This is a genomic window from Brevundimonas sp. (genome assembly GCF_004210735.1).
Lineage (GTDB): Bacteria > Pseudomonadota > Alphaproteobacteria > Caulobacterales > Caulobacteraceae > Brevundimonas.
This window is the reverse complement of the sequence record NZ_SDZL01000025.1, coordinates 1-42598: the sequence shown is the minus strand read 5'-3', so window position 1 is coordinate 42598 and position 42598 is coordinate 1. Positions and strand designations below refer to the sequence as shown.

The following is a 42598-nucleotide window of genomic DNA, read 5'->3' as shown; positions in this document are numbered from 1 at the left end:
CTGATCTTCGACGCCCGCCGCCGCGCCGCCCGGCTGGCGCGATCCGCCCGCCGCTTCGCCACGGCCGACTTCCTGCACGCCCGCGCGGCCGAAAACGCGGTCGGCAGTCTGGAGGTCATCCTGCGCGACTTTCCGGTCGTGGTCGACCTGTCAGCGCAGCCGGGTCCGTTCACCCGCGCCCTGGCCGACAGTTCCGTCGCCGCACGCATCGGCGCGCCGGTCGCCGTTGGCGATACGGCCTCGCACGCCCAGCCCGGCGCCGCGCCCCTGACGCTGACGGACCAGTCGACCGATGTGATCGTGTCGCTGATGACCCTGCACTGGGCCAACGACCTGCCCGGGGCCCTGGCCCAGATCCGGCGCGCCCTGCGGCCCGACGGCCTGTTCCTGGGGACCCTGCTGGGCGCCGGCACGCTGAAAGAATTGCGTGGCGTTCTGACCGAAGCCGAGCTTCAGCTGCGCGGCGGGGCCCAGGCGCGGGTCTCGCCCTTCGCCGACGGTTTCGACGGGGCGGGCCTGCTGCAACGGGCGGGGTTCGCCCTGCCGGTGTCGGACGTGGATCGGGTGACGGTGCGCTATCCCGATCTGTTCGCCCTGGTCCGCGACCTGCGCGCCATGGGCGAGACCAATGTTCTGGCCGGGCCGACCCGGCCGCTGACCCGCGACATCATCGCCCGCGCCGCCGCTCTTTACGCCGAACGCCATGCCGAGGCCGACGGCCGCATCCCCGCGACGTTCGAGATCGTGCACCTGGCCGGCTGGGCCCCGCACGACAGCCAGCAAAAACCGCTCAAGCGCGGCTCGGCCAAGATGCGGCTGGCCGACGCCCTGGGCGTGACCGAGGTGACCGACGCCGCCCTGCCCGGCTCCGACTAGAGCCCGTCGGCCATCATGGGGTTGTCAGGCGTCACGGGCGCTTGCGGGGTGATCGCCGCCTTCAGACATCCGCGCCGGAAGGGCCCTTATAATAACCGCCATGTCTGCCCATCCGCTTGCCGACACTGCCGCCTGGTCCGGGTCGCTGACGGCCGGCCATTGCACGGTTGCACTGCATTGCACTGTTTTTTCGTCGTTGCAGTGCAACGGCTCCACGGAACGGCGCGGCTTAGAAGACCTTGGTCAGGGCGTCCGACAGCTTGCCGAACGCGACCTTGAAGGCGCCGGTGGACGTGCCCGCGAACAGCGTCAGCCCGCTCAGCATGACCAGAAACACCAGCGCCGCGATCAGGCCATACTCGATGGCGGTCGCGCCGGACCGGTCGCTCAGGAAGCGGGCGATGAAGCGTCTCATGGCGTCCCTTCCTCTTGCGGGGCGTCAGATCAGGTCGCGCAGCCAGGCGACCAGCGGCTCGTCCGCCGGCGGCATGGGATAGTCCGAAAGCTGGTTCGGCTTCACCCAGGCCAGGGCGGCGTGCTCGTGCCTTACGACCACGCCGGACCAACGCCGGCACAGATAAAGGGGCATAAGAAGGTGAAAGGATTCATAAGCGTGGCTCGCGAACACGAACGGGGCCAGGCAGGCCTCGTTCACATCGATGCCCAACTCTTCCTTCAGTTCGCGGATCAGCGCCTGTTCCGGCCGCTCGCCCGCCTCGACCTTGCCGCCCGGAAACTCCCACAGCCCGGCCAGCTGCTTCCCCTCCGGCCGCTGCGCGATCAGCACCCGCCCGTCCGGATCGATCAAAGCCACGGCGACGACGAGGACGGTGGGAAGCGACATCAGAAAGCCTGTCCGAGGTAACGCAACGCCGAAACCCGAACCGTCTCGTCGTCGAAGGAATAGAAGACGACCGCCCGCCGGTCGAACGTGATCCGGTAGACCACATCGTCCACCGGTCGCCCCACGCGCGGGAAATCGGTCAGCACCTCGCAGCGTCTTCGAAGGTCGTCAATGAAGGCCAGCGCCGCCCGCGGCGAATCCGCGGCGATCAGATCGTAGGCGGCCGCGAAATCGAACTCGGCCGAGGGAAGGAAGACGAGCCGTCGGCTCAATCCACGTCCCGCTTCAGGCGGGCCTCGTGGCGGGCCAGCAGGTTCTGGCGCAGTTCCTCGGACGTCAGCGGCGGACGCGGATCGGCCAGGGCCTGATCATGCTGCCGACGAACCCAGGCGACGGCGTCAAGCGACGGGTGTTCGCTTTCCAGATCCTCCCAGAGAGCCCGGCTGATGAACGGGCTCGTCTCATCGGCATAGGGATCGACGGGCTTGGGCTTGGCGCTCATGGACGCAACCCTAGCATGATCAGCTCCGATAGTCGCCGTTGATCTCGATGTAGCGTTTGGTCAGGTCGCAGGTCCAGACGGTGGCGGCGGCCCGGCCCGCGCCGACGTTCACGGTGATGTCGATCTCGGCGTTCTTCATATAGGCGCTCATCTTCGCCTCGTCGTAGGTCGGGGACGGGGCGCCGTTGATGGCCGCCTCATGCGGGCCGAACCAGATGGCCAGTCGGTCGCGGTCGACCTCTTCCTCGGTCTTGCCCACGGCCATGACGATGCGGCCCCAGTTGGCGTCCTCGCCGGCGATGGCGGTTTTCACCAGGGGGCTGTCGGCGATCGACTTGGCCAGCTTGCGGGCCGAGGCGGGGCTGGCCGCGCCCTCCACGGTGATGCGGACGAATTTGGTCGCCCCCTCGCCGTCGCGGACCAACTGGTGCGCCAGGTCCAGCATCACCTTGTCCAGCGCGGCCGAGAACGCCTTCAGCCGCCGGTCGCCGACCCGGCCGATGCGCGGCGCGCCCGACGCCCCGGTGGCGAACAGCAGGGCCGTGTCGTTGGTCGAGGTGTCGCCGTCCACGGTCACGCTGTTGAAGGTGGTCCGCACATGCAGGCCCAGCAGCGCCTGCAGCACCGACGGCGAAATGGCCGCATCGGTGACGATAAAGGCCAGCATGGTCGCCATGTCCGGCGCGATCATGCCCGAGCCCTTGGCGATCCCGGCGAGGCGGACCTTCACCCCGTCGATCTCGCATTCCGCATACGACCCCTTGGGGAAGGTGTCGGTGGTCATGATGCCGGCGCCGGCCTGGGCCCAGGCGTCGGCCTTCAGCCCGGCCTCGATGTCCGGCAGGCGGGCGGCGATCTTGTGGTCGTCCAGCACCACCCCGATCACCCCGGTCGAGGCCAGCATGACGTCGCGCTGGCGACAGCCGAACCGCTTGGCGACCTCGGACGCCGTGCGCCGGGCCGCGTCGGCCCCCGCCTTGCCGGTGAAGGCGTTGGCGCAGCCGGCGTTGACGACCAGCGCCCGCACGTCCTTGCCGCCGTCCTCGGCGCCCAGATGCCGCTTGCACCAATCGACCGGGGCCGAGCCCACCTTGTGCCGCGTGAACACCCCGGCGCAGGTCGTGCCCGGCGCGAACCGGAACACCACCAGATCGTCGCGCTCATGCTTGTAGAAGCCCGCCCGGGCGGTCGCGATCTCGACCCCGCCGATGGGCGGAATGGCCGGGAAAGGCACGGCCAGCGGCGAAATCTCCAGCCCCGGCTTGCCCGGCCCGCCGGCAGGCGGAGCGACCGGGCCGCCCGGCGTGCGGGTGGCCCGCTTCAGCGCGCTGGCCAGCGGATCCAGCGCCTTCTCGATGGCGTTTTCGATCTTCTTCACGCCCGGCGGCGTGAGCGGGGGACGGCTCATGATGTGACAGGTTCCGGGGAGGAGGACGGGGCGGGCGTAGCCGCGGGAGCAGCGGGCGCGGAGGCGGGCTCCTGCGGGGCGCCGGCCTCGCGCGACAGCAGGACATCGACCTTGGCCTTGCCGCGCAACTGCTCCAGCAGCTGGCGCACGCCCTCATAGGTCAGGTAGCGCACGATCTGGGGCCGCGCCTGCTCCAGCGTCGGCGGCGTCTCCTTGCGCCGGTCCTCGACCCGCAGCACGGCCCAGCCGCCCTCGGTCTGGAACGGTCCGACCGTCGCGCCCGCCGCGGCGTTGCGCAGGGCGGCGGCATAGGCCTGCGGCATCACGTCCAGCGTCGAATAGCCCAGGTCGCCGCCGGAAAACCGTGTGGCGTCATCGATCGACCGCTCCATCGCCACGGCCTCGAAGGCCGCGCCCTGGCCCAGGATGCCGATAACAGCGTCAGCCTCGGCCTTTGTCCGCGACAGGATCAGGCGGACGCGGATCTCCTCCGACGTGCGGGCCAGGCGCAGCTGCTCCTGATAGAGGCGCTGCACAGCGGCGTCGGAAATCTGGCCGTTGACGACGTTCTCGACCAGCATGTCGCCCAGGATGCGCTCGCGCGTCGCCTCCAGCCGGCGCTGGGCCAGCGAGGAATTGTCCAGCCCGCGCTTCTCGGCCTCGGCGGCCAGCAGCTTCTGGTCGACCACCTCGTCCAGCACCCGGCGGAACAGGTCCGAGGTCACATCCAGCGGCTCGCCCTCGCCCACCAGCCCCTGCGCCACCGCCTCGCGCTTGACGTCCGAGGCCCAGATGGTCCGCTCCTGAACGCGCGCCACGGCGCGGTCACCGGGCTCGGGCGCGCGGTCATCGCCGCCGCCGCGCGAACAGGCCGCAACCGTCAGCAGGGCGGCCAGCAGGGCCGGGATCAGGTAATGGCGCGAAAGCGGCATGGGCGCTCGGTCCTTCCAGCCTTGGAACAGCGGCCTCGAAACAGCCCCCGCAGCGGCTTTCCGGCCCCTTGACGCGGCCCGTTCCAAAGCCCCTCGCGTTGACAGGGATAAGGCCGGTGCTTAAGTCCCGCCTGCGCCCAAGTCGAGGGATTTTCGACCGTTGCGCGGCCCTTGCGCGCGCCCGTCGTCGGCAGCGGGGCCGTCCGTCGGTTCGCCCCTCGTCCCGGCGCCGTTTCATCGCCCCTCTCGGGACCCGTCCAGAGCGTCAGATCGCTCGACCGTCTTACCGGATACTCCATGCTCGGCTTCGCCAAGAAACTGTTCGGCTCCTCCAATGACCGCAAGGTCAAGGGCTTCCAGGCCCAGGTCCAGAAGATCACTGCGCTGGAGCCGCAATACGCCGCCCTGTCCGATGACGAGCTGCGGATGATGACCCAGACGTTCAAGGATCGCCTGGAGGCCGGCGAAACCCTGGACAAGATCCTGAACGACGCCTTCGCCGTGGCGCGTGAGGCGTCGAAGCGGGTGCTGGGCCAGCGTCAGTACGACGTCCAGCTGGCCGGCGGCATGATCCTGCACGAAGGCGGCATCGCCGAAATGCGGACCGGCGAGGGCAAGACCCTGGTCGCCGTGGCGCCGACCTATCTGAACGCCCTGGCGGGCAAGGGCGTCCACGTCATCACCGTCAACGACTATCTGGCCCGGCGCGACGCCGAGTGGATGGGCCGGGTCTATCGCTTCCTCGGCCTGGAGACGGGCGTCATCGTCAACGGCCTGTCGCAGGGCCAGCGTCAGGCGGCCTACAACGCCGACATCACCTACGGCACCAACAACGAATTCGGCTTCGACTATCTGCGCGACAACCTGGTCTATGACCGGCGCGAGATGGTCCAGCGCGGCCACAACTTCGTCATCGTCGACGAGGTCGACTCCATCCTGATCGACGAGGCGCGCACGCCGCTGATCATCTCGGGCCCGACCGAGGACCGCTCGGACCTCTACAAGATCGTCGACGCCCTGGTGAAGGAACTGGTCAAGGACAAGGCGACCTTCGACCTGGACGAGAAGCAGCGTCAGGCCCTGCTGTCCGAGGAAGGCTCGGAACGCATGGAGCAGATGCTCAAGGCCGGCGGCCACATGGCCGAGGACGCCGACATGTACGACGCCGTCAACGTCAGCCTGGTGCACCACACCAACCAGGCCCTGCGCGCCAACACCCTGTACACGCGCGACAAGGACTACATCATCAAGGACGGCGAGATCATCCTGATCGACGAGTTCACCGGCCGCATGATGACCGGGCGCCGCCTGTCCGAAGGCCTGCACCAGGCCATCGAGGCCAAGGAAGACGTCAAGATCCAGCCCGAGAACCAGACCCTGGCCTCGGTCACCATCCAGAACTATTTCCGCCTCTATGAAAAGCTGTCCGGCATGACCGGCACGGCCGCCACCGAGGCCCAGGAATTCCTCGACATCTACAAGATGGACGTTCTGGAGGTGCCGACCCACCGCCCGGTCCAGCGCATCGACTTCGAGGACGAAATCTATCGCACCGAGGCCGAGAAGAACCAGGCCATCGCCGCCCAGATCGCCGAATGCCACGTCCGGGGTCAGCCGATCCTGGTCGGCACCGTCTCGATCGAAAAGTCGGAAGAGCTGTCCACGGTCCTGACCGCCTACAGCTACAAGGTCGAGACCGGCCGCACGCTGAAGAAGGAATACGAGGGTCGCGACAAGGATGCGCAAAAGGTCGGCGACGAGGCCTATGACATCACCTATGCGACCGGTCAGGGCATTCCGCACAACGTTCTGAACGCCCGCCAGCACGAGCAGGAAGCCTATATCGTCGCGGACGCCGGCCTGCCGGGCGCAGTGACCATCGCCACCAACATGGCCGGCCGCGGCACCGACATCCAGCTGGGCGGCAACCTGGAAATGCGCCTGCAGCGCTGGCGCCAGGAACAGCGCAACATGGCCGTCGAGGTCACGCCCGAGATGGAGGCCGCCGAGGAGACCCGGCTCAAGGCCGACATCGCCGTGCACAAGGCGGCCTCGCTGGCCGCCGGCGGTCTGTATGTCCTGGGCACCGAGCGTCACGAAAGCCGCCGCATCGACAACCAGCTGCGCGGCCGGACCGGTCGTCAGGGCGACCCCGGCACCTCGAAATTCTACCTGTCCTGCGAGGACGACCTGCTGCGCATCTTCGCCGGCGACCGCCTTGAAACCATCATGCGCAATTTCGGCGTCGCCGAGGGCGAGGCGATCAGCCATCCCTGGCTGAGCCGCGCGGTCGAGACGGCGCAGAAGCGGGTCGAGACCCGCAACTACGACATCCGCAAGAACCTGCTGAAATACGACGACGTCGTGAACGACCAGCGCAAGGCGATCTTCGAACAGCGTCAGGAGTTCATGGACGCCGAAGATCTGTCGGAAATGGTCAGCGAGTTCCGCACCGACGTGGTCGCCGACCTGGTCGACAAATACATGCCGCCCAAGGCCTATGCCGAGCAGTGGGATATCGCGGGCCTTGACGAAAAGGTCCGCTCGACCCTGGGCCTGGAGCTGCCGCTGACGGACTGGGCCGCAGAGGAAGGCGTCTCGAACGAGGAACTCGAGGAGCGGATCCTGGCCGCCGCCGACGCCCGCGCCGCCGAACGGCTTGAGATGATCGGCGTCGAGCAGACGCGTGGCCTGGAAAAGCAATTCCTGCTGCAGATGATCGACATGCAGTGGCGCGAGCATCTGGTCCATCTGGACCACCTGCGCGGCGTCATCGGCCTGCGCGGTTACGGCCAGCGCGACCCGCTGAACGAATACAAGGAAGAGGCCTTCGGCCTGTTCGAGACGCTGCTCTACGACCTGCGCCACAATGTGACGCGCTGGCTGATGACGGTCGAGTTCCGCTTCCAGCCGCCGCCCGAACTGCCCGAGTTCCAGGAAATCCACCTGAACCCGGAAACCGGCGAGAACGAGATGAGCAATCCCGCCGCGCAGCTGCCGGAAGGCGCGCTGCAGGGCGACGACCGCGCCCGTCTGCCTGCCGAACTGCTGCCCCCGGGCTGGGAACGCACCAGCCGCAACGCCGACTGCCCCTGCGGCTCGGGTCGCAAATTCAAGCACTGCCACGGGGCGCTGGCCTAGGGCGCTATCGCTCGCCGCGCGGCGGCTCGCTGCTTGAGCGCGCGGTGACTGATGAGAGGTTGAGGGGCGGGTCCGGCGACGGGTCCGCCTCTTTTCTGTTGGGGCGAGGGGCGATCCGGGTTAGCGACCGGACATGAGCCACAAGCCCCTCTTCTCCCGCGCCCTGTCCGCCGCGCCCGGGCGGCTGCATTTCGCCGCGCACAGCCATCACCTGTGGCCCGACGCCTCGTTCGACGGCCAGATGCAGGCCTGGACCGAGGCGAATCTGCATGCCGACCGCAAATGGGACCTGATCTTCGGCGAGGTCGTGCCCCAGGCCCAGGCCCACATCGCGCGCGAACTGAACCTGCCGTCGCCCGACAGCATCGTCTTCGCGCCCAATACCCATGACCTGCTTCTGCGCATCGTCTCGGGGATCGAGCGACGCCCCGCCCGCATCCTGTCCACCGACGGCGAGTTCCACTCGTTCCGGCGTCAGAGCGAGCGCTGGGAAGAGGCCGGCGTGGCCACGGTCGAGCGCGTGCCGCTGGCGCCGTTCGACACCTTCGCCGACCGGTTTCTGGAGGCGGCCCGGCGGGGCGGCCATGACCTGATCCTGGTCAGCCAGGTCTTCTTCCGCACCGGCCAGACGTTCGACCGTATCGAGGAACTGGCGGCCGTGGCCGATCCGGCCGGACCGTGGGTGGTCATCGACGGCTATCACGGCTTCATGGCCACGCCGACCGACCTGAACGCCGTGGCGGACAAGGTCTTCTATCTGGCGGGCGGCTACAAATACGCCATGGCGGGCGAAGGGGCCTGCTTCCTGCACAGCCCGCCCGGCTTCTGCCCCCGGCCGGTCATCACCGGCTGGTTCGCCGAGTTCGGCGATCTGGAGGGCCCGCCCGGCGGGGTCCAGTACCGCACCGACGGCGGCCGGTTCTGGGGCGCGACCTTCGACGCCAGCGCCCTGTACCGCTTCAACGCCGTGCGCCGGATGCTGGACGACAACGGCCTGACCACCCCCGTCATCGCCGATCAGGCGCGCAGCCTTCAGGCGCGCTTCGCCGACGACGTCGCGGCGGGTGAGGCCAGCGTTCTGGGCCAGGCGACCCTGCTGAACCCGGTGGAGGGCGACGCGCCTCGCGCGCGCTTCCTGGCCTTCCGGGACGACCGGGCGCCGGACTGGAAGGCGCGTCTTCAGGCGGCGAACATCGTCACCGACGTGCGCGACGACGTGATCCGCTTTGGCTTCAGCCTGTATCAGGACGAGGCCGACGTGGACCGGCTGATCGCCGTCTGCCGCGAGGCGCTGTAACGACCTTCAATAGAAGGTGGTGTCGTCCTGACGCTGGGGCGCCGGGGCGGCGCGCGGGGTCGCGGGCGTGACCGGGCGCGGACGCGGTGCGGCTGCGGATGGGACCGTTTCGCTGGTCGGGCCGCCCGTATCGACAGGTCCGCCCTCGGCCAGCGCCGCGTCACCAGGCAACGGCGGCAAGGCGGGATAGGCCAGGGCGGGCGGACCTTCCGGCGCCGTGCCGTCCAGCGGATAGTCCAGCGGCGGCGGCGCGCCCGGCTCAACCCCGCCAACCTGATCGGGCGCACCCAGATCGTCGCGGATAAAGGCCCAGGACCGGGCGTCGTCGCAGGCGCAGGCTTTCAAATAACCTTCGCGGTCGCGCCACAGGATCAGCGGATAGGCCCGCCGCACCCCCGATTTACGCAGATGCCCCGACAGGCGCCGGGCGAACTCGCGCCCCGCCGCGACGACCGAGGCCCGGGTCAGGTCGCCGTCGGCCGACGGCAGGCCCGCCGCCGTCCAGTTGCGGCCCGGCGTGGCGGTCCAGCGCTGGTACAGTTCCCAGTCGCGGGTGATCCACAGCTCGGCCACGGTCGCGCGCTCGGCGGCGGTCGATACCTTGATCCCATCCTGATCCGGTCGGGCGAAGACGATGATACGCAGGTCCGCGCCTGCCGCCCGCAGCTTGGGGCCTTCCTCGACCTCGTAGCGTTGCAGGGGTGCGCTGTCGCGATAGCCGATCAGCCAGACCGGCTCTGCGCCCCCGCCTGCGCCGACCCAGGCGGAGGCGTCCAGCAAACGCTGGATCTCGGCCGCGTCACGGCTGACTGTCACGGGCTGGAAGCGCGCGTAGAAGGTCCAGTAGGCCCAGTAGCCTCCGCCTGCCAGCAGCAGGCCAATCAGGGCCGCCAGGGCCGACCAGATGAAGAACCGACGCATCAGGCGGACCGCTCCAGCTTCGCTGTTCGCAATGGTTAACGCTTAACATCAAAAAGCGTCGTTCGCGAAACCGTAAGCCGGAGCCGATCGCCGCAGCGATTATCCCATAGTCGGAATGACGAAGCTGGAGTCGGCGTGCTCCAGCTCGCTGTCGGGCCAGCGAGCGGTGACGGTCTTGGTCTTGGTCCAGAAGCGGACGCCCTCCATGCCGTGCTGGTTGATGTCGCCGAAGGCCGAACGTTTCCAGCCGCCGAAGGTGTGATAGGCGACCGGCACCGGGATCGGCACATTGATGCCGACCATGCCGACGTTGACCCGAGCGGCGAAATCTCGGGCCGCGCGGCCATTCTGGGTGAAGATGGCGACGCCGTTGCCGTACTGGTGCTTCGACGGCAGGGACAGCGCCTCCTCGAAGCTGGCGGCGCGGACGATCTGCAGCACAGGGCCGAAGATCTCTTCCTGATACGAGGACATTTCCGGCTTCACATGGTCGAACAGCGACGGGCCGATGAAATAGCCCTTCTCGTGTCCCTGCAGGCTGAAATCGCGGCCATCGACGACCAGTTCGGCGCCTTCCTGAACGCCCTTTTCGATCCAGCCGGCGACGCGCTCGCGGTGCTGGGCCGTGACGACGGGGCCATAGTGGGCGCCCGCGTCGGTCGAGACGCCGACCCGCATGGTCGGGATTTCGGCGACCATACGTTCGCGCAGTTCGTCGGCGGTCTTCTGACCCACCGGCACGACGACGGGCAGGGCCATGCAGCGCTCGCCGGCCGAGCCATAGGCCGCGCCCGAGAGGTCCTTGATCACCTGATCCATGTCGGCGTCGGGCAGGACGATGCCGTGGTTCTTGGCGCCGCCCATGGCCTGGACGCGCTTATGGTTCTGGGCGCCCTTCTGATAGACGTAGTGGGCGATGTCGGACGAGCCGACGAAGCTGACGGCATGGACCAGCGGATGCTCCAGGATGGCGTCGACCGCCATCTTGTCGCCGTGCACGACGTTCAGCACGCCCTTGGGGGCGCCGGCTTCCATCATCAGTTCGGCCAGACGGACCGGGACGGACGGATCACGCTCCGACGGCTTCAGGATGAAGGTGTTGCCGACCGCGATGGCGACGCCGAACATCCACATCGGGATCATGGCCGGGAAGTTGAACGGGGTGATGCCCGCCACCACGCCCAGCGGCTGGCGCATCGAATAGACGTCGATGCCGGGACCCGCGCCCCAGGTGTATTCGCCCTTCAGCGCATGCGGGATGCCGCAGGCGAACTCGACCACTTCCAGACCGCGCTGGATGTCGCCCTTGGAATCGGCGACGACCTTGCCGTGTTCGGCCGACAGCAGTTCGGCCAGTTCGTTGATGCTCGCCTCGACCAGCCGCTTGAACTCGAACATCACCCGCGCGCGGCGCTGGGGATTGGTCGAGGACCAGCCGTCAAAGGCGTTCTGGGCGGCCTGGACGGCGCGATCCATCTCGCTGACCGTGGCCAGTTGGACGCGGGCCTGAATCTCGCCCGTGTTGGGATTGAATACGTCGCCGAACCGGCCCGAGGCGCCGTCGAACGCCTGGCCGTCGATGAAATGGCGAATGTCACGCATGGCTTGAGCGTTTCCCTTGGAATTTCCGTTCTTGTCGTTGGGCGCGGTTTAGCGCCCCGGCCGTCGCCGCGCCAGAGCAGTGTGCAAACTCAGACGGCGGCGTCCAGCAGGGCGTCGCGCACCACGTCCGGACGCAGCATGGGAAGGAAATGGGTGCCGTCCGCAATCGTTTCGACCGTCACATGCGGCAGGCCGCGCGGCGACGCGCGCACGGCGCAGGTCGAGCCGTTCTCGCCCTTCAGGATGCGCACCGGCCGGTCCAGTCGCGCCATCGCCCGCCACGGATCGTGCGCCTGGGCGGCGTAGTTCGACGCCTCCCATTCCGGCGTACAGGTCAGGACAAGGCCGTCATCGCCTTCGATCAGGCCGTCGGACAGATAGTCGGCCAGCATCATGTCGGGCCAGCCCTTGAACGCGCCGCGTCCGCGATAGGCGTTCAGCGCCTGCTGCCGGCTTTCGAACCGGTTCCGGCGGCGCAGCGCGCCCCGGACGATCGGGATCCGCCCGGACAGCAGGCCAGCGAACGGCAGATTGAAGGCGAACACCGCCGCGCGTGGCCAGATCACCGGGTCGACCAGCATCAGTTTCGACACCTGCGCCGGACGTTCGGCCGCCGCCAGCAGGCTTGAGGTTGCGCCCATGGAATGACCGGCCAGCACCACCGGCGGTCCGTCCAGCGCCGCCAGCAGGGCGATCAGGTCGTCGCGATGATCGCGCCAGCCGCGTCGCCCTTCCAGCCGGGTCGGCAACCGCGTCCGGCCATGCCCGCGCAGGTCCGGCGCCCAGATACGCAGCGAGCCCGACAGCGGCTGCAGCAGGCTGCGATAGGTGGCGGCGTTGAACCCGTTGGCGTGGACAAAGACCAGATCGACCGGGCGGCTGGCGTCGCCGAAGTCCATGACCGCCATCTCGCCGGCGCCCCAGCGGTTATCGACCGGAACGGTCAGCCGACGCGGCGGCGACAGGCTGATCGCATCCATCAGGCCGCGACCCGGCAGGCCGGGCATCGGCCGTGGCCCTCGATCGTGGTGCGTTCGATGGCGTAGCCCGCCGCCTCGGCCGCGCGGGCGAAGGCGTCGCCGCCGGACGGGCCGACCTCTTCGGTCGCGCCGCAGCAGTCGCAGATCAGGAAGGCGGCGGCATGGGCCCGATCGCCCGCCTCGCCTGCACTGCAGGCGACATAGGCGCTGATCGAGGCGATGCGGTGGGCCAGCCCCTTGCGCTCCAGAAACTCCAGCGCGCGATACACCGTCGGCGGCTTGGCCGCCTGACCGTCAGCGCCGAAGCGGGCGATCAGGTCATAGGCCTTTACCGGTTCGCCTGCCGCCAGCAGCAGTTCCAGCACGCGGCGACGCGGCGCCGTCATGCGCTCGCCCTCGGCCACGCAACGGTCGGCCGCCGCGACCAGAGCCCGGTCGAGTTGCGCCGCATCGGGACGGGCGTCGGAATGGTGGTGGGAGCAGGTGTCGCCCATGGCCCACAGCTAATGGGTCGGACGGCCCGCCGCAACCGACGACGGGTTGACGGCATGTGATGTTATCTCATAACAGACATGTATCGCTGTATCGTCGAGACCGCTCATGTCCCCTTCCCTCGCCCGTCGCTCCCTGTTGCTCGCCGCTGTCGGCTGGAGCGCGCTGGCCGCCGCCGCGAACGCCCAGGACAGGAGCAACGCCGCGCCGACCGCCCAACTCGACGACGTGATCGTCACCGGCGCGCCGTTCGGGATCAGCGCGCGGGCCAGCACCATCGCCGTGGACGTGCTGGACGAGCAGGCGCTGCTGTCCGCACCGGCCGCCACCCTGGGGGACGCGCTGAACGGCATGCCCGGCGTGCGGTCGACCAGCTTTTCGGCCGGCGCCAGCCGCCCGGTGATCCGCGGTCTGTCCGGCCCCCGAGTGCAGGTGCTGACCAATGGACTGGGCATGATCGACGCCAGCGCCCTGTCGCCCGACCACCAGGTCGCCGCTGATCCGGGCGAGGCGAAGCGCATTGAAGTGTTGCGCGGCCCGCAGGCCCTTGCCTTTGGCGGGTCGGCTATCGGCGGCGTGGTCAATGTCATCGACGATCGCATCGCCGAGGAGCGCCCCGAAAACGGGCTGAAGGGCCGCCTGTCGGCCCAGGCCAGCAGCGTCGATGACGGCTACAGTCTGGGCGGCGCCGTGTCGGTCGCGACGGGCCCGCTGGTCTTCAGCCTGGACGCCATGCACCGCGACGCGGACGCCTATGACATCCCCGTTCCCGCCGAATCCCGTCGCCAGGTCGCGGCCGAGGGCGAGGACTGGGAAGGCGGCGGCGCGACGACGCTGGAAAATAGCTTCGTCACCGTGAACGCCTATGGCGGGGGCGTGTCCTTCATCGGCGACCGGGGCTTTGTCGGCCTGTCGGTCAAGCGCACCGACAGCGATTATGGCGTGCCCGGTCACGCCCCCGAACATGACCACGATCACGATCACGATCACGACGATGACGATCACGCCCATGACGAGGAAGCCGTCACCATCGGCCTGGAGCAGACCCGCTGGGACGCGCGGGGCGAGTACCGGTTCGCGTCCGGCCCGTTCGACAAGGTCCGGGCGTCGGGCGGTTACGCCGACTACACCCATACCGAGTTCGAGGGAGACGAGGTCGGCACCCGCTTCACCTCGGAAGGCTATGAGGGCCGGGTCGAACTGGTTCAGGCGCGCCGTAACGGCTGGGACGGCGCCTGGGGCGTGCAGGGCCTGAGCAAGAAGTTCGACGCCCAGGGCGACGAGGCCTATGTCCCACGCACCGACATCACCGAGATCGGCGCCTATACGATGCACCGGCTGGACCGCGGCGACTGGGGCATGGAGGGCGGTCTGCGGGTCGACAACCGCGACCTGGACAGCGTCGCCGGCCAGCGCGACTTCACCAATATTTCCGGCTCGGCGGGCCTGTTCTGGAAGCCGAACGATCCGCTGTTCCTGGGCCTGTCGATCTCGCGCAACGGCCGCGCGCCGACCGAGGCCGAACTGTTCGCCGAGGGACCGCACGTCGCCACGCGCGGCTTTGAGATCGGCAATGCCGACCTGTCGTCCGAAAAGGTCGTCTCGATCGAGGGCACTGTGCACGTCGAACAGGGCCGATGGACCGGCGACCTGCACCTGTTCCACGCCCGCTATGACGGCTTCATCGACCTGGTCCCGACGGGCGACGAAGAGGACGGCCTGAACGTCTATCGCTATGTCCAGACCGACGCGACCTTCAAGGGACTGGAGGCCGAGCTGGCCTACAAAGCGTGGGAAGACGGGGCCGACAGCCTGAACCTGGAATTGGGCTATGACGTGGTTCGCGGCGACACCGACCTGGGGCCGCCCGCGCGCATCCCGCCGTGGTCGCTGACCGGCCGCGCCGTGGCCGAGGTCGGCCCCTGGACGGTGAAGGTGCAGCTGCGCCACGTCGCCGAACAGGACCGGATCGCCGCGCTGGAGCTGCCGACCGACGCCTATACGACGGCCGACGCCTTCGTCAGCTGGAGCCCGTCGCGCGAGACCGGCCTGATGCTGTACGCCGACCTGCGCAACCTGACGGACCAGGAGGTGCGCGAGCACGCCTCCTTCCTCAAGGATCTGGCGCCGTTGCCGGGTCGCAATCTGCGGGTCGGCGTCGCCTACCGGTTCTGATCCGGGATTCCCCCGGCGGGCGGCGGCGTTTGCCGCCCGCGCGGGCATGGGCTAGAAGGCCCGACCCTGTTTTTTCAACCAGAGCCTTCGCGTCCATGACCGACACCACCACCCAAGCCGGCGGCCAGCTCTCCGGCAACGTCCTGTTCTACGGCAAGCCCGAGCCGCTGTCGGCCGAGCAACACGCCAAGCTGGGCGTCAACTTCGTCCAGTCGCCGTTCGGTTTCGTGGCCAAGACGCACATCGTGCCGCTGACCGTGACCGAGTTCGCGCCGTCGGCCCTGTCGTACCCGATCATCTTCACCGGCGAGGCCAAGCAGCCCGTCGCGGTCATGGGCCTGCGTCCCGGCGAGAATTTCTTCGTCGGCGAGGACGGCGTGTTCAAGGCCGACGCCTACATCCCGGCCTTCGTGCGCCGCTATCCGTTCGTCTTCGCCAATGACGAAGTGAACAAGCGCCTGGTCCTGTGCATCGACCGCAGCGCCAGCTTCGTCGTCGAAGGCGGCGAGACCCCGCTGTTCCAGGACGGCCAGCCCAGCGAGTACACCAAGAACTCGATGGAATTCTGCAACAATTTCGAGCAGGAGCGCCAGCGGACCGAATCGTTCGTCAAGCTGCTGACCGACCTGGACCTGTTCGAGGTCAAGGAAGCCGCCTTCACCCCGCGCAACGCCGACGGTTCGGCCGCTCCGGCCCAGAAGATCGCCGAATATTTCGCCATCTCGGAAGAGAAGCTGAAGGCCCTGCCGGCCGAGAAACTGGCCGAACTGCGCGACAACGGCGCCCTGGGCCAGATCTACGCCCACCTGGTGTCGCTGCTGGGCTGGGACCGCCTGATCGCCATGGCCTTCCAGCGCGCCGCCGCCCAGCCGACGGTCGCCAACGCCTGATCATAAGCGCGCCTACCGCGCTTCGCGCTACTTGAGGCGCATGATTCAGACTGAATGCGAAAACGCCCCGCCGAGAGATCGGCGGGGCGTTTTTTATTCAGAGCGGGAGTTTTCAGCGCCGGGCGAAAACGGCGCGGGTCAGGCAGGAAAAAACCAGCCGACCCGCCTCGTCCAGCATATCGTGCTGGGCGATGACGATGCCCTTGTCATCGCCGACCGGGTCCTTGCCCATCACGGTCATCCGGCCGCGCAACAGCTCCCCGACAGGCGGGTTGCGCATGAAGCGCAGACCATCGACGGCCAGCACCTTGCTCTGGGCCCAGGCCGACGCCTTCTCGGTCGCCAGCCGACTCCACAGCGCATAGACCATGGCGTCCGGCGCGCCATAGGCGACATCCCAGCCCGGCGCGAACCGCTCGACGAAGAGGTTCAACGCATTCCCGTCGATGGCGCAAGCGCCCAGGGGCGCGACCTCGCCGACCGCCAGATCCTCGTAGTGAAGGTGCAGCGGCTCGCTCATCCGGCGTCGATCCTCGTTCAGCCTGCGGGCTCTTCCGACACCCGCACCAGCAGCTTGCCGTCATGGTCGCCGGTGAACAAGCGGTTCAACGAAGTCACGGCGCCCTCCAGGCCGTCGTCGACGTGGACCTTCCACTTGACCTTGCCCTCGGCCAGCCACGGCCCCATCGTCTCGACCATCTCACGGGCGCGCGGGGCGTAGTCCAGCACCAGGAAACCCTGGACCGTCAGGCGGTGGGTGATGATGCGGGCGAAGTTCGGCGTCGGCGGGGCCTTGGTGGCGTTATAGGCCGAGATCAGACCGCACACCGCCATACGGGCATGGGTGTTCAGCCGGTTCCATACGGCGATCATGATGTCGCCGCCCACGTTCTCGAAATTCAGGTCGATCCCGTCCGGCGCCAGACGGTCCAGCGCGGCGCCCACGTCCTCGTTCTTGTAGTCGATGGCGGCGTCGAACCCGAGTTCGTCGGTCAGCCAGCGGCATTTGTCCGGGCCGCCGGCGATGCCGATGACCCGGGCGCCGTGCTGTTTCGCCACCTGGCCCGCGATCGATCCGACCGCGCCGGCAGCGGCCGAAATCACCATGGTCTGACCCGGCTTCGGCTTCAGCACATCGGTGACGCCGAAATAGGCGGTCAGCCCCGTCATCCCCAGCACGCTGAGGTTGGCCGTGAGGGGCAGTCCGGGGACACGATGCACGGGGCGCAGTCCGCTGTCCGCCACTACCGCATAGTCAGACCAGCCGCCCGACAGCGGCGTCACCACATCGCCGACCTTGAACCGGGCGGAGCGGCTGTCCTCGACCACCCCCAGGGTCAGGCCGCGCATCACCTCGCCCAAGGCCACCGGCGGCAGATAGCCTTCGGAATCGTTCATCCAGGTGCGGTTGGTGGGGTCCAGCGACAGATAAAGGGTGCGGACCAGAACCTCGCTGTCCTTCAGGTCGGGGATCGGGCTTTCGATCAGCTCCAGATCGCCGGGCTGGATCAGGCCGCGCGGCCGTTGGCGCAACACCCACTGACGATTGGTCCGGGCCATGGGAAGACTCCTGCGTTTTCTTTCTGGACCCATAGTGCCGCACCATGGCCCGATGTCGAGAGCGGCCAGAAAAAAGGCGGGCCTGAAAGGCCCGCCTGAAGTCGGCATCATCGAGAATGAGGCGCGGAGGCGACAGACCGGCCTAAGCCAGTCTCAAGTCGGGGGGCGTGGCCGCCTCCGCAGATCGATAACGGTGTCCAGGGCGCGCGGTTCCGCCTTGCTGCACGACTTTTTCTTCCTGTGCGCGAATCGGAACAGCCGCGCTGGATGGCGCGTTGGCCAAGGACAAGACGGAGCCTGACGCCATGACCCACGACGATCCCCATTCCCACTCGGCCGACGCCGTGAATGAACATCGCCCGATCGAAGCCCAGTATGTTCGCCAGGGACGCGGCGGGGTTCGCATCCTGACACTGCTGGTGATCTCGGCCGGGGCGGCGGCCATCCTGCTGCTGGGCATGTGGCTGGTCAGCCAGGGCGGTTTCGCAGCCCAGAACGTCAACAATGGCGATCAGGCCGTCGACGCCCGCGCCTTCAGCGACCCGAACCCCGCCCCGCCCGCCGCGGACGCGCCCACGACCGCCACCGGACAGCCGACGAACCCGCCGACCGGCGAGGCGCCGAACGTCAATGCCCCCACGGTCAGCGCCCCCGCCACCTGAACGCGCTGGCCGGGACGGCGAATATGAAAAGGGCCCCGGCGCGAACCGGGGCCCTTTCCTTGTTCAGGGAATACGCCTGGGGTCAGGCGGCTTCCTTCTGGCGGGACGGATGGAAGAACAGCGCCTGGCTGATCGCCGCCTTCACAGTCTCCGGCTGGAAGGGCTTGGTGATCAGGAAGGTCGGCTCGGGCCGTTCGCCGGTCAGCAGACGCTCGGGGAAGGCGGTGATGAAGATCACCGGCACGTCGATCCGCTTCAGGATGTCCTTGACCGCGTCGATGCCCGACGAGCCGTCGGCCAGCTGGATGTCCGCCAGCACCAGACCCGGACGCATGCGCGCCACAGCATCCACCGCCTCGTCGTGCGTCGTGGCGATGCCGGTGACGTTGTGACCCAGTTCCCGCACCAGACTCTCGATGTCGGCCGAGATGATGGCCTCGTCCTCGATGATCAGCACATCGGTGGCCAGTTCGGCGTCGATATCGGCCTGGGCCGAGGCGATCAGACCTTCGACCTCGTGCGGGGCGGTCGACAGGATCTGCGCGGCTTCGGACGGCGTGAATCCTTCCAGCGCGGTCAGCAGGAAGGCCTGCCGCGAACGGGGCGAGATACGCATCAGTCGGCGCGACGCGTCGTCGACGCCTTCCAGGCCGCTGGCGTCCTCAAGCTGGGCGCCGGTCGAGGACCAGATGGCGTGGAACACATGATAGAGGGCGACCCGCGGGGTCATGTCCGGCGACAGCTGCCGCTCGCCGGCGGCCAGAGCCTCCAGCGCGACCCGCACATAGTTGTCACCCGTGGCCTGATCCCCGGTAAGCGCGCGCGCATAACGACGCACATAGGGCAGATGCGGCGCCAGTCTGGCCAGAAGGCTCATTCGTTACTTCCCCGACAAAATTCAGCTTGTCCCATCCAGCCATGAGGCGTGGAACAGGCCATCAACGTATCAAATCGGTCACGGTTCCGCGTCAGCTCACAAGCTTGAGACGGAAATATCTTCAAGCTAGGAACCCGTGACCGGAAGCGGCGTTTCCAGCTTCCAGTATATCTGAACGCTCAAGGGTGGCGGCCGTTCTCTCCATGACCAACACAGCAGATTCCTCCCGTCGTGAGCCGGTAGACCCGACTGACGAGACGGACCTTGAGGAAGCGCGCCTGCGTCAGCAGGCGATCGGCGTGAAATTGCGCCACATGTTCGACCAGGTCGTGAACGAGCCGGTTCCGGACGAGTTCCTCGACATCCTGCGCCGGGCCGACGAGAAGGCCGGGGGCAAGGCATGAGCAGCGGCACAGGCGCGGCGCCTAAACCGCCCTCGTCCGATGATGCGGCGTTCAAGAAGGAACTGGTCACCCTGATTCCGCATCTGCGCGCCTTCGCCCGCACCCTGTGCGGCGATCCGACGGCTGCGGACGACCTGGCCCAGGACGCCATGATGAAGGCCTGGGACGCCCGGGCCAGCTATCAGATGGGCACCAACATGAAGGCCTGGACCTTCATGATCCTGCGCAACCAGTTCTATTCCGAGAAGCGCCGGTCCTGGCGGCAGTCGCAGCTGGATCAGGAAGCGGCGGAGCGCACCCTGGTCGCCGTCGATGATCCGGAGGCGCCGGTGGCGCTGGACGAACTGCGTCAGGCGCTGAAGACCCTGCCCGAAGAACAGCGCGAGGCGCTGATCCTGGTCGGCGCCGGCGGCTTCGCCTATGAGGAAGCGGCCGAAATCTGCAACTGCGCGGTCGGTACGGTGAAAAGCCGCGTCAGTCGCGCGCGACGCGCCCTGCACGCCACACTGGAACGCGGCGATTATGGCCGTGACGGTCAGTCCGCCGGGGACGCCATGCGGTCCATCCTGGCCGCCGCCGATCGTCTGAGCGGCGCCCGTCAGGGCTAGTGCGCAAGTTTGCGAGGTCGTTCGGGCGGGCATTCGCCGCCCCCCGTTTCCAGGGCATCCGGTTTCGCCTGGGGCTGGCGATGGCGCTCGCCCTGTTGCCCTTCATCCTGCTCAGCGCGGTCCAGACCCAGGCCGGGTTCCGGCGTCAGGCCGAAGAGCAGCGCGCCGACCTGCAACTGGCGGCCGAGCGCAGCGCCGCCGCCGCCAAGGGCCGACTGGACAGCGCCACCGTGCTGCTTCAGGCGCTGAGCCCCGAGGCCCTGGGCCTGTATTGCGAGCCCCGACTGACGGCCCTGGTGAGCCGGCTGGAGGGGTATGAGGCGCTGTATCGCATCAGCGCCACCGGAGAGCCGGTCTGCACCTCGCGTCTGGCGCCGGGCATGCCGACGCCGACCGGCGCCTATATTCGCTCCACCGCCTGGTTCGAGCGGATGAAGTCGGGTGAATCGGTGGTCGTCACCCGCTCTCCGCCCTACCTGTCGTCATCGCCGGCCCTGTTGCTGGCGGTTCGGTCGGAACGACCGATGGGCGCGTTCGACGGCGCCATGGGCGCCCTGTTGCCGCTGGCCGACCTGCAGCCCGACATCAATGACCGCGCCCTGCCCCAAGGATCCGAGGCCGCGCTGACCGACGGCGACGGGCGGCTGCTGCTGGCCACCAATATCGACGCCTTCACGCCCTCCGACGGGGCCCTGCTGGGTTGGGTCAAACGCGCCCGCGCCGACACCTCCAGCGTGTTCGAGGCCCATGACCGAAACGGTCGGCGACGCGTCTATGCGGGCGCCGCCCTGTCGGGGCGCGACGTCTATGTGCTGCTGTCCGCTCCTGCGCCGGGTCTGCTGTCGTGGGCGCGGCTGAACCCGATCAGCACCCTGCTGTTGCCGCTGGGCGCCTGGCTGACGGCCTTCGGCGCGGTGATGCTGTTCTCGGAACGCATCGTCGTGCGCTGGCTGGATTATCTGGAGCGGATCGCCGCCATCTATGCGCGGGGCCGGTTCTCGGTCCGGCCGGTCCAGGCGGTCAACGCCCCGTCCGAGATTCGAGTGCTGGCGGGAACGCTGGACGATCTGGCCGAGGCCATCACCTTGCGAGACCGGTCGCTGAACGAGTCCCTGGCCGAGAAGGACGCGCTGATGCGCGAGATCCATCACCGGGTGAAGAACAACCTGCAGATCATCTCGTCCCTGCTCAGCATGCAGCAACGCGCCCTGGCCGATCCGGCGGCGAAGACCGCGCTGGGGGATACGCGCCAGCGCATTTCGGCCCTGGCCCTGATCTACCGCACCCTCTACCAGAGCGAGGATATCCGCCACGCCGACGCGCGGGACTTCCTGACCGAATTGGTCGGCCAGTTGATCGCCGCCGAGGCGATGCGCGGCCCAATGGTCACCAGTTCTGTCGAGGCGGATTCCCTTGTGATCGACCCGGACAAGCTGGCCCCGCTGGCCCTGTGGCTGGTCGAGGCCGTGTCCAACGCCCAGAAGCACGCCTTTGCCGGACGCGGCGGCCAGTTGCAGGTGCGGTTCAAGGTTCAGGGCGACACCAGCGTGCTGGAGGTTCAGGACGACGGGCCCGGCGCCGACGCCGATCGGGTCGCGGGCGTGGGCCGAACCCTGATGGGCGCCTTCGCCAAGCAACTGCGCGGAAACGCCGATCTGGTCCCCGCGCCGGGCGGCGGAACCATCGCTCGCCTGACCTTCGCGACGCCCGAGGCGCTGACGCCGGCGGACCCCGCAGATCTGGGCGGAACCCGGTCGTGACGCTTGCGTTTGACGGTCAGGCGTCCTCGCCATCCACCGGAGCTTCCCATGCGCAAACTCATCGTTCTCGCCGCCGCCGCCGCCCTGCTGACCACCGCCGCCTGCAATACGGTCGCCGGTGTCGGTCGTGACACCCAGGCCGCCGGCGAAGCCGTCACGGGCGCCGCTCGCGACGCGCAGAACTAAGCCTCCATTCGCATAGCCGCGGACGCCTGCCCGACCGCGGTTGCGCCTGACGCGCGATCCTGACGCATCAGGCGCTCAAGGCCCCGCCGGATCCCCCGACCGGCGGGGCTTTTTCGTGCTTGCCGCATCGTCGTCGAACGGGGCTTTTCCGCCGCCTCGCCTCTCGCTAGGGTTTCATCGAAAGCGTCCGTCAGAGACGCTTCGGGGAGATCATCGTCATGGCCGTCACCGACGCCGAAACGGACCAGGTTGAACAGGGACCTGGCCTGCGAACCGTGGTCGCGGCATCGGCCGCAGGCACGGCGTTCGAGTGGTATGACTTCTTTATCTTCGGATCGCTGACGACGATCATCGCTCGGCATTTCTACGCCGATGTCGGCGAGGCGACGGGCTACATCCTGGCCCTGCTGACCTTTGGTCTGGGCTTTGTCGTGCGGCCGCTAGGCGCCCTGGTGTTCGGCTGGTTCGGGGACCGGACGGGGCGCAAGACCACCTTTCTGGTGACCATCACACTGATGGGCGCAGCCACGGTCACCATCGGCCTGCTGCCCGATTATGACGCCATCGGCATCGCCGCGCCGATCCTGCTGCTGATCATGCGCGTTCTGCAAGGTTTCGCCCTGGGCGGCGAATATGGCGGGGCGGCCATCTATGTCGCCGAACATGCGCCGCCCAGGAAGCGCGGCTTCCTGACCGGCTGGATCCAGACCACCGCCGCCATGGGTCTGATCGGCGCGCTCAGCGTCATCCTGATCACCCGCGCCGTTGTCGGGACCGAGGCGTTCGACGAATGGGGCTGGCGCATTCCCTTCCTGCTGTCGGCCCTGCTGCTGGCCATCAGCTTGTGGATCCGGCTCAAGCTGAACGAGAGCCCCGCCTTCAAGCGGATGGAAGCCGAGGGCGGCGAGCGCCGCGCTCCCTTCCGCGAGGCCTTCGGGACCTGGCGGCACGGCCGGTTCGTGCTGATCGCCCTGTTCGGCATCATGATCGCCCAGGGGGCCGTCTGGTATTGCGGTTATTTTTACACCCGCTTCTTCATGGAGCGGGTGCTGAAGGTGGACGTGGCCACCGTCGACCAACTGGTGCTGGCGGTGACGCTGGCCTCGGCGTTCCTCTATGTCTTCTTCGGCTGGCTGTCGGACAAGGTGGGACGCAAGCCGGTGATGCTGTTCGGCATGATCCTGGCCTTGGTCGCCTTCTTCCCGGGCTTCCACGCCCTGACGCGCGCCGCCAATCCGGCCCTGGCCGAAGCGCAGGCCAGCGCCCCCGTGGTCATCAAAGCCGATCCGGCGACCTGCGCCGTCCAGTTCGACCCGGTGGGCAAGGCCGCTTTCGCCTCGTCCTGCGACATCGCCAAGAGCGTGCTGTCCAACGCCGGCGTCTCCTACGCCAATGAGGTCGCGGCGCCGGGCGCGGTCGCTGTAGTGCATGTCGGCGGGGCGCAGGTCGCCTCGATCGACGGACGCGGCCTGACCAAGGCTGAACTGAAGGTCGCGCACGCCCGGGTCGAGGCCCAGGTCAAGACCGCCCTGACCGCCGCCGGCTATCCCGATCGGGCGGACCCCGCGCGGATCAACATGCCGCTGACGTTCGGCATCCTGATGATCTTCATCATCGCCGCCTGCGCCCTGTATGGACCCCAGGCCGCGGCTCTGGTCGAACTGTTCCCGACGCGGGTGCGCTATACGGCCATGAGCCTGCCCTACAACATCGGCACCGGCTGGGTCGGCGGCCTGCTGCCCGCCGCCAGCTTCGCCTTGGTGGCCGCGTCGGGGAACATCTATTTCGGCCTCTGGTACTCGGTCGTGTTCACGGCTGTGGCGGTGATCGTCGCCCTGATCTGGTTGCCCGAGACGCGGGGCCGTGACCTGGACCTGATCGACAACTGATCGAATTCCCATGGCCGGGACACGCATGACGTGTTCTGCTGCGCGCGATCTCGGGGGAGCGCAGCATGACCCAATCATCGGCCACACCCGTCAGCGGCGCCGAGCGCATCGGCGAGCTGGACATCATCCGCGGGTTCGCCCTGTTCGGCGTCCTGTGGGCCAATCTGTTCAGCCATGCCGAACTGGCCGTGCCCGACGCCGTGATCCTGGCCCTGCCGACCGCGCCGGCTGATCATGTCATCCGTTTCCTCGGCTACTGGCTGATCGCGGGAAAGGCGCAGGCGCTGTTCTCGCTGCTGTTCGGCTTCGGTTTCGCCATCCTGACCGAGCGCGCCCGGCGACGGGGCGCCGACGGCACGCGGCTCTACGCCCGACGCGTGGGCCTGCTGCTCGCCCTGGGGATCGCTCATTTCTTCCTGCTGTGGATGGGCGACATCCTGCACGCCTATGCGGCCATGGGCTTCCTGCTGCTGCTGACCCGGCGCTGGCCATCCTGGCTGCTGCTGGCGGTCGGCCTGCCGCTTTGCCTGTTCACCTTTGCGGGCGTGCGCGAGCTGGACCGGCTGTTTGTGTCACCCGAATCCCGCGAGGCGATCAGCGCGGCGGGCGAGACGCTGAAGGCGCAGCGATATGAGATCTTCCTCGGCCACGACTATCTCGCCTATGTCCGCATCCTGGTCCGTTCGGCGTGGGACGATCTGTATGCGCAGATGATCGGCGTGGCCTTCCTGGGCAATATTCTGGGACGGTTCATGGTGGGCAGCTGGATTCACCGCCGGGGCTGGATGCAGGACACCGCGCGTCATGCCGCCGGTTTCCGCCGCGTGGCCCTGATCCTGCTGACGCTGGGTCTGACGTTGGCGATCATCAATCCCGGCCTGCGCTTTCTGGATCTCAAGGCGCCTGAGACGATCCGCCCGGTCCTGCGTGTGATCGGCCAGCCGGCGCAGCTGACGCTGGCGCTGGGCTATGCGGCCGGCCTGGTCGTCCTGTGCCAGACGCCCGCGATCCGCCGCCTGCTGTCCGGCCTTGGCGCGGTCGGGCAGATGGCGCTGACCAGCTATCTGATGCAGAGCCTGGTCTATGTCTTCGTCCTGTACGGCTTCGGACTGGGCTGGCTGAAGTATGCGGGACCCACCTTCTGTCTGGCTCTGGCGCTGGTCGTGTTCGCCTTGCAGATCCTCTTCAGCCGCTGGTGGCTGGCGCGGTTCCGGTTCGGACCGGCGGAGTGGTTGTGGCGTTCGGCGACCTATGGCGGTTGGCAGCCCTGGCGGTGGGGGCGTATGGATCAGGAGACCACTCCCGCCGTCGCCTGACGAGGCCTTCATGACCGATCCCCGCGCTCTGGCCCGCTCGCTGCTGTCACAGCATGCCCTGATCGCAGGCGAGCCCGTTCCGGCCCACGGCGGCGGCATCGCCGTGGACGATCCGGCGACCGGCGAGATCATCGGCCACATCCCCGACCTGGGCGTGCTCGAGACGCAAGCCGCCATCCAGGCCGCGCACGACGCCTTCCCCGCCTGGTCGCGCACCGATCCGCACAGGCGCGCCGCCTTCCTGCGCGACTGGGCCCGCCTGATCGACGAGAATGTCGAGGGGCTGGGCGCCCTGATGGCGCTTGAGAACGGCAAGCCGTTCGAGGAGGCCAAGGGCGAGGTCGCTTATGCCAACAGCTTCCTGAAATGGTTCGCGGGCGAGGCCGAACGCCTGATCGGCGAGACCCAGGACAGCCCCCTGGGCCATGTCATCCTGACCTTCCGCGAGGCGGTTGGGCCCTGCGCCTTTATCACCCCGTGGAATTTCCCGGCGGCCATGCTGACGCGCAAGCTGGGGCCCGCCTTCGCCGCCGGCTGCACCGCGGTGGTCAAGCCGGCCAGCCAGACCCCCTTCACCGCCATCGCCCTGGCCGAGCTTGCCTATCAGGCGGGCCTGCCCAGCGGCGTGCTCAGCGTCGTCACCGGCGATGCGGCGATCATCGGCAGGGCGCTGACGGACAGCCCTCTGATCCGCAAGCTGTCCTTCACCGGCTCGACCCCGGTGGGCCGCATCCTGGCCGCCCAGTGCGCCCCGACGCTGAAGCGAGTGTCGATGGAGCTGGGCGGCGCGGCGCCACTGATCGTCTTCGCCGACGCCGACCTGGATCTGGCCGTGGCCGAGACCATCAAGGGCAAGTTCCGCAACTCGGGCCAGACCTGCGTCTGCCCCAACCGTGTCTATGTCGAGGCGTCGGTGGCCGAGGCCTATGCCGAAAAGCTGGCCGCCGAGGTGGCCCGGATCCCCGTCGGCCCCGCCTTCGAGCCGGGCGTCAAGGTCGGGCCGCTGATCGAGGACAAGGCGATCGACAAGGTCGAGGATCACCTGAAACGCACCATCGCCGCGGGCGGTCGCGTCCTGACCGGCGGCGCGCGGCATGCGCTGGGTGGCCGCTTCTTCCAGCCGACCGTGACCCTGGGCGGCGACGACGCCCTGTTCCGCAACGAAGAGACGTTCGGCCCCCTGATCCCCGTCTTCGCCTTCCAGACCGAGGACGAGGTCGTGAACAAGGCCAACGCCAGCGACTATGGCCTGGCCTCTTATCTGTTCACGCGCGATCTGGATCGAGCCATGCGTATCGGCCGCCGGATCGAGGCGGGGATGTGTGGCGTGAACACCGGCTTGATTTCAACCGCCGTCGCCCCGTTCGGCGGGGTGAAACAGTCAGGCTATGGCCGCGAAGGCTCGATCCACGGCATCGACGAATACGTGGACATCAAGGCGGTGACGCTGGCGCTCAAATAGACGCGGACTAGCGTTCCAGATCGGTCTTCAGTCGCTCCAGCACTTCAACCGCGCGCGCCGCGTGCGGCCCTATCCAGCGGTCATGCACCTGTTTGATGGGCAAGGGATTGAGGTGATTCCACCGTTCCCTGCCGTTGCGCTGGACGATGATCAGATCGGCGCCCTCCAGCACCTTCAGGTGCTGCATGACGGTGCATCGGTCCAGCGGCAGGAAGCGCTCGCACAGGGCGCCCGTCGTCTGTGGCGCGTCCGTCAGCGCATCCAGAATCGCCCGCCTCACACCGGCTGACAATGCCTTGAACACCCGGTCCTGATTCGCCTTACTTGACATGTTATAAGAATATAACACTATTGACGTCGAACAAGGAGGAAGACCGATGGATCTGAAGTTCAAAGTGTCCGGTCGCATCGCCCGGCCGGTCGAGGAGGTGTTCGAGGCCGTCGCGGACCCGGCGAAACTGTCGCGCTATTTCACCACTGGCGGCGCTGTCGGACCCCTGGAAGGCGGCGCCACGGTCCAGTGGGAATTCGCGGACTTCCCCGGCGCCTTTCCGGTCCAGGTGATCGAGGTCGAGAAGAACCGTCGCATCGTCATAAGCTGGGAAGCCAACGAGGGCCCACCGGACGACGGCGATCCGGTCGTCCGCGTCGCCTACATGACCACGGTCGTCTTCACCTTCGACGCTCTGGACGACGGCCGAACCCTGGTGACGATCGAGGAAGGCGGCTGGCGCGAGACCCCGACAGGCCTGAAGGCCGCATTCGGCAACTGCCAGGGCTGGTCCCAGATGCTGGCTGCGCTGAAAGCCTGGGTCGAGCATGGTATCAATCTGCGCGAGGGCTTCTACGTCTAAGCATCGCGGTTCCCGCCCTCTGGTCGATGGGCGCCTGCGCACCCTGCAGCCCTATGTTATCGATGGCGATCCGTTCGGAGAGGGTTTCCATGCGTATCGGCGTCCCCAGAGAGATCAAGACCAACGAGCATCGCGTCGGCCTGACGCCGATGGCGGTGCGCGAATATACGGCGCATGGCCATGCCGTCTCGATCGAGACCGGCGCAGGCATGGGCGCGGGATTCACCGACGCTGATTATCAGAAGGCCGGCGCGACCATCGTCGCCGACGCCGCGACCGTCTTCGCTGACGCCGACATGATCGTGAAGGTGAAGGAGCCGCAGAAGGTCGAGTGGGAACGCCTGAGCGAGGACCAGATCCTGTTCACCTATCTGCATCTGGCGCCCGACCCCGAGCAGACCCGTGGCCTGTTGGCGTCGAAATGCGCGGCCATCGCCTATGAGACCGTGACCGACGCGCGCGGGGGCCTGCCGCTGCTGGCGCCCATGTCCGAGGTGGCCGGGCGGATCGCCGTCTTTTCGGCGGCCGAGACACTGCTGAAGCACAACGGCGGCATGGGCCTGCTGTTCTGTGGCGTGCCGGGCGTGGCGCCGGCGCGGGTGCTGGTGCTGGGCGGCGGCGTGGTCGGGCTGAACGCCGCGCGCATGGCCATGGGACTGGGCGCCGAGGTGGTGGTGCTGGAACGCTCCATCCCCCGCATGCGCGAGATCGACGAACTGACCGGCGGCCGGGTCATCACCCGTTATTCGTCGATCGGCGCGATTGAAGAAGAATTGGTCAAGGCTGACGTGGTGATCGGCGCGGTGCTGGTGCCGGGGGCCGAGGCCCCGACCCTGGTCCGTCGCGATCAGTTGAAGACGATGAAGCCCGGCAGCGTGCTGATCGACGTCGCCATCGACCAGGGCGGCTGTTTCGAGACATCGAAGCCGACCACGCACGAGGACCCGACCTATGTCATCGATGGCGTGGTTCACTATTGCGTCGCCAACATGCCGGGCGCCGCGCCCCGCACCAGTTCCGAGGCCCTGAACAACGCCACCCTGCCCTTCGGCCTGGCCCTGGCGGATCAGGGTCTGGAGGCGCTGCGCCGCAATCCGCATCTGGCGCGGGGACTGAATGTGCTGAAGGGCGAGATCACCTATCCGGCCGTGGCCGACGCCTTGGGCATGCCGTGGAGCGATCCGTTCGGTGTCTGGGCTCGCGGCTGACGCCTAGGCGGTGACGAAAACGCCGGGGTTCAGGGACGCGCCCGCCTCGGCGATCTCCCGATCCATGTCCGCCGAGGCCTTGTCGGCGGCCTGGCGCTCGGCCGGGGACAGGTCTTCCGTATCCTGACGGTTTTGGGCCTGCCGCAGCGCGGCCTTGAGCGCATTGGCCAGACCCTTGGCCTGGGTCAGGAATTCGCGGTCCGCGTCACTCTCGGAGTTGCGTTTCGCCAGCGCGGCGCTGCGCGCATTTCCCTCGTCGATCAGCCGGCGGTAGGGATCGGCGGAGGTCTTGCCATCCTCGGCGCGCCCGTTGCCAGTCGTATCTGGAGTGGTCGGGTCTGTGGTGGCGGCTGGGGTTATGGCGTCGGCGGCTTCGCCATCAGCCGGTGCATTGTCCGCATCGCCCTGCGCGCCTTGGGCGCCCGCTTCTCCCGTTGCAGGCGCTGCTCCGGCCGAGGCCAGGCCCAGTTCAGCGGTCGAACCGCCCGCCGAGGCATAGGCCTTGACCGCCGCGCCCAGTTCGCGCGCCAGCTGGGCCGCCATGCGCGCCGTGGCTTTCGGGTCCATCGAGGCGCTCATCTGAAGCATGCGGATGCGCGCCTTCAGTTGATCGACCTTCTTGCGCGCCAGGGCCTTGCGTTCCTCGGCCGCCTGGGTAGGCGGGCGCGATTTCAGCGCCTGAAGCGCGGCGCGGGCCTCGTCCAGCTTCGCCTTGTCGCGCTCGGTCGCCTTGTCCCCGCGCGTGATCGCGCCGCCGGTCGCGGCCGGGGCCGAGCCGGGGGTCGAAAGCGAAGCGAACAGGGCGGCGACGTTCATGACGCGAATCCCGCGAAAGGTTACAACCTGTTCTGGCGCCGGGACGATAAGCACGGGTTAACGACAGGCGCCTCGCCCTCGCCGCGGTCTTTTGGCATAAGCCCGCGATGAAGTTTCTCGACCAGGCCAAGATCTATATCCGCTCCGGCAACGGCGGGGGCGGCTCCGTCTCGTTCCGGCGCGAGAAATTCATTCCGAACGGCGGCCCCGACGGCGGCGACGGCGGCAAGGGCGGCGACGTCTGGATCGTGGCGGCCGACGGCCTGAACACCCTGATCGACTTCCGCTACCAGCAGCATTTCAAGGCCCAGACCGGCCATCACGGCCAGGGCCGCCAGATGCACGGCGGCAAGGGCGAGGATGTGGTGCTGAAAGTTCCGGTCGGCACCCAGGTGCTGGACGAGGACAAGGAAACCGTCCTTCTCGACATGGATACGGCCGGCATGACCGAACTGCTGCTGCGCGGCGGCAACGGCGGCTGGGGCAACACCCGTTTCAAGGGTCCGCAGAACCAGGCCCCCACCCACGCCAACCCCGGCCAGGAAGGTCAGGAACGCTGGATCTGGCTGCGGCTGAAGCTGATCGCCGACATCGGCCTGGCGGGCCTGCCCAATGCGGGAAAGTCGACCTTCCTGGCCGCCGCCAGCGCGGCCCGGCCCAAGATCGCGGACTATCCCTTCACCACCCTGACGCCCAATCTGGGCATGGTGGACCTGAGCCCGTCCGAGCGGTTCGTCATCGCCGACATCCCCGGCCTGATCGAGGGCGCCAGCGAAGGCGCCGGCCTGGGCACCCGCTTCCTGGGGCATGTCGAGCGCTCGGCCTCGCTGATCCATCTGATCGACGGAACCCAGGACGACGTCGTCGGCGCCTGGCGCATCATCCGGGGTGAACTGGACGCCTATGGCGCCGGTCTGGCCGACAAAACCGAACTGCTGGCCCTGAACAAGATCGACGCCCTGTCGCCCGAGGAACGCGAAGAAAAGGCCGCCGCCTTGCAGGCCGTTTCGGGCAAGCGGCCGTATCTGGTGTCCGGCGTCTCGGGCGAGGGCGTGACCGAACTGCTGCGCGCCGCCTGGACCGAGGTCCGCAAGACCCGCGGCGAAGTCGGCCCCGACGACGAACACGTCGTCCCCGAAACCCCCGGCGGCTGGGCGCCTTAATTCGGACCTGCGCTCTGGCTGTTCTGCGTTTCTCACGGGGGAGCGAAGATCATGGTTCGTCACGCCATCGCGCTGATCGCCGCCGTCATGCTGACGGCCATGGATGCGGCGCCGACCGTGCCGCCGCCGATCCTGTCCCTGCTGGGTGACGCTGAGACGGCGCAGAGCTTCGACTATTACGGCCTCAAGGCGGCGGGCGCCGACCTGAACGGTCTGAGCGCGGCGGTCGAGGCGCGACTGCGGCCCGAACTCGGGAGCCGCTGCATCACGCAGGCGGAGCAGGCGGTTCTCGCTGGCCTGAAGACCGCCGCCGACGCCCCGGACGCCGCCGCCTGGACGGCCGACCGTGACGACGCGGGCCAAGCCTTGGCGCGATGGCGGGCGCTTCGGGAGTCGGTCTGGTCGGGCGACGAGGCTCCGTTGCCCTATGAAGCCGTGGGCGAGCAGGTCGCCGCGCTCTCCGCCGTCCGCGAGCCGCGAAAGCGCGCATTGCTGGAACGCGCGGCTCTGGATCAATTCATGCGCGCCAGCTGGGTGGAAGCTGGCGACGTCTGGCTGGGACCCTTGTCCGAGGGCGGGCGGACGCGGGTCAACCGCACCTTCGGCGGCGAAGGGTGCCGCGTCGACGCGGACAACGCCGCATGGCTGGAGCGGGAACTGGCGACGCACGGCTGGTATCGCCGATCGATCTACGGCGAGGACGGCGATGCGGCCGCATGGCTGATCGTCCAGCACGCCGATCGTGACCGGGCCTTCCAGCAACGCGTTCTGGCCCTGCTGGAGCCGCTGATCGCGGACGGCGAAACCGACCCTTCCAACTATGCCTATCTGCATGATCGGGTGGCGGTGAACGGCGGCCGGCCGCAGCGCTATGGCACCCAGGGCGGCTGCACGGCCCCGGGTCAATGGACGCCGCACCCGATGGAAGATCCGGCTGGGGTGGACGCGCGACGCCGCCAGATGGGACTGGCGCCCCTGGACGCAGAGCGGCCCCGTCTGAATGCGCGCTGCGCCCGTTTCGCGGGTTGAAAGGGTTTTTGGCGACACGCGGGTTCGCGCCGTGTTAGGGCGCGGGTGAGCATAAGTCGTCGGAACGGTTCGAGCCGCCTTGTCCTTTTTTCACGCCGGTCCCGCGCCGCAAGGTCCTGGCCCCCGCTCGGGTGCGCTGAGGGACGGGCTGACGCTGGCGCCGGGGATGGCGGTGGGGCTGTTCGGCGGCTCGTTCAACCCGGCCCATGATGGTCACACCCATGTGGCCGAGACGGCCATGCGGCGGCTGGGCCTGGACCGGGTCGTCTGGCTGGTGTCGCCGCAGAATCCGCTGAAGGGCGCGCACGAGACCGCGCCGCTGGCCGAACGCATGGCCTCGGCCCGCGCCCATGCGCCGGGGCCGTCGATGATCGTTTCGGATTTCGAGACCCGCGTCGGCGTCAGCTGGACCATCGACACCCTGCGCGCCATCGTCGCGCGCCATCCGGGCGTGAATTTCGTCTGGCTGATGGGGTCGGACAATCTGGCGGACTTCCATCGCTGGCGCGGTTGGGCCGACATCATGCGGTTGATGCCGGTGGCGGTGATCGCGCGGCCCGGATCGATGCTGGACAGCCGCACCGCCCCCGCCGCCGCCCGCTTCGCCGGCTTCCGCATTCCGGCCGAAAAGGCCCGGCTGCTGCCGCATCTGGAGGCGCCCGCCTGGACCTATCTGACGGCGCCGCTGAACCACCGGTCGTCCACCGCCCTGCGTCAGGAACGCGCGAATCGCACCGGCGGGTGACGTTCGGGGCGTTCTGTGCTAGATTGCCGCTTTAGTAACCTCTTCGGAGCCCTCCGCTGACCCCCTCGCCCGCGCACGACGCGCAAGACGCCGCCGTTTCCAACACGGCGCACGAGATGGACCCGATCACGCCCATCCACGCCGAGGACGAGGCCGACAGCGGTCCCCATAACCTCGCGGACGCCCCCCTGCCGGTCGGCATGACCGAGCTGGAGCGCGCCGTCATCGCCAAGCTGGACGCCGACAAGGCCCAGGACATGGTCCTGATCGACCTGCGTGGCAAAAGCCCCATGTCCGACGCCATGATCGTGGCCTCGGGCCGGTCGCACCGCCACGTCGGCGCCCTGGCCGACCACCTGCTGCGCCTGTTCAAGGAAATGGGCCTGGGCAAGGTCAAGGTCGAGGGTCTGCCCCACTGCGACTGGGTGCTGCTGGATGCGGGCGACGTGATCGTCCACCTGTTCCGCCCGGAAGTGCGCACCTTCTACAACATCGAGAAGATCTGGTCGGTCGAGAGCGGCCACCGCGGCCCGCAGGCCTGATCGCCGCCCATGCGGCTGGGGATCGCGGCCATCGGCAAGCCCGGGCGCGGGCCTGAGGCGACGCTGGCGGCCGACTATGCCGAACGCGCCACCCTGGCCGGTCGCGCCCTGTCGCTGGGGCCGCTGGAGCTGATCGACCTTGAACCGCGCAAGACCGGCAAGGCCCCGGAGGCCGAGCTGATCCTGAAGGCGGCCGAGGGCGCGCACCTGATCGCCTGCGACGAGCGGGGCAAGACCTATTCCTCGCGCGCCTTCGCCGACCATCTGGCCGCCCTGCGCGACCAGGGCGAGCGGCGCATTGTCTTCGCCATCGGCGGGGCGGACGGGCTGGATCCGTCGGTGCGCGCGGCCGCCCGCTCGACCCTGGCGTTCGGCCCTCAGACCTGGCCCCATGCCCTGGCGCGGGCGATGCTGGCCGAACAGCTGTATCGGGCCGTGACCATATTGGCCGGATCGCCCTATCATAGGGACTGATGCGCCGCCTGATCGCCCCTGTCCTGCTCGGCCTGATCGCCGTCGGCCCCGCCATGGGCCACCGCGCGCCGCAGGCGTCGGTCTCCGAACTCACCCGTTTGCAGGCCGAATACCGCGACGAGGGCGCCCGCGCCCGCCGCCTGCGCGCTGACGCCGCCGAGGCCGCGTCCGAGATCGCCGAGCTGGATCGCCGCCTGTCGCGCCTGACCGTCGAGGTCCAGACCGACGACGTCCAGATCGAGGCCCAGCGCGCGCGCCTGCACGAACTGGGCGAGCGCGAGGCGACGCTGGTCACCGCCCTGTCGCGCGAGCGCGGCCGCCAGGGCCGCCTGCTGTCGGCGCTGCAGATGATGAGCCGCCGCCCGCCGCCGCCGCTGCTGATCCCGGCCGACAAGGCGGCCGACACCGTCCGCGCGGCCATCCTGCTGAAAGCCGTCGCGCCGGAACTTCAGTCGCGCGCCGCGACCCTGGCCGCGCGCCAGGCCGAGATCGGGCGCGTCCGCCGTCTGGCCGCCCTGTCCAGCGAGCGGCTGTTCACCACCGAAAGCGCCCAAGGGGACCGCCGCGCCGAGATGGAGGGCCTGCGCAGCCGCAAGCGCGAACTGAACGCCGTCCTCAGGGCCGAGGCGGCCGCCGCCGAAAAGGCCGCCGCCGTGCTGGAGGCGCGTATCCGCGACCTAGGCGGCGCCGTGCCGACCGAAGAGGCCGCGGCCGCGACGCCCGCAACACGCCTGCCCGCCGGGCGCAACCGCCTGACCCCGCCCGTCGACGGCGCGCCTGCGACCCGGTTCGCGGACGGCGCGCCCGGATGGCGCTGGCGCGCCGACGCCGAGACCGCCCGGGCGCCCGCCGCCGGGACAGTGGCCTATGCCGGCCCGCTCAGCGGCTGGGGCGATGTGGTGATCCTGGACCTGGGGCCGGGCTGGCGCGCCGTGGTGGCCGGGCTGGACAGCCTGTCGGTCGAGGCGGGGGATCGGGTCGCCGACGGTCAGGCGCTGGGCCGCACGGCCGCCGACGGCGAGGTCTATTTCGAGCTGCGCCGCGACGAACGGCCCATCGATCCGGCGCCCTGGCTGCCCTGATCTCTCACGAAGCGACGAAACCGGGCGAAAGAGCTTGCTTCCCGGCCCGGCGCTGATTTTATCAACGGACGCGACCGCGCCATGATTTCATCGTGGACTGTCGTTCCTGACGTCCGGCCCGACCTTCGGGGCCATGGAAAGAGACCGAATGCGTAAACTGCTTCTCGTCGGCGCCGCCGTTCTGGCGCTGGGCGCTTCCACCGCCACCGTAGTGGCCAGCCAGACGCCCCGCAACGAGACCTTCCGCCTGCTGCAGCTGTTCGGCGATGTCGTCGCCGTGGTCGAGCAGGCCTATGTCGTTCCGGTCGACAACAAGAAGCTGATCGAGGCCGCCCTGCAGGGGATGATGACGGCGCTCGACCCGCATTCGAACTATATCGCCCCTAAATCCTATGGCGACCTGCGCGAGCGGACCGAGGGCCAGTATTCGGGCGTCGGCCTGACCATTTCGTCGGACGGCGGCCTGGTGAAGGTCATCTCGCCGATGGACGGCGGCCCGGCCGAACGCGCGGGCGTCCAGGCGGGCGACGTCATCTCGGCCATTGACGGCCAGAGCGCGTCGGGCATGACGGTCTCGGCCGTGTCGGACAAGCTGCGCGGCGCCGCCGGCACCTCCATCAAGGTCACCTTCCTGCGTGACGGCGAGGAGCCGCGCGAGGTCGTCCTGACCCGCGAGGTCATCAAGGTCGCCTCGGTCACCGGCCGTCTGGAGGGTGACTACGCCTATGTGCGCGTCTCAAGCTTCAACGAGAACACGGGGCGTGAGCTGAACGAGACCATGGCCCGTCTCAAGATCGAGAAGCCGGGCATCAAGGGTTATGTGCTGGACCTGCGCAACAACGGCGGCGGCCTGCTGAACGCGGCCATCGCCGTGTCCGACGCCTTCCTGGAGCGCGGCGAGATCGTCAGCCAGCGCGGCCGCAAGCCCGAGCAGATCGAACGCTACGCCGCCACGCCGGGCGACCTGTCGGGCGGTTTGCCGGTGGTGGTGCTGATCAACTACGGCTCGGCCTCGGCGTCAGAGATCGTGGCTGGCGCGCTCAAGGATCACGAACGGGCGACCATCGTCGGCCTGACCAGCTTCGGCAAGGGATCGGTCCAGACCGTCATTCCGCTGCGCGGCGGCCAGGACGGCGCCCTGTCGATCACCACGGCGCGCTACTACACGCCCTCCGGTAGTTCGATTCAGAAGATCGGCATCGAGCCGGATCTGGAGGTGTCGCGCTCGGCCGCCGAGGCGCGGATCATCTCGCGCTCCAGCTTCATCTATTCCGAGGCCGCCTACGCCAACTCGCTGGACGCCTCCATCGGCGCCGAGCGCAAGGGGCCGCACGTCCCGCACGAGGCGCCTGGGCCTGACTATGCCAAGGACAAGGATTATCAGCTGGAACGGGCGCTTGACGTGCTGCGCGCGGGCGGTGACCTGACCCGGCTGGCGGCGGCTCCGACCGGCGTCATCGTCGACGGCACGGCCGAACAACTGGTCGCCGCCGCCGATGCGGCCAAGGACGACGACAGCGAGAACTGATTTCGCTCAGGCGGGCGGTGGGACAGCGGCGTCCGGCGCCGTCACGGGGTTGGTCGGCGCCGTGGTCGTGCAGGCCACGCCGCTGTCCGACTCGGCATAGGTCTGGCCACCCGACAACGGGCTCAACTGCCCGTGCTCCATGCCGCGTGTCCACCACTGCACGCCGGGCCCGACATAGCGCGCGCCGCTGGCCGAGGGATGGATGTTCAGGGTGACGTTGCTTCCGCCCACGCTGAGGAACGCCCGCTCGGAGTCATAGCGAACCGCCACGGTCCGCCCGTCCGTGCAGAGATAGACGACATTGTGCACCGACAGTTCGGGGGACACCGCCTCGGGCGCAGCGCGCTCGATCGCCCTGGCGGTGGTCGGCGCGGGTGCGGCGGGCGACGAGTCACGATCGGCCGACGACGGCTGGCAGGCGGCCAGCAGGATCAGCGGCAGCAAAAGGGGCGCGGTGCGGTTCAGGGTCATGGGCGGCTCCGTTCGTCAGCGACAACGCAGGGCGCCGCCCCCGGCTCCCGCCCTGCGGCGTTTCGCATGGTGAACGGCGCGTTAGGCTTTCTTAACCGGCGTGCGGTCAAGATGAGGGCGAGGAGGTCCGTCCGGCCCTCCGCGTCCCGCCGTCGAGCATCCGCCCTGTCCATGTTCGCCAAACGTCAGTCCGCCCTCGCCGCCGCCGCAGGCGCGCCGCCCAAGGGCGCCAAACTGTCCTTCAAGCCGGTGCTGGCCGCGCTGAAGCGTCCGCCGGTCGCCGTGGGCGCTGCGGGCGTCATCCTGCTGGCCGCCGCCGCCCTGTTTCTGACCGTTCTGGGCGATCCGCGCGCCGGATCGCCGTCGGCCCGTGTCTCGCTGAAGCGCCCGGCGCCCGAGGCGGCCGCTCCGCCGACAGGGATGGAGGCCTTCGCCTTCGACGGCTTCGGACCCTATCAAGATCTGGCCGGCACCGACGACGAACTGTCCGAGGCCGCCGGCGGTGAAGCCCTGATCACCCTGCCTGACGGCGCGGTCATGGCGGGCGGCTCGGCCGTCACCGCCCCGCGTCGGCCGCCGTCCCAACCGCTGCCCGCCGCGCCGATCAACGGCCTGACCCAGCCGGGACCGGAAGGCCCCCTGCCCGTCATCGCGCCCGACGGCCGCACCCCCGCCATCGCCTACGCTCGCCCCTTCCGGGCCAACGGCAAGCCGCGCGTGGCCCTGGTGGTCGGCGGACTGGGCCTGAACGCCGCCACCACCCGCGCCGCGATCGAGCGCCTGCCTGCCGAGGTGACCCTCAGCTTCGTGCCCTATGCCGACGGGCTGCAGGCCTGGATCGACATGGCCCGCGCCCAGGGTCACGAAGTGCTGCTGGAGATGCCGATGGAGCCCAGTGGCTATCCCGACAACGACCCCGGCCCCTACACCCTGCTGGCGTCGGGCGGCCCGGAGGACGTGCAGTCCCGCATGGCCTGGCTGCTCAGCCGCGCCACCGGCTATTTCGGCGTCACCAACTATCTGGGCGACCGCTTCGTCACCTCGGACACGGGCATGGGCGCCTTCCAGACCGTGCTGCGCCAGCGCGGCCTGGCCTTTATCGACGACGGCTCGGCCCGCCGCCGCCCCGGCGCCTTCGCCCGCGCCAGCGCCGACCGCATCGTCGACGAGACCCAGAGCCCCGCCGCCATCGTCAGTCAGTTGAACGCGCTGGAGGCCCAGGCCAAGTCACGCGGCGCCGCCCTGGGGTCGGGCTTCTCGTATCCGGTGACGGTCGAGGCCGTGGCCCGCTGGAGCGCGGGTCTGGAGGCGCGCGGCCTGCAACTGGCCCCCGCCAGCGCGATGGCGACGCGGCCTGGGCGATAGTCGTGTGAAAAGTGCTAGTGAGCGGGGGTGAGTCGAACCGCATCGCCTCGCCTCTGCTCACCCCTTGCTCACTAGCACTACTCACCCGCCATCATGACCGACCTGTCCCTGTACCGCCCCAACGTCGGCGTCGTCCTGTTCCATCCCGATGGCCGGGTCTGGTACGGCCGACGCGTGGCCACGCCCGGGCCGTATAACTGGCAATTCCCCCAGGGAGGCGTGGACAAGGGCGAGGATCTTGAGGCCGCCGCCCTCCGCGAACTGCACGAGGAGACGGGCGTCCGCTCGGTCCAGATGCTGGGCCGCACAGAAAACTGGATCACCTACGACTTCCCCGCCGATTATGGCGGTTCGAAACAGGCACGCGGCTGGAAGGGCCAGAAGCAGCGCTGGTATGCCTGCCGGTTTCTGGGCGACGAGGCCGAGATCGACCTGAACGCCCATGGCGAGATCGAGTTTGACGCCTGGCGCTGGGGCGACCTGCATGACGCGCCCGGCCTGATCGTGCCGTTCAAACGCCCTGCTTACGAGCAGGTTGTCGCCGCTTTCGAGCGCTGGGCGCGTTAAATTTACGCAGAGAAGAGGGCTGCGCTACGCCAGTTAAGTGCCATCACGCAGCGACATAACGCTATTTGCCTACCATTTTTTCCTGCAAAGGTGTCTCCCAGCACTGTGCTGGAGGTGGACGTCTGATGCCTGCATCCAATGAAGTAGGTTGGCCAGCTAAGCTCACGCTGCTTGGAAGGTGTCTACTTCAAGGACTGTTTTGGACCCCGTTATATGTGTTCGCTCCTGCTGGCTTGCTACAGTTTATGGGGATGCGACCGACCGCTTCACCGATCTTTTTGATCGTAGCTCTCGCCTTTCCGGTGGCGATGGCAGCGACCCTCTACGCACGGACGCGCGCAGGACATGAAACGGTCGAGGACGTGGTTGAGCGTTGGACCACAAACGTCGGACAGACGGTGTCCAGTGTTGGACGGTCGCTGGGTGGATGCGCCCTGGCGCTGATTGCGCTTGCCGCAATGCTCTTTATTGGACTCGGTATGGTGGGGCTACTTGTCTTCGGAATCCGCCAAATCCTGTGATCGAGGAAGACTACAGACTGGCCCATTGATGACTTGGATACGTTGCCACCACATTCGGCGTAAACACAGCAACGAAAAAGGCCCCCCGCCGAAGCGAGAGGCCCTTCATGTCGTTTCAGCGGGTCGCCCGAGCCTAGTGCTCGACGATCTCCGCGGCCTGTTCGGCCAGGATGGTCAGGCCTTCGCCGTTGATGTCGGCGAAGCCGCCCTTGACGTCGAAGCGGCGACGCGAGCCGCCGTCATAGACCACTACCACGCCTTCGCGCAGGGTGGTCATGAAGGGCGCGTGGCCCGGCAGCACGCCAAAGTCGCCCTCGACGCCCGGCGCATCGACCTGATCGACCGAGCCCGCGAAGATCTCGCGTTCCGGGGCGACGAGGGAGAAGTTCAGCTTTCCGGCCATGATCAGGCGGCTTCCGCAGCCATCTTGGCGGCCTTCTCGACGACTTCCTCGATGGCGCCGACCATATAGAAGGCGGCTTCCGGCAGGTGGTCGTATTCGCCGTCGCAAATCGCCTTGAACGAGCGGATGGTGTCCTTCAGCTCGACGAACTTGCCCGGCGAGTTGGTGAACTGCTCGGCCACGAAGAAGGGCTGCGACAGGAAACGCTGGATCTTGCGGGCGCGCGACACGACCAGCTTGTCGTCTTCCGACAGCTCGTCCATGCCCAGGATGGCGATGATGTCCTTCAGCGCCTTGTACTGCTGCAGGATTTCCTGAACGCGGCGGGCGACGGTGTAGTGCTCTTCACCGATGACCAGCGGGTCCATGATGCGCGAGGTCGAGTCCAGCGGGTCCACGGCCGGGAAGATGGCCTGGGCCGCGATGTCGCGGTTCAGCACGGTCGTCGCGTCCAGGTGGGCGAACGAGGCGGCGGGCGCCGGATCGGTCAGGTCGTCCGCGGGGACGTAGATGGCCTGGACCGAGGTGATCGAGCCCTTCTTGGTCGAGGTGATGCGCTCCTGCAGGTTGCCCATCTCGGTGGCCAGCGTCGGCTGATAGCCCACGGCCGACGGGATGCGGCCCAGCAGCGCCGACACTTCCGAGCCGGCCTGGGTGAAGCGGAAGATGTTGTCGACGAACAGCAGCACGTCCTTGCCTTCTTCGTCGCGGAAATATTCAGCGATCGACAGGCCGGTCAGGGCGACCCGGGCGCGGGCGCCGGGGGGCTCGTTCATCTGGCCATAGACCAGGGCGCATTTGGAGCCTTCGGTCGAGCCGTTGTTCTTGGCCGGGTCCACGTTCACGTTGGACTCGATCATCTCGTGGTACAGGTCGTTGCCTTCGCGGGTGCGCTCGCCCACGCCGGCCAGAACCGAGTAACCGCCGTACGCCTTGGCGATGTTGTTGATCAGTTCCTGCATGGTCACGGTCTTGCCGACGCCGGCGCCGCCGAACAGGCCGGTCTTGCCACCCTTGGTGTAGGGGCAGATCAGGTCGATGACCTTGATGCCCGTGACCAGGATTTCCGACGACGTCGACTGCTCTTCGAAGTTCGGGGCCTCGCGGTGGATCGGGCGGTATTCCGTGGTCTTGATCGGACCGGCTTCGTCGATCGGCTGGCCGACGACGTTCATGATGCGGCCCAGCGTGCCCGGACCGACCGGCGCCATGATCGACTTGCCGGTGTCCACGACGGCTTGACCGCGGGTCAGGCCCTCGGTCGTGTCCATCGAGATGGCGCGAACCATGTTCTCACCCAGGTGCTGGGCGACTTCCAGGATCAGGGTGAAGGGTTCGCCCGTCTTCTGGTCGACGTTCTGGGTCTCTAGCGCGTTCAGGATCGCCGGCAGGGCGCCCTCGAACTCGATATCGACAACGGCGCCGATGACCTGGGCGATCTTGCCCGTGCCGGCGACGGCGGCGACAGCGGCCTTCCTGGGGGCGGCCGGCTTCTTGGCGGCGGTTTTCTTGGGGGCGGTGGTGTCGGTCATCATGCGTGTCCGTGTCGGAATGTCTGGCGGGTCGGGATCAGAGCGCTTCGGCGCCGGCGATGATCTCGATGAGTTCGGTGGTGATCTGGGCCTGGCGCTTGCGGTTGAACTGCAGGGTCAGGCTGTTGATGAGGTCGCCCGCATTGCGCGTGGCGTTGTCCATCGCAGCCATCTGGGCCCCGAAGAAGCCGGCCTGGTTTTCATACAGGGCGGCCAGGATCTGGATCGTCAGGTTGCGCGGCAGCAGGGTCTCAAGGATTTCCTCTTCCGAGGGCTCGTATTCATAGACCGCACCATTCAGGTCGATAGGTGCGCTGTCGCCTTCGACCACGGCCGGGATCAGCTGTTTTGCGGTCGGGATCTGCGAGATCACCGACTTGAACTGGCTGTAGAACAGGGTGACCACATCGGCCTCGCCGTCCTCGAAGCTGGTCGCGATCAGCTCGGCGATCGGCTGGGCGGCGGGCAGACCCAGGGTCTTGTGCTCGCTCAGTTCGAAGGTCCGGACGATCTTGTCGCCGAACAGACGGGTCAGCGGGTCACGGGACTTCTTGCCCACGGCGATGACGCGAACGTCCTTGCCCTGGGCGATCAGGCTGTTGATCCGGTCGCGCGCGGCGCGGACGACGTTGGTCGAGAAACCACCGGCCAGACCCTTGTCCGCCGTGGCGACCACGATCAGGTGGCGCTGGTCCGCGCCCGTGCCGGCCAGCAGCTTGGGCGCGTCGTCGCCCGAGACGCCGGCGGCCAGGTTGGCGATGACCGAGGCCATCCGCGACGCATAGGGGCGGGCGTTCTCCGCCTGCTCCTGGGCGCGCTTCAGCTTGGCCGCGGCGACCATCTGCATGGCTTTCGTGATCTTCTGCGTGGCTTTCACGCTTCCGATCCGATTGCGCATTTCCTTGAGGCTGGCCATCCGGCGCTACTCTCGCTCTCTGGTCAGGTCTTACGCGAAGGTCTTGGCGAAGGCGGCCAGGATGTCCTTCAGCTCGGCTTCGAGCTCGGGCGTCAGGGCCTTCTTGGTGCGGATGCCGTCCAGCAGCGACTTGTGGCCGGAATGCACGCGGGCCAGCAGTTCGCTTTCGAAGCGGCCGATGTCCGCCACCGCGACGTTGTCCAGATAGCCGCGCGTACCGGCGTAAACCGACACCACCTGCTCTTCGACCGTCAGCGGCGAGTATTGCGGTTGCTTCAGCAGCTCGGTCAGGCGCGCGCCGCGGGCCAGCAGGCGCTGGGTCGAGGCGTCCAGGTCCGAGCCGAACTTGGCGAAGGCGGCCATTTCCCGATACTGGGCCAGCTCACCCTTGATCGAACCGGCGACCTGTTTCATCGCCTTGATCTGGGCCGAAGAGCCCACGCGCGACACCGAGATGCCGACGTTCACTGCCGGGCGGATGCCCTGGTAGAACAGGTCGGATTCCAGGAAGATCTGGCCGTCGGTGATCGAGATCACGTTGGTCGGGATATAGGCCGACACGTCGTTGGCCTGGGTTTCGATGATCGGCAGGGCGGTC

Annotated in this window: 44 protein-coding genes and 1 pseudogene; 25 read left to right on the top strand and 20 right to left on the bottom strand. The window is 68.1% G+C overall.

From position 1 onward, the window contains the following. On the top strand, window positions 1–876 hold the full coding sequence (locus EON91_RS07480; RefSeq protein WP_292093023.1) for a methyltransferase domain-containing protein: 876 nt from the start codon (window positions 1–3) through the stop codon (window positions 874–876). Window positions 877–1105: 229 nt separating this feature from the next. Here EON91_RS07480 and EON91_RS07475 read toward each other — a convergent pair whose 3' ends face one another. Genes EON91_RS07475 through EON91_RS07450 form a run of 6 tightly spaced genes read right to left on the bottom strand, consistent with a single transcriptional unit; the run spans window position 1106 to window position 4562 of the window. Beyond that, window positions 1106–1291 (bottom strand): Flp family type IVb pilin, encoded by a 186-nt coding sequence (locus EON91_RS07475; RefSeq protein ID WP_292093021.1) that lies wholly within the window; start codon window positions 1289–1291, stop codon window positions 1106–1108. Window positions 1292–1315: 24 nt separating this feature from the next. Next, on the bottom strand, window positions 1316–1720 hold the full coding sequence (locus EON91_RS07470; protein ID WP_292093019.1) for a (deoxy)nucleoside triphosphate pyrophosphohydrolase: 405 nt from the start codon (window positions 1718–1720) through the stop codon (window positions 1316–1318). After that, window positions 1720–1992 carry a type II toxin-antitoxin system RelE/ParE family toxin gene (locus EON91_RS07465; RefSeq protein WP_292093018.1) on the bottom strand — a complete coding sequence of 91 codons (273 nt, stop codon included), beginning with the start codon at window positions 1990–1992 and terminating at the stop codon, window positions 1720–1722. The genes EON91_RS07470 and EON91_RS07465 overlap by 1 nt, the downstream gene beginning before the upstream one ends. Beyond that, window positions 1989–2222: a hypothetical protein gene (locus EON91_RS07460; RefSeq protein ID WP_292093016.1), complete on the bottom strand. Its 234-nt coding sequence runs from the start codon at window positions 2220–2222 to the stop codon at window positions 1989–1991. The genes EON91_RS07465 and EON91_RS07460 overlap by 4 nt, the downstream gene beginning before the upstream one ends. 19 nt (window positions 2223–2241) lie before the next feature. Beyond that, window positions 2242–3630, bottom strand: a complete 1389-nt coding sequence (argJ, locus tag EON91_RS07455; protein WP_292093014.1) for a bifunctional glutamate N-acetyltransferase/amino-acid acetyltransferase ArgJ — start codon at window positions 3628–3630, stop codon at window positions 2242–2244. Further along, window positions 3627–4562, bottom strand: a complete 936-nt coding sequence (locus EON91_RS07450) for a peptidylprolyl isomerase (RefSeq protein WP_292093012.1) — start codon at window positions 4560–4562, stop codon at window positions 3627–3629. The genes argJ and EON91_RS07450 overlap by 4 nt, the downstream gene beginning before the upstream one ends. Before the next feature lie 297 nt (window positions 4563–4859). Between EON91_RS07450 and secA the strand changes: the two genes are divergently transcribed. Together secA and EON91_RS07440 are read left to right on the top strand one after the other, a co-directional pair. Then, entirely contained in the window at window positions 4860–7703 is a 2844-nt protein-coding gene (secA, locus tag EON91_RS07445) for a preprotein translocase subunit SecA (protein ID WP_292093010.1), read from the top strand. A gap of 133 nt (window positions 7704–7836) precedes the next feature. Continuing rightward, a complete protein-coding gene (locus EON91_RS07440; RefSeq protein WP_292093008.1) occupies window positions 7837–9000 on the top strand; it encodes an aminotransferase class V-fold PLP-dependent enzyme in 1164 nt (387 codons plus the stop codon). Window positions 9001–9006: 6 nt separating this feature from the next. Here EON91_RS07440 and EON91_RS07435 read toward each other — a convergent pair whose 3' ends face one another. The 4 genes from EON91_RS07435 to EON91_RS07420 form a co-directional block, all read right to left on the bottom strand. Continuing rightward, entirely contained in the window at window positions 9007–9921 is a 915-nt protein-coding gene (locus EON91_RS07435; RefSeq protein WP_292093007.1) for a hypothetical protein, read from the bottom strand. A 99-nt stretch (window positions 9922–10020) separates the two neighbouring features. Beyond that, complete coding sequence (locus EON91_RS07430) at window positions 10021–11523, bottom strand: CoA-acylating methylmalonate-semialdehyde dehydrogenase (protein ID WP_292093005.1); 1503 nt, start codon at window positions 11521–11523, stop codon at window positions 10021–10023. A gap of 89 nt (window positions 11524–11612) precedes the next feature. Then, entirely contained in the window at window positions 11613–12530 is a 918-nt protein-coding gene (locus EON91_RS07425; RefSeq protein ID WP_292093003.1) for an alpha/beta hydrolase, read from the bottom strand. After that, a complete protein-coding gene (locus tag EON91_RS07420) occupies window positions 12503–12997 on the bottom strand; it encodes a Fur family transcriptional regulator (RefSeq protein WP_292093001.1) in 495 nt (164 codons plus the stop codon). Before EON91_RS07420 ends, EON91_RS07425 begins: the two co-directional genes overlap by 28 nt. Before the next feature lie 106 nt (window positions 12998–13103). Between EON91_RS07420 and EON91_RS07415 the strand changes: the two genes are divergently transcribed. Both EON91_RS07415 and EON91_RS07410 read left to right on the top strand, forming a co-directional pair. Beyond that, the gene (locus tag EON91_RS07415; protein ID WP_292092999.1) at window positions 13104–15170 is read left to right on the top strand and encodes a TonB-dependent receptor; all 2067 of its coding nucleotides are present in this window, start codon (window positions 13104–13106) and stop codon (window positions 15168–15170) included. A 95-nt stretch (window positions 15171–15265) separates the two neighbouring features. Beyond that, a complete protein-coding gene (locus EON91_RS07410; protein WP_292092997.1) occupies window positions 15266–16060 on the top strand; it encodes a SapC family protein in 795 nt (264 codons plus the stop codon). 112 nt (window positions 16061–16172) lie between these two features. On the opposite strand, the gene EON91_RS07405 is transcribed toward EON91_RS07410, so the two are convergent. Both EON91_RS07405 and EON91_RS07400 read right to left on the bottom strand, forming a co-directional pair. After that, entirely contained in the window at window positions 16173–16580 is a 408-nt protein-coding gene (locus EON91_RS07405; RefSeq protein WP_292092995.1) for an acyl dehydratase, read from the bottom strand. Window positions 16581–16597: 17 nt separating this feature from the next. Continuing rightward, on the bottom strand, window positions 16598–17620 hold the full coding sequence (locus EON91_RS07400; protein WP_292092993.1) for an NADP-dependent oxidoreductase: 1023 nt from the start codon (window positions 17618–17620) through the stop codon (window positions 16598–16600). A 305-nt stretch (window positions 17621–17925) separates the two neighbouring features. On the opposite strand from EON91_RS07400, the gene EON91_RS07395 reads away from it, so the two are divergent. Continuing rightward, window positions 17926–18282 (top strand): hypothetical protein, encoded by a 357-nt coding sequence (locus tag EON91_RS07395; protein WP_292092991.1) that lies wholly within the window; start codon window positions 17926–17928, stop codon window positions 18280–18282. A gap of 82 nt (window positions 18283–18364) precedes the next feature. Here EON91_RS07395 and EON91_RS07390 read toward each other — a convergent pair whose 3' ends face one another. After that, a complete protein-coding gene (locus tag EON91_RS07390; protein ID WP_292092988.1) occupies window positions 18365–19159 on the bottom strand; it encodes a response regulator in 795 nt (264 codons plus the stop codon). Window positions 19160–19344: 185 nt separating this feature from the next. On the opposite strand from EON91_RS07390, the gene EON91_RS07385 reads away from it, so the two are divergent. From EON91_RS07385 to EON91_RS07355, 7 genes are all read left to right on the top strand, one after another. Beyond that, entirely contained in the window at window positions 19345–19563 is a 219-nt protein-coding gene (locus tag EON91_RS07385) for a NepR family anti-sigma factor (RefSeq protein WP_292092986.1), read from the top strand. After that, window positions 19560–20171, top strand: a complete 612-nt coding sequence (locus EON91_RS07380) for a sigma-70 family RNA polymerase sigma factor (protein ID WP_292092983.1) — start codon at window positions 19560–19562, stop codon at window positions 20169–20171. Before EON91_RS07385 ends, EON91_RS07380 begins: the two co-directional genes overlap by 4 nt. 80 nt (window positions 20172–20251) lie before the next feature. Continuing rightward, complete coding sequence (locus EON91_RS07375) at window positions 20252–21931, top strand: sensor histidine kinase (RefSeq protein WP_292092980.1); 1680 nt, start codon at window positions 20252–20254, stop codon at window positions 21929–21931. Between the two features lie 48 nt (window positions 21932–21979). Then, entirely contained in the window at window positions 21980–22117 is a 138-nt protein-coding gene (locus EON91_RS07370; protein WP_292092977.1) for an entericidin A/B family lipoprotein, read from the top strand. 218 nt (window positions 22118–22335) lie between these two features. After that, window positions 22336–24006, top strand: a complete 1671-nt coding sequence (locus tag EON91_RS07365) for an MFS transporter (RefSeq protein WP_292092974.1) — start codon at window positions 22336–22338, stop codon at window positions 24004–24006. A gap of 65 nt (window positions 24007–24071) precedes the next feature. Beyond that, the gene (locus tag EON91_RS07360) at window positions 24072–25322 is read left to right on the top strand and encodes a DUF418 domain-containing protein (protein WP_292092972.1); all 1251 of its coding nucleotides are present in this window, start codon (window positions 24072–24074) and stop codon (window positions 25320–25322) included. A 10-nt stretch (window positions 25323–25332) separates the two neighbouring features. Then, window positions 25333–26784, top strand: coding sequence for an NAD-dependent succinate-semialdehyde dehydrogenase (locus EON91_RS07355; protein ID WP_292092971.1), 1452 nt, complete (start codon window positions 25333–25335; stop codon window positions 26782–26784). A gap of 7 nt (window positions 26785–26791) precedes the next feature. On the opposite strand, the gene EON91_RS07350 is transcribed toward EON91_RS07355, so the two are convergent. After that, entirely contained in the window at window positions 26792–27064 is a 273-nt protein-coding gene (locus EON91_RS07350; protein ID WP_366250178.1) for a helix-turn-helix domain-containing protein, read from the bottom strand. Between the two features lie 97 nt (window positions 27065–27161). Here EON91_RS07350 and EON91_RS07345 point away from each other — a divergent pair, with 97 nt between their 5' ends. Both EON91_RS07345 and ald read left to right on the top strand, forming a co-directional pair. After that, the gene (locus tag EON91_RS07345; protein WP_292092966.1) at window positions 27162–27638 is read left to right on the top strand and encodes an SRPBCC family protein; all 477 of its coding nucleotides are present in this window, start codon (window positions 27162–27164) and stop codon (window positions 27636–27638) included. A gap of 89 nt (window positions 27639–27727) precedes the next feature. Then, window positions 27728–28846, top strand: a complete 1119-nt coding sequence (gene ald, locus EON91_RS07340) for an alanine dehydrogenase (protein WP_292092965.1) — start codon at window positions 27728–27730, stop codon at window positions 28844–28846. 3 nt (window positions 28847–28849) lie between these two features. On the opposite strand, the gene EON91_RS07335 is transcribed toward ald, so the two are convergent. After that, complete coding sequence (locus EON91_RS07335; protein WP_292092963.1) at window positions 28850–29662, bottom strand: hypothetical protein; 813 nt, start codon at window positions 29660–29662, stop codon at window positions 28850–28852. 107 nt (window positions 29663–29769) lie between these two features. Between EON91_RS07335 and obgE the strand changes: the two genes are divergently transcribed. The 7 genes from obgE to EON91_RS07300 all read left to right on the top strand — a co-directional run bounded on the left by obgE (window position 29770) and on the right by EON91_RS07300 (window position 36225). Next, window positions 29770–30825: a GTPase ObgE gene (gene obgE / locus EON91_RS07330; protein WP_292092960.1), complete on the top strand. Its 1056-nt coding sequence runs from the start codon at window positions 29770–29772 to the stop codon at window positions 30823–30825. A gap of 51 nt (window positions 30826–30876) precedes the next feature. Beyond that, the gene (locus EON91_RS07325) at window positions 30877–31854 is read left to right on the top strand and encodes a DUF6624 domain-containing protein (RefSeq protein WP_292092958.1); all 978 of its coding nucleotides are present in this window, start codon (window positions 30877–30879) and stop codon (window positions 31852–31854) included. A gap of 79 nt (window positions 31855–31933) precedes the next feature. Then, window positions 31934–32599: a nicotinate-nucleotide adenylyltransferase gene (locus EON91_RS07320; RefSeq protein ID WP_366250173.1), complete on the top strand. Its 666-nt coding sequence runs from the start codon at window positions 31934–31936 to the stop codon at window positions 32597–32599. Window positions 32600–32715: 116 nt separating this feature from the next. Next, window positions 32716–33141 carry a ribosome silencing factor gene (gene rsfS / locus EON91_RS07315; RefSeq protein WP_292092955.1) on the top strand — a complete coding sequence of 142 codons (426 nt, stop codon included), beginning with the start codon at window positions 32716–32718 and terminating at the stop codon, window positions 33139–33141. A 9-nt stretch (window positions 33142–33150) separates the two neighbouring features. After that, window positions 33151–33615, top strand: a complete 465-nt coding sequence (rlmH, locus tag EON91_RS07310; RefSeq protein WP_292092953.1) for a 23S rRNA (pseudouridine(1915)-N(3))-methyltransferase RlmH — start codon at window positions 33151–33153, stop codon at window positions 33613–33615. Next, window positions 33615–34697 carry a peptidoglycan DD-metalloendopeptidase family protein gene (locus EON91_RS07305; RefSeq protein WP_292092951.1) on the top strand — a complete coding sequence of 361 codons (1083 nt, stop codon included), beginning with the start codon at window positions 33615–33617 and terminating at the stop codon, window positions 34695–34697. Before rlmH ends, EON91_RS07305 begins: the two co-directional genes overlap by 1 nt. 148 nt (window positions 34698–34845) lie before the next feature. After that, window positions 34846–36225, top strand: a complete 1380-nt coding sequence (locus EON91_RS07300) for a S41 family peptidase (protein WP_292092949.1) — start codon at window positions 34846–34848, stop codon at window positions 36223–36225. A gap of 6 nt (window positions 36226–36231) precedes the next feature. Here EON91_RS07300 and EON91_RS07295 read toward each other — a convergent pair whose 3' ends face one another. After that, the gene (locus tag EON91_RS07295) at window positions 36232–36696 is read right to left on the bottom strand and encodes an MliC family protein (RefSeq protein ID WP_292092946.1); all 465 of its coding nucleotides are present in this window, start codon (window positions 36694–36696) and stop codon (window positions 36232–36234) included. Between the two features lie 171 nt (window positions 36697–36867). Here EON91_RS07295 and EON91_RS07290 point away from each other — a divergent pair, with 171 nt between their 5' ends. The 3 genes from EON91_RS07290 to EON91_RS07280 all read left to right on the top strand — a co-directional run bounded on the left by EON91_RS07290 (window position 36868) and on the right by EON91_RS07280 (window position 39149). Next, on the top strand, window positions 36868–38061 hold the full coding sequence (locus EON91_RS07290; protein ID WP_292092944.1) for a divergent polysaccharide deacetylase family protein: 1194 nt from the start codon (window positions 36868–36870) through the stop codon (window positions 38059–38061). Window positions 38062–38154: 93 nt separating this feature from the next. Continuing rightward, window positions 38155–38628, top strand: coding sequence for an RNA pyrophosphohydrolase (locus EON91_RS07285; protein ID WP_292092941.1), 474 nt, complete (start codon window positions 38155–38157; stop codon window positions 38626–38628). A gap of 125 nt (window positions 38629–38753) precedes the next feature. Continuing rightward, the gene (locus EON91_RS07280; RefSeq protein WP_292092938.1) at window positions 38754–39149 is read left to right on the top strand and encodes a hypothetical protein; all 396 of its coding nucleotides are present in this window, start codon (window positions 38754–38756) and stop codon (window positions 39147–39149) included. Between the two features lie 133 nt (window positions 39150–39282). Here EON91_RS07280 and EON91_RS07275 read toward each other — a convergent pair whose 3' ends face one another. From EON91_RS07275 to EON91_RS07260, 4 genes and pseudogenes are all read right to left on the bottom strand, one after another. Next, on the bottom strand, window positions 39283–39552 hold the full coding sequence (locus EON91_RS07275) for an ATP synthase F1 subunit epsilon (RefSeq protein ID WP_292092935.1): 270 nt from the start codon (window positions 39550–39552) through the stop codon (window positions 39283–39285). A 2-nt stretch (window positions 39553–39554) separates the two neighbouring features. Then, complete coding sequence (gene atpD / locus EON91_RS07270; protein WP_292092932.1) at window positions 39555–41084, bottom strand: F0F1 ATP synthase subunit beta; 1530 nt, start codon at window positions 41082–41084, stop codon at window positions 39555–39557. A 37-nt stretch (window positions 41085–41121) separates the two neighbouring features. Continuing rightward, entirely contained in the window at window positions 41122–42000 is an 879-nt protein-coding gene (locus tag EON91_RS07265) for a F0F1 ATP synthase subunit gamma (protein ID WP_292092930.1), read from the bottom strand. Window positions 42001–42030: 30 nt separating this feature from the next. Then, window positions 42031–42598: pseudogene (locus EON91_RS07260) on the bottom strand (F0F1 ATP synthase subunit alpha); the annotation flags it as partial.

What these genes read in the sequence shown, in the direction of transcription:
- EON91_RS07440 (WP_292093008.1), top strand. Translation starts at nt 7,837, where the DNA reads ATGAGCCACAAGCCCCTCTTCTCCCGCGCCCTGTCCGCCGCGCCCGGG.
- EON91_RS07365 (WP_292092974.1), top strand. Translation starts at nt 22,336, where the DNA reads ATGGCCGTCACCGACGCCGAAACGGACCAGGTTGAACAGGGACCTGGC.
- EON91_RS07345 (WP_292092966.1), top strand. Translation starts at nt 27,162, where the DNA reads ATGGATCTGAAGTTCAAAGTGTCCGGTCGCATCGCCCGGCCGGTCGAG.
- rsfS (WP_292092955.1), top strand. Translation starts at nt 32,716, where the DNA reads ATGGACCCGATCACGCCCATCCACGCCGAGGACGAGGCCGACAGCGGT.
- EON91_RS07420 (WP_292093001.1), bottom strand. Translation starts at nt 12,997, where the DNA reads ATGGGCGACACCTGCTCCCACCACCATTCCGACGCCCGTCCCGATGCG.
- EON91_RS07280 (WP_292092938.1), top strand. Translation starts at nt 38,754, where the DNA reads ATGCCTGCATCCAATGAAGTAGGTTGGCCAGCTAAGCTCACGCTGCTT.
- EON91_RS07325 (WP_292092958.1), top strand. Translation starts at nt 30,877, where the DNA reads ATGGTTCGTCACGCCATCGCGCTGATCGCCGCCGTCATGCTGACGGCC.
- EON91_RS07375 (WP_292092980.1), top strand. Translation starts at nt 20,252, where the DNA reads ATGGCGCTCGCCCTGTTGCCCTTCATCCTGCTCAGCGCGGTCCAGACC.
- EON91_RS07405 (WP_292092995.1), bottom strand. Translation starts at nt 16,580, where the DNA reads ATGAGCGAGCCGCTGCACCTTCACTACGAGGATCTGGCGGTCGGCGAG.
- EON91_RS07415 (WP_292092999.1), top strand. Translation starts at nt 13,104, where the DNA reads ATGTCCCCTTCCCTCGCCCGTCGCTCCCTGTTGCTCGCCGCTGTCGGC.
- EON91_RS07430 (WP_292093005.1), bottom strand. Translation starts at nt 11,523, where the DNA reads ATGCGTGACATTCGCCATTTCATCGACGGCCAGGCGTTCGACGGCGCC.
- EON91_RS07390 (WP_292092988.1), bottom strand. Translation starts at nt 19,159, where the DNA reads ATGAGCCTTCTGGCCAGACTGGCGCCGCATCTGCCCTATGTGCGTCGT.
- EON91_RS07275 (WP_292092935.1), bottom strand. Translation starts at nt 39,552, where the DNA reads ATGGCCGGAAAGCTGAACTTCTCCCTCGTCGCCCCGGAACGCGAGATC.
- EON91_RS07305 (WP_292092951.1), top strand. Translation starts at nt 33,615, where the DNA reads ATGCGCCGCCTGATCGCCCCTGTCCTGCTCGGCCTGATCGCCGTCGGC.
- EON91_RS07410 (WP_292092997.1), top strand. Translation starts at nt 15,266, where the DNA reads ATGACCGACACCACCACCCAAGCCGGCGGCCAGCTCTCCGGCAACGTC.
- EON91_RS07265 (WP_292092930.1), bottom strand. Translation starts at nt 42,000, where the DNA reads ATGGCCAGCCTCAAGGAAATGCGCAATCGGATCGGAAGCGTGAAAGCC.
- EON91_RS07300 (WP_292092949.1), top strand. Translation starts at nt 34,846, where the DNA reads ATGCGTAAACTGCTTCTCGTCGGCGCCGCCGTTCTGGCGCTGGGCGCT.
- EON91_RS07290 (WP_292092944.1), top strand. Translation starts at nt 36,868, where the DNA reads ATGTTCGCCAAACGTCAGTCCGCCCTCGCCGCCGCCGCAGGCGCGCCG.
- EON91_RS07395 (WP_292092991.1), top strand. Translation starts at nt 17,926, where the DNA reads ATGACCCACGACGATCCCCATTCCCACTCGGCCGACGCCGTGAATGAA.
- EON91_RS07475 (WP_292093021.1), bottom strand. Translation starts at nt 1,291, where the DNA reads ATGAGACGCTTCATCGCCCGCTTCCTGAGCGACCGGTCCGGCGCGACC.
- EON91_RS07370 (WP_292092977.1), top strand. Translation starts at nt 21,980, where the DNA reads ATGCGCAAACTCATCGTTCTCGCCGCCGCCGCCGCCCTGCTGACCACC.
- obgE (WP_292092960.1), top strand. Translation starts at nt 29,770, where the DNA reads ATGAAGTTTCTCGACCAGGCCAAGATCTATATCCGCTCCGGCAACGGC.
- EON91_RS07380 (WP_292092983.1), top strand. Translation starts at nt 19,560, where the DNA reads ATGAGCAGCGGCACAGGCGCGGCGCCTAAACCGCCCTCGTCCGATGAT.
- EON91_RS07470 (WP_292093019.1), bottom strand. Translation starts at nt 1,720, where the DNA reads ATGTCGCTTCCCACCGTCCTCGTCGTCGCCGTGGCTTTGATCGATCCG.
- EON91_RS07425 (WP_292093003.1), bottom strand. Translation starts at nt 12,530, where the DNA reads ATGCCCGGCCTGCCGGGTCGCGGCCTGATGGATGCGATCAGCCTGTCG.
- EON91_RS07360 (WP_292092972.1), top strand. Translation starts at nt 24,072, where the DNA reads ATGACCCAATCATCGGCCACACCCGTCAGCGGCGCCGAGCGCATCGGC.
- EON91_RS07295 (WP_292092946.1), bottom strand. Translation starts at nt 36,696, where the DNA reads ATGACCCTGAACCGCACCGCGCCCCTTTTGCTGCCGCTGATCCTGCTG.
- EON91_RS07400 (WP_292092993.1), bottom strand. Translation starts at nt 17,620, where the DNA reads ATGGCCCGGACCAATCGTCAGTGGGTGTTGCGCCAACGGCCGCGCGGC.
- secA (WP_292093010.1), top strand. Translation starts at nt 4,860, where the DNA reads ATGCTCGGCTTCGCCAAGAAACTGTTCGGCTCCTCCAATGACCGCAAG.
- rlmH (WP_292092953.1), top strand. Translation starts at nt 33,151, where the DNA reads ATGCGGCTGGGGATCGCGGCCATCGGCAAGCCCGGGCGCGGGCCTGAG.
- EON91_RS07285 (WP_292092941.1), top strand. Translation starts at nt 38,155, where the DNA reads ATGACCGACCTGTCCCTGTACCGCCCCAACGTCGGCGTCGTCCTGTTC.
- EON91_RS07355 (WP_292092971.1), top strand. Translation starts at nt 25,333, where the DNA reads ATGACCGATCCCCGCGCTCTGGCCCGCTCGCTGCTGTCACAGCATGCC.
- EON91_RS07450 (WP_292093012.1), bottom strand. Translation starts at nt 4,562, where the DNA reads ATGCCGCTTTCGCGCCATTACCTGATCCCGGCCCTGCTGGCCGCCCTG.
- ald (WP_292092965.1), top strand. Translation starts at nt 27,728, where the DNA reads ATGCGTATCGGCGTCCCCAGAGAGATCAAGACCAACGAGCATCGCGTC.
- EON91_RS07335 (WP_292092963.1), bottom strand. Translation starts at nt 29,662, where the DNA reads ATGAACGTCGCCGCCCTGTTCGCTTCGCTTTCGACCCCCGGCTCGGCC.
- argJ (WP_292093014.1), bottom strand. Translation starts at nt 3,630, where the DNA reads ATGAGCCGTCCCCCGCTCACGCCGCCGGGCGTGAAGAAGATCGAAAAC.
- atpD (WP_292092932.1), bottom strand. Translation starts at nt 41,084, where the DNA reads ATGACCGACACCACCGCCCCCAAGAAAACCGCCGCCAAGAAGCCGGCC.
- EON91_RS07460 (WP_292093016.1), bottom strand. Translation starts at nt 2,222, where the DNA reads ATGAGCGCCAAGCCCAAGCCCGTCGATCCCTATGCCGATGAGACGAGC.
- EON91_RS07435 (WP_292093007.1), bottom strand. Translation starts at nt 9,921, where the DNA reads ATGCGTCGGTTCTTCATCTGGTCGGCCCTGGCGGCCCTGATTGGCCTG.